The organism is Methylocystis rosea, assembly GCF_003855495.1.
GTDB classification, from domain to species: domain Bacteria; phylum Pseudomonadota; class Alphaproteobacteria; order Rhizobiales; family Beijerinckiaceae; genus Methylocystis; species Methylocystis rosea_A.
In genome coordinates this window covers 1,807,594-1,863,256 of record NZ_CP034086.1, presented here as the reverse complement: position 1 = coordinate 1,863,256, position 55,663 = coordinate 1,807,594, and the positions used below count along the sequence as shown (strand labels likewise).

At 63.5% G+C, this 55,663-nt stretch carries 54 protein-coding genes and 1 tRNA gene (2 of these 55 running past the window's edge); 32 read left to right on the top strand and 23 right to left on the bottom strand.

Annotated features, from left to right (window positions below; genetic code table 11):
* Positions 1 to 1,355, bottom strand: the 5' portion of a protein-coding gene (locus EHO51_RS09095; protein ID WP_124738617.1) for an ABC-F family ATP-binding cassette domain-containing protein. It extends 268 nt beyond the left edge of the window; the window shows 1,355 of its 1,623 coding nt (coding positions 1-1,355); it begins with the start codon at positions 1,353 to 1,355; the stop codon falls past the left edge of the window.
* Positions 1,356 to 1,530: 175 nt separating this feature from the next.
* Complete coding sequence (locus EHO51_RS09090; RefSeq protein WP_124738616.1) at positions 1,531 to 2,244, bottom strand: MgtC/SapB family protein; 714 nt, start codon at positions 2,242 to 2,244, stop codon at positions 1,531 to 1,533.
* A gap of 284 nt (positions 2,245 to 2,528) precedes the next feature.
* Here EHO51_RS09090 and EHO51_RS09085 point away from each other — a divergent pair, with 284 nt between their 5' ends.
* Complete coding sequence (locus EHO51_RS09085; RefSeq protein ID WP_124738615.1) at positions 2,529 to 3,878, top strand: DEAD/DEAH box helicase; 1,350 nt, start codon at positions 2,529 to 2,531, stop codon at positions 3,876 to 3,878.
* Between the two features lie 36 nt (positions 3,879 to 3,914).
* Positions 3,915 to 5,381 (top strand): glycerol-3-phosphate dehydrogenase, encoded by a 1,467-nt coding sequence (locus EHO51_RS09080; RefSeq protein WP_124738614.1) that lies wholly within the window; start codon positions 3,915 to 3,917, stop codon positions 5,379 to 5,381.
* 142 nt (positions 5,382 to 5,523) lie between these two features.
* Here the strand turns inward: EHO51_RS09080 and EHO51_RS09075 are convergent, their stop codons facing one another.
* Complete coding sequence (locus tag EHO51_RS09075) at positions 5,524 to 7,263, bottom strand: acyl-CoA dehydrogenase (RefSeq protein ID WP_124738613.1); 1,740 nt, start codon at positions 7,261 to 7,263, stop codon at positions 5,524 to 5,526.
* Positions 7,264 to 7,334: 71 nt separating this feature from the next.
* Between EHO51_RS09075 and EHO51_RS09070 the strand changes: the two genes are divergently transcribed.
* The 5 genes from EHO51_RS09070 to EHO51_RS09050 all read left to right on the top strand — a co-directional run bounded on the left by EHO51_RS09070 (position 7,335) and on the right by EHO51_RS09050 (position 10,754).
* Positions 7,335 to 7,946, top strand: coding sequence for a hypothetical protein (locus EHO51_RS09070; RefSeq protein ID WP_124738612.1), 612 nt, complete (start codon positions 7,335 to 7,337; stop codon positions 7,944 to 7,946).
* 38 nt (positions 7,947 to 7,984) lie between these two features.
* Positions 7,985 to 8,209 (top strand): FmdB family zinc ribbon protein, encoded by a 225-nt coding sequence (locus EHO51_RS09065; RefSeq protein WP_164479372.1) that lies wholly within the window; start codon positions 7,985 to 7,987, stop codon positions 8,207 to 8,209.
* Complete coding sequence (locus EHO51_RS09060; RefSeq protein WP_124738610.1) at positions 8,206 to 9,084, top strand: alpha/beta fold hydrolase; 879 nt, start codon at positions 8,206 to 8,208, stop codon at positions 9,082 to 9,084. Before EHO51_RS09065 ends, EHO51_RS09060 begins: the two co-directional genes overlap by 4 nt.
* Positions 9,085 to 9,264: 180 nt before the next feature.
* Positions 9,265 to 9,792, top strand: coding sequence for a translation initiation factor IF-3 (gene infC, locus EHO51_RS09055; RefSeq protein WP_018408763.1), 528 nt, complete (start codon positions 9,265 to 9,267; stop codon positions 9,790 to 9,792).
* A 56-nt stretch (positions 9,793 to 9,848) separates the two neighbouring features.
* Positions 9,849 to 10,754 carry a hypothetical protein gene (locus EHO51_RS09050; RefSeq protein WP_124738609.1) on the top strand — a complete coding sequence of 302 codons (906 nt, stop codon included), beginning with the start codon at positions 9,849 to 9,851 and terminating at the stop codon, positions 10,752 to 10,754.
* Positions 10,755 to 10,787: 33 nt separating this feature from the next.
* Here EHO51_RS09050 and EHO51_RS09045 read toward each other — a convergent pair whose 3' ends face one another.
* The 8 genes from EHO51_RS09045 to EHO51_RS09010 form a co-directional block, all read right to left on the bottom strand.
* Positions 10,788 to 11,618 carry an ABC transporter permease gene (locus EHO51_RS09045; protein WP_124738608.1) on the bottom strand — a complete coding sequence of 277 codons (831 nt, stop codon included), beginning with the start codon at positions 11,616 to 11,618 and terminating at the stop codon, positions 10,788 to 10,790.
* Positions 11,615 to 12,361, bottom strand: coding sequence for an ATP-binding cassette domain-containing protein (locus EHO51_RS09040; protein ID WP_124738607.1), 747 nt, complete (start codon positions 12,359 to 12,361; stop codon positions 11,615 to 11,617). Before EHO51_RS09040 ends, EHO51_RS09045 begins: the two co-directional genes overlap by 4 nt.
* A 145-nt stretch (positions 12,362 to 12,506) precedes the next feature.
* Positions 12,507 to 13,460: a YVTN family beta-propeller repeat protein gene (locus EHO51_RS09035; protein ID WP_124738606.1), complete on the bottom strand. Its 954-nt coding sequence runs from the start codon at positions 13,458 to 13,460 to the stop codon at positions 12,507 to 12,509.
* Positions 13,461 to 13,591: 131 nt separating this feature from the next.
* Positions 13,592 to 14,770 (bottom strand): ABC transporter substrate-binding protein, encoded by a 1,179-nt coding sequence (locus EHO51_RS09030; protein WP_124738605.1) that lies wholly within the window; start codon positions 14,768 to 14,770, stop codon positions 13,592 to 13,594.
* A gap of 65 nt (positions 14,771 to 14,835) precedes the next feature.
* Entirely contained in the window at positions 14,836 to 15,237 is a 402-nt protein-coding gene (locus EHO51_RS09025; protein ID WP_124738604.1) for an EF-hand domain-containing protein, read from the bottom strand.
* Between the two features lie 91 nt (positions 15,238 to 15,328).
* Complete coding sequence (locus EHO51_RS09020; protein WP_124738603.1) at positions 15,329 to 17,728, bottom strand: TonB-dependent receptor; 2,400 nt, start codon at positions 17,726 to 17,728, stop codon at positions 15,329 to 15,331.
* A 320-nt stretch (positions 17,729 to 18,048) separates the two neighbouring features.
* Positions 18,049 to 18,777 (bottom strand): DUF1614 domain-containing protein, encoded by a 729-nt coding sequence (locus EHO51_RS09015; protein ID WP_124738602.1) that lies wholly within the window; start codon positions 18,775 to 18,777, stop codon positions 18,049 to 18,051.
* A 132-nt stretch (positions 18,778 to 18,909) separates the two neighbouring features.
* Positions 18,910 to 20,250: an ATP-binding protein gene (locus EHO51_RS09010; RefSeq protein ID WP_124738601.1), complete on the bottom strand. Its 1,341-nt coding sequence runs from the start codon at positions 20,248 to 20,250 to the stop codon at positions 18,910 to 18,912.
* Positions 20,251 to 20,357: 107 nt separating this feature from the next.
* Between EHO51_RS09010 and EHO51_RS09005 the strand changes: the two genes are divergently transcribed.
* Positions 20,358 to 20,978, top strand: coding sequence for a response regulator (locus EHO51_RS09005; protein WP_124738600.1), 621 nt, complete (start codon positions 20,358 to 20,360; stop codon positions 20,976 to 20,978).
* A 194-nt stretch (positions 20,979 to 21,172) separates the two neighbouring features.
* On the opposite strand, the gene EHO51_RS09000 is transcribed toward EHO51_RS09005, so the two are convergent.
* Positions 21,173 to 22,234, bottom strand: a complete 1,062-nt coding sequence (locus tag EHO51_RS09000) for a cytochrome-c peroxidase (RefSeq protein WP_124738599.1) — start codon at positions 22,232 to 22,234, stop codon at positions 21,173 to 21,175.
* Between the two features lie 134 nt (positions 22,235 to 22,368).
* Positions 22,369 to 22,446 (bottom strand): pyrroloquinoline quinone precursor peptide PqqA, encoded by a 78-nt coding sequence (gene pqqA / locus EHO51_RS21385; RefSeq protein WP_083481414.1) that lies wholly within the window; start codon positions 22,444 to 22,446, stop codon positions 22,369 to 22,371.
* Positions 22,447 to 22,794: 348 nt separating this feature from the next.
* Here pqqA and EHO51_RS08990 point away from each other — a divergent pair, with 348 nt between their 5' ends.
* From EHO51_RS08990 to EHO51_RS08960, 7 genes are all read left to right on the top strand, one after another.
* Positions 22,795 to 23,895 (top strand): formylmethanofuran dehydrogenase, encoded by a 1,101-nt coding sequence (locus tag EHO51_RS08990; protein WP_124738598.1) that lies wholly within the window; start codon positions 22,795 to 22,797, stop codon positions 23,893 to 23,895.
* A complete protein-coding gene (locus EHO51_RS08985; protein WP_124738597.1) occupies positions 23,886 to 25,523 on the top strand; it encodes a formylmethanofuran dehydrogenase subunit A in 1,638 nt (545 codons plus the stop codon). Before EHO51_RS08990 ends, EHO51_RS08985 begins: the two co-directional genes overlap by 10 nt.
* A complete protein-coding gene (gene fhcD, locus EHO51_RS08980) occupies positions 25,511 to 26,419 on the top strand; it encodes a formylmethanofuran--tetrahydromethanopterin N-formyltransferase (RefSeq protein WP_124738596.1) in 909 nt (302 codons plus the stop codon). The genes EHO51_RS08985 and fhcD overlap by 13 nt, the downstream gene beginning before the upstream one ends.
* Positions 26,416 to 27,225 (top strand): formylmethanofuran dehydrogenase subunit C, encoded by an 810-nt coding sequence (locus EHO51_RS08975; RefSeq protein WP_124738595.1) that lies wholly within the window; start codon positions 26,416 to 26,418, stop codon positions 27,223 to 27,225. Before fhcD ends, EHO51_RS08975 begins: the two co-directional genes overlap by 4 nt.
* Before the next feature lie 62 nt (positions 27,226 to 27,287).
* Entirely contained in the window at positions 27,288 to 27,503 is a 216-nt protein-coding gene (locus tag EHO51_RS08970; protein WP_018408745.1) for a hypothetical protein, read from the top strand.
* Positions 27,504 to 27,537: 34 nt separating this feature from the next.
* Positions 27,538 to 30,606 (top strand): bifunctional proline dehydrogenase/L-glutamate gamma-semialdehyde dehydrogenase PutA, encoded by a 3,069-nt coding sequence (putA, locus tag EHO51_RS08965; protein ID WP_124738594.1) that lies wholly within the window; start codon positions 27,538 to 27,540, stop codon positions 30,604 to 30,606.
* 142 nt (positions 30,607 to 30,748) lie between these two features.
* On the top strand, positions 30,749 to 31,252 hold the full coding sequence (locus EHO51_RS08960; RefSeq protein ID WP_124738593.1) for an Hsp20/alpha crystallin family protein: 504 nt from the start codon (positions 30,749 to 30,751) through the stop codon (positions 31,250 to 31,252).
* 33 nt (positions 31,253 to 31,285) lie between these two features.
* Here EHO51_RS08960 and EHO51_RS08955 read toward each other — a convergent pair whose 3' ends face one another.
* Positions 31,286 to 32,563 (bottom strand): FAD-dependent monooxygenase, encoded by a 1,278-nt coding sequence (locus tag EHO51_RS08955; protein WP_124738592.1) that lies wholly within the window; start codon positions 32,561 to 32,563, stop codon positions 31,286 to 31,288.
* A 131-nt stretch (positions 32,564 to 32,694) separates the two neighbouring features.
* Between EHO51_RS08955 and EHO51_RS08950 the strand changes: the two genes are divergently transcribed.
* From EHO51_RS08950 to rlmH, 4 genes are all read left to right on the top strand, one after another.
* Positions 32,695 to 33,408, top strand: coding sequence for a CDP-alcohol phosphatidyltransferase family protein (locus EHO51_RS08950; protein WP_124738591.1), 714 nt, complete (start codon positions 32,695 to 32,697; stop codon positions 33,406 to 33,408).
* Positions 33,401 to 34,372 (top strand): quinone oxidoreductase family protein, encoded by a 972-nt coding sequence (locus EHO51_RS08945; RefSeq protein ID WP_124740096.1) that lies wholly within the window; start codon positions 33,401 to 33,403, stop codon positions 34,370 to 34,372. Before EHO51_RS08950 ends, EHO51_RS08945 begins: the two co-directional genes overlap by 8 nt.
* A gap of 434 nt (positions 34,373 to 34,806) precedes the next feature.
* Positions 34,807 to 35,235 carry a ribosome silencing factor gene (gene rsfS / locus EHO51_RS08940; RefSeq protein ID WP_029651793.1) on the top strand — a complete coding sequence of 143 codons (429 nt, stop codon included), beginning with the start codon at positions 34,807 to 34,809 and terminating at the stop codon, positions 35,233 to 35,235.
* A 63-nt stretch (positions 35,236 to 35,298) separates the two neighbouring features.
* Positions 35,299 to 35,778, top strand: coding sequence for a 23S rRNA (pseudouridine(1915)-N(3))-methyltransferase RlmH (gene rlmH / locus EHO51_RS08935; protein WP_124738590.1), 480 nt, complete (start codon positions 35,299 to 35,301; stop codon positions 35,776 to 35,778).
* Positions 35,779 to 36,243: 465 nt separating this feature from the next.
* Here the strand turns inward: rlmH and EHO51_RS08925 are convergent, their stop codons facing one another.
* Together EHO51_RS08925 and EHO51_RS08920 are read right to left on the bottom strand one after the other, a co-directional pair.
* Positions 36,244 to 36,567 (bottom strand): hypothetical protein, encoded by a 324-nt coding sequence (locus EHO51_RS08925; protein WP_124738588.1) that lies wholly within the window; start codon positions 36,565 to 36,567, stop codon positions 36,244 to 36,246.
* A gap of 230 nt (positions 36,568 to 36,797) precedes the next feature.
* Positions 36,798 to 37,271 (bottom strand): DUF2892 domain-containing protein, encoded by a 474-nt coding sequence (locus tag EHO51_RS08920; protein ID WP_124738587.1) that lies wholly within the window; start codon positions 37,269 to 37,271, stop codon positions 36,798 to 36,800.
* Positions 37,272 to 37,438: 167 nt separating this feature from the next.
* Here EHO51_RS08920 and EHO51_RS08915 point away from each other — a divergent pair, with 167 nt between their 5' ends.
* The 6 genes from EHO51_RS08915 to EHO51_RS08890 all read left to right on the top strand — a co-directional run bounded on the left by EHO51_RS08915 (position 37,439) and on the right by EHO51_RS08890 (position 43,281).
* Positions 37,439 to 38,731, top strand: a complete 1,293-nt coding sequence (locus EHO51_RS08915; RefSeq protein ID WP_124738586.1) for an adenylosuccinate synthase — start codon at positions 37,439 to 37,441, stop codon at positions 38,729 to 38,731.
* A 282-nt stretch (positions 38,732 to 39,013) separates the two neighbouring features.
* On the top strand, positions 39,014 to 39,502 hold the full coding sequence (locus EHO51_RS08910) for a DUF2948 family protein (RefSeq protein WP_124738585.1): 489 nt from the start codon (positions 39,014 to 39,016) through the stop codon (positions 39,500 to 39,502).
* Positions 39,503 to 39,530: 28 nt separating this feature from the next.
* Positions 39,531 to 40,832, top strand: a complete 1,302-nt coding sequence (gene hisD / locus EHO51_RS08905; protein WP_124738584.1) for a histidinol dehydrogenase — start codon at positions 39,531 to 39,533, stop codon at positions 40,830 to 40,832.
* A 2-nt stretch (positions 40,833 to 40,834) separates the two neighbouring features.
* Positions 40,835 to 41,314, top strand: a complete 480-nt coding sequence (locus tag EHO51_RS08900; RefSeq protein WP_018408731.1) for a UPF0262 family protein — start codon at positions 40,835 to 40,837, stop codon at positions 41,312 to 41,314.
* Between the two features lie 83 nt (positions 41,315 to 41,397).
* Positions 41,398 to 42,825, top strand: coding sequence for a hypothetical protein (locus EHO51_RS08895; protein ID WP_124738583.1), 1,428 nt, complete (start codon positions 41,398 to 41,400; stop codon positions 42,823 to 42,825).
* A 72-nt stretch (positions 42,826 to 42,897) separates the two neighbouring features.
* Entirely contained in the window at positions 42,898 to 43,281 is a 384-nt protein-coding gene (locus EHO51_RS08890) for a low molecular weight phosphatase family protein (RefSeq protein WP_432431927.1), read from the top strand.
* A 103-nt stretch (positions 43,282 to 43,384) separates the two neighbouring features.
* On the opposite strand, the gene EHO51_RS08885 is transcribed toward EHO51_RS08890, so the two are convergent.
* Positions 43,385 to 44,560 (bottom strand): amidase, encoded by a 1,176-nt coding sequence (locus EHO51_RS08885; protein ID WP_124738582.1) that lies wholly within the window; start codon positions 44,558 to 44,560, stop codon positions 43,385 to 43,387.
* 125 nt (positions 44,561 to 44,685) lie between these two features.
* Here EHO51_RS08885 and EHO51_RS20515 point away from each other — a divergent pair, with 125 nt between their 5' ends.
* Positions 44,686 to 44,844, top strand: a complete 159-nt coding sequence (locus EHO51_RS20515; RefSeq protein ID WP_164479371.1) for a hypothetical protein — start codon at positions 44,686 to 44,688, stop codon at positions 44,842 to 44,844.
* A 32-nt stretch (positions 44,845 to 44,876) separates the two neighbouring features.
* Here EHO51_RS20515 and EHO51_RS08880 read toward each other — a convergent pair whose 3' ends face one another.
* Positions 44,877 to 45,347, bottom strand: coding sequence for a DUF2269 family protein (locus EHO51_RS08880; protein ID WP_124738581.1), 471 nt, complete (start codon positions 45,345 to 45,347; stop codon positions 44,877 to 44,879).
* A complete protein-coding gene (locus EHO51_RS08875) occupies positions 45,344 to 46,639 on the bottom strand; it encodes an SDR family oxidoreductase (protein WP_124738580.1) in 1,296 nt (431 codons plus the stop codon). Before EHO51_RS08875 ends, EHO51_RS08880 begins: the two co-directional genes overlap by 4 nt.
* A 769-nt stretch (positions 46,640 to 47,408) precedes the next feature.
* On the opposite strand from EHO51_RS08875, the gene EHO51_RS08870 reads away from it, so the two are divergent.
* Positions 47,409 to 49,847, top strand: a complete 2,439-nt coding sequence (locus tag EHO51_RS08870) for a TonB-dependent receptor domain-containing protein (protein ID WP_245434859.1) — start codon at positions 47,409 to 47,411, stop codon at positions 49,845 to 49,847.
* Between the two features lie 12 nt (positions 49,848 to 49,859).
* Here EHO51_RS08870 and EHO51_RS08865 read toward each other — a convergent pair.
* Both EHO51_RS08865 and EHO51_RS08860 read right to left on the bottom strand, forming a co-directional pair.
* Positions 49,860 to 49,937: transfer RNA gene (locus EHO51_RS08865), tRNA-Pro, on the bottom strand.
* A 49-nt stretch (positions 49,938 to 49,986) separates the two neighbouring features.
* Positions 49,987 to 50,580, bottom strand: coding sequence for a MerR family transcriptional regulator (locus EHO51_RS08860; RefSeq protein WP_245434856.1), 594 nt, complete (start codon positions 50,578 to 50,580; stop codon positions 49,987 to 49,989).
* Positions 50,581 to 50,738: 158 nt separating this feature from the next.
* Here EHO51_RS08860 and EHO51_RS08855 point away from each other — a divergent pair, with 158 nt between their 5' ends.
* Genes EHO51_RS08855 through EHO51_RS08840 form a run of 4 tightly spaced genes read left to right on the top strand, consistent with a single transcriptional unit; the run spans position 50,739 to position 54,177 of the window.
* Positions 50,739 to 51,851 (top strand): COX15/CtaA family protein, encoded by a 1,113-nt coding sequence (locus tag EHO51_RS08855; RefSeq protein ID WP_124738579.1) that lies wholly within the window; start codon positions 50,739 to 50,741, stop codon positions 51,849 to 51,851.
* Positions 51,852 to 51,861: 10 nt separating this feature from the next.
* Entirely contained in the window at positions 51,862 to 52,785 is a 924-nt protein-coding gene (locus tag EHO51_RS08850) for a TIGR04222 domain-containing membrane protein (protein ID WP_124738578.1), read from the top strand.
* Positions 52,766 to 53,608 carry a DUF692 domain-containing protein gene (locus EHO51_RS08845; protein WP_124738577.1) on the top strand — a complete coding sequence of 281 codons (843 nt, stop codon included), beginning with the start codon at positions 52,766 to 52,768 and terminating at the stop codon, positions 53,606 to 53,608. The genes EHO51_RS08850 and EHO51_RS08845 overlap by 20 nt, the downstream gene beginning before the upstream one ends.
* Positions 53,599 to 54,177, top strand: coding sequence for a hypothetical protein (locus EHO51_RS08840; protein ID WP_124738576.1), 579 nt, complete (start codon positions 53,599 to 53,601; stop codon positions 54,175 to 54,177). Before EHO51_RS08845 ends, EHO51_RS08840 begins: the two co-directional genes overlap by 10 nt.
* Here the strand turns inward: EHO51_RS08840 and EHO51_RS08835 are convergent.
* A complete protein-coding gene (locus tag EHO51_RS08835) occupies positions 54,174 to 54,578 on the bottom strand; it encodes a flagellar export protein FliJ (RefSeq protein WP_018408714.1) in 405 nt (134 codons plus the stop codon). The two genes, EHO51_RS08840 and EHO51_RS08835, sit on opposite strands and share 4 nt — an antisense overlap.
* Positions 54,579 to 54,753: 175 nt before the next feature.
* Between EHO51_RS08835 and EHO51_RS08830 the strand changes: the two genes are divergently transcribed.
* Positions 54,754 to 55,227 (top strand): cupin domain-containing protein, encoded by a 474-nt coding sequence (locus EHO51_RS08830; RefSeq protein ID WP_124738575.1) that lies wholly within the window; start codon positions 54,754 to 54,756, stop codon positions 55,225 to 55,227.
* A 1-nt stretch (position 55,228) separates the two neighbouring features.
* On the opposite strand, the gene pqqE is transcribed toward EHO51_RS08830, so the two are convergent.
* Positions 55,229 to 55,663, bottom strand: partial view of a pyrroloquinoline quinone biosynthesis protein PqqE gene (gene pqqE, locus EHO51_RS08825; protein ID WP_124738574.1) — the 3' end only. The gene runs 1,038 nt beyond the window's last position; 435 of the gene's 1,473 nt are visible here — the last part of the coding sequence; its start codon lies beyond the right edge, outside the window; the stop codon is at positions 55,229 to 55,231.

The following is a 55,663-nucleotide window of genomic DNA, read 5'->3' as shown; positions in this document are numbered from 1 at the left end:
ACGAGTCGCGCTTTTTCGCCGCCTGACAACACCCGGCATTTCTTCTCAACATCGTCGCCGGAGAAGCCGAAGCAGCCCGCCAACGTGCGCAGCGCGCCCTGTCCTGCCTGAGGGAACGAGTCCTCCAGCGACTGGAACACGGTGCGCTCGCCGTCCAGTAACTCCATCGCGTGTTGCGCGAAGTAGCCCATTTTGACGCTGCCGCCCTGCGCGACGGCGCCGTCGTCCGGCAGCGAGGAGCCCGCCACCAATTTTAACAGCGTGGACTTGCCGGCGCCGTTGACGCCCATGACGCACCACCGCTCATTGCGGCGCACTTGAAAATTCAGTCCCTCGTAGATTCTCCTGGCGCCGTAGCTCTTGTGCACGTTCTTCAGGGTGATCACGTCGTCGCCGGAGCGCGGCGCTGGCGGGAATTCGAACAAAACCGTCTGGCGGCGCTTGGGCGGCTCCACCCTGTCGATTTTCTCGAGCTTCTTCACGCGGCTCTGCACTTGCGCGGCGTGCGATGCGCGCGCCTTGAACCGCTCGATGAACTTGATTTCCTTGGCGAGCATCGCCTGCTGACGCTCAAATTGCGCCTGCGCCTGCTTCTCGTTCTGCGCGCGTTGTTGCTCGTAGAACACGTAATTGCCCGAATAGGTCGTCAACGCGCCGCCGTCGATTTCCACCACCTTGGTGACGATGCGGTTCATGAACTCGCGGTCGTGCGAGGTCATCAGCAGCACGCCGTCATAGGCTTTGAGGAATTCCTCCAGCCAGATCAGGCTTTCCAAATCCAGATGGTTGCTCGGCTCATCGAGAAGCATGGCGTCGGGGCGCATGATGAGGATGCGGGCGAGCGCCACGCGCATTTTCCAGCCGCCCGACAGGGCGCCGACATCGGCGTCCATCATCTCCTGAGTGAAGCTCAGGCCCGCCAGGATTTCGCGCGCGCGGCCTTCCAGGGCGTAGCCGTCCAATTCCTCGAAGCGCCCCTGCACCTCGCCGTAACGCTCGATGATTTCTTCCATGTCGTCCGCCCGGTCAGGATCGACCATGGCGTCCTCCAGCTGCTTCAGCTCGGAAGCCACCGCGCTGACCGGACCCGCGCCGTCCATCACTTCAGACACGGCGCTGCGGCCAGACATCTCGCCGACGTCCTGATTGAAGTAGCCGATGGTCACGCCCCGATCGACGGCCACCTGACCCTCGTCGGGATGCTCCTGTCCCGCAATCATCCGGAAAAGCGTCGTCTTGCCGGCCCCATTGGGACCGACGAGGCCGACCCTCTCGCCCTTGAGGAGCGTCGCGGAGGCCTCGATGAAAAGGATCTGATGACCGTTCTGTTTGCTGATGTTTTCGAGACGAATCATGTGTGCAGGGGGCCCGGGAAGGAAAGTTTGGGTAGCCATTAGGCCATGCGGCGCGCCAGCGGAAGAGCATTCCGAACCGCAAACAGCGTTGCCTAAGCCTCGACGGGAAACGTCCGCTCTGGGTCAAGATCTTCGCCAGGGGGCGATGACGGCGCTGCTTGCTCGCGGCGCGGTTTCAGTCGCTTGTACGGGAGGACCAGGTTGCGTGCGAGACGCCGTCGAGGGCGGCGAGCGCCTCGACCACGGCGTCAAGCTGTCCGCCCGTCGCGCTGGACGTCGCGAGGGTCGCGACGATCTCGACGTCGTCTTCGCGTTCGTTCTCAGCAATGTCCTGGATCGGATAAGAGGCGGCTTCGAGCCGCTCGATCAAAGTGTCCCGAATGGCGTCGCGTCGGGCGCCGCTCGCGGTGACGCGGACGTCATAGATCGCTTCCGTCGCGGTTTCGTCGATGGGCGAACGTTCGATCAGACGCACGAGCGGTCGAAGGAGCGTGTTGCCAGCGAGCACGAAACCCGCGAGCAATAAGGCTTCCGCCGGACGATCGGCGCCGGCGAAGCCGCCGGTCACCGCCGAGCACCAAACGGTCGCCGCCGTGCTCAGTCCGCGGATATTCATGCCTTCCTTGATGATCACGCCAGCGCCGAGAAAGCCGACGCCCGACGCCACATAGGCCAGCACCTGAGTCGCGCCCTGATTGCCCATGAGCCGCATGCCGAGATCGACGAAAGCGGACGCGCCGAGCGCGACGAGAGCGTTAATGCGCAACCCGGCGGTGCGCTGCCGATACTGGCGCTCCGCGCCGATCGCGGTCCCGAGAGCGAACGCCACGAGCAGCGACACAAACGTATTGAGAATTTCCACGCTGTCGAAATTTGCAATGGCGTTCATGGGCTAGATCCACCAGCGTTCCGCTGCTCGGCTTATAGAAGGCGGGACGAAGCTTGTCGCGGCCGACGCCGCGGTCTTGCGGAAGTTGACCCTGAGGCGTCGCTCCTGTATGAAGACTGCGCTGCGCCGCAGCATGAGGCGCTCCAGCCGCGTAGGTTGACGTTTTCGTCGACGAGCTGTCGAGCGCCCCCTTTTCCCACGCCGAGGCCCGTTACGCGGGGCCGACTCTTTTTTGGTCCTGAGCTGGCGCTCTCCTCGCCGGTCCTCGTGGCTCGAATCGACAAATGAAAGCAACAACTGAAGTGATGACATTCTCCGATCTCGGCTTGAACGAGATCCTGCTCCGCGCGCTTGAGCGCGAAGGCTACACCACGCCCACCCCGGTCCAGTCGCAGGCTATTCCTGCGCTTCTGCAAGGTCGCGACCTTCTCGGCGTGGCCCAGACCGGCACCGGCAAGACGGCGGCTTTCGCTCTGCCGATTCTGCACCGTCTGCTGGCCGACAAGCGCCGCCCGGCGCCCAACACGGCGCGCGCGCTGATTCTCGCGCCGACACGCGAACTCGCGGCGCAGATCGCCGACAGTTTCCGTTCTTATGGCCATTTCTTTCGGCCAAGCGTCGGCGTCATCGTCGGCGGCGTGTCGCATCGTCCGCAAAATGAAATGCTGGCGCGCGGCCTCGACGTTCTGGTGGCGACGCCTGGGCGTCTGCTCGACCATCTCGGCAGCGGCCGTTTGAAGCTCGGGACGACCGAAGTGCTCGTTCTCGACGAAGCCGACCATATGCTCGATCTCGGATTCATCGTTCCGATCCGCCAGATCGTCGCGAAATTGCCGAAGCAACGCCAGACGCTGCTGTTCTCGGCGACAATGCCGCGGGAGATCTCCGCGCTCGCGGACGACATGCTGCGCGATCCGACGAAAGTTTCGGTGACGCCGGCGGCGACCACCGCCGAGCGTGTCGCGCAACATGTCTATCTGGTCTCGGGCGGCGCGAAGCGCGACCTGCTCGTCGAGCTGTTGAACGACCGCGAGATTTCGCGCGCGATCGTGTTTACGCGCACCAAGCGCGGCGCCGATCGCGTCGCGCAGCATCTGGAGAGCGCCGGCGTCGGCGCCGACGCGATCCACGGCAACAAGAGCCAGAGCCAGCGGCTGCGCGCTCTTGACGGTTTCCGCAAGGGCCGCACGCGGGTGCTTGTCGCGACCGACATCGCCGCGCGCGGCATCGACGTCGACGGCGTGACGCATGTCGTCAATTTCGAATTGCCGGAAGTCGCGGAAGCCTATGTGCATCGCATCGGCCGCACCGCGCGAGCGGGCGCGACCGGCCAGGCGATTTCGCTCTGCGACAATGGCGAGCGGCCGCTGCTGCGCGCGATCGAAAAGCTGACGCGTCAGACGCTTGAATTCACTGACCGGCGCGCCGAAGGCGCCCGCCAGGATGACGGCGACACCGCGCGCCCGGCGTCCAAGAGGCCGAATTCGCCGGCGGCGCATCGAAACGGCGCGCAGCATCCGCGTCGCGAGGGACAGCGTCCTGCGGCAAAGCGACCGGGCGCCTCTTTCAATGGTCAAAAGCGCCCCGCAAATGGCGGCGCGCGTCATAAGCAAGCGAGCCGTCCGCAGGTTTAACGCTATAGTCATGGCCGTTCCGAATTGAGGACGGCCATGATCTACGATCTTCTCATTGTCGGCGGCGGCATTAACGGCTGCGCCATCGCCCGCGACGCCGCCGGCCGCGGCCTCGCCGTCAGGCTCGTCGAGCAGGGCGATCTCGCGCAAGGCACCTCGTCCGCCTCGACGAAGCTCATCCATGGCGGTCTGCGCTATCTCGAGCTCTACGAATTTCGCCTGGTGCATGAAGCGCTCGCCGAACGCGAACTGCTGCTCGCCGCCGCGCCGCACATCATCTGGCCGTTAAAATTCGTTCTGCCCTATGAAAAAGGGCTGCGGCCCGTCTGGCTGCTGCGTCTCGGACTTTTCATTTACGACCACCTTGCGCGCCGCAAACAGCTCGAAGCCTCGCATATGGTGACGCTTTCGCAGGATGCGCTCGGCGCGCCGCTACGCGACGCTTACCGCGTCGGCTTCACTTACGCCGATTGCTGGGTGGATGATTCGCGCCTCGTCGTGTTGAACGCGCGCGACGCGGCGGAACGCGGCGCGACGATCAGCGTTGGCGCAAGGCTCGTTCACGCAGAACGGCGCAGCGACGGCTGGCGCGCAACGCTCGCGGACGGCGAGACGATTCAAACGCGCACGCTGGTCAACGCCGCCGGCCCCTGGGTGTCGCAGGTGATCGAAGACGCGCTGCGCATCCCTTCGCGCAAACATGTGCGGCTCGTGAAGGGCTCGCATCTCGTTCTGAGAAAGTTCTTCGAAGGCGCGCAGGCCTATATTCTGCAGAACCCCGACGGGCGCATCGTCTTTGCGATCCCCTATGAGCGCGAGTTCACGCTCGTCGGCACCACGGACGTCTCTTATGACGGTCCGCCCGGCGCCGTGGCGATCAGCGACGCGGAGACAGACTATCTCCTCAATTCGCTCAATCATTTCTTGCGCGTTCCAGCGACCCGCGACGACATTGTGTCCAGCTACGCCGGGCTTCGGCCGCTTTACGACGACGGGGCGCTGAAAGCTTCGGTCGTGACGCGCGACTATGCTTTCGATCTCGACGCGTCCGAAGATGCGGCGCCGTCGCTGTCGATCTTTGGCGGCAAGATCACCACCGCGCGCCGGCTTGCCGAACATGCGCTGAGTGAACTCTCGCGCTTTCTTCCCGCGCATGGCGACGCCTGGACGGCCGACGCGATCTTTCCCGGCGGCGACATGCCGGAGGGCTTCGACAGCTTTCTTGCCGATCTCAAACGCGACAAGCCCTTTTTAGGAGATGCGTTGGCGCTGCGCCTTGCGCGCGCCTATGGAACGCGAGTCTTCGAGATATTGAAGGATGCCCGGGAGTTGAGCGATCTTGGCCGTGATTTCGGCTGCGGCCTCACCGAGGCGGAGATCGCCTATCTGCGCGAGAAGGAATGGGCGCGCACGGCTGACGACATTCTCTGGCGCCGCTCCAAGCTCGGCCTCCATATGAGCGCCGCGCAGCAGCGGGCGCTGCGGGAATTCATCGGCGCCTGACAATTCCCACGTCATGGCCGCGCTTGTCGCGGCCATCCACGCGTCGCCGTCACGGTCCTGTGACGATCGCTCCGCGATGTCCTGGCGTGGATGGCCGGCACAAGGCCGGCCATGACGTCGTTGGACTGCCTTCCGGATTCCCTCACTCCCCAAGCGCCGCATGCGACTCGTTCACCGATGCGCCGCCGTCGATCACGGTCTTCGCCAATCCCGGCGCGGCGACCGCGACGTTTTCGGCGAAGAAGCGGGCGAGCGCGGCGTAGCGCGCCGCATTCGGATCGGCTTCGCGCTTCGCGCGCGTCGCCCCCTTCACGAGCAGCGTCGCGCCGCGGGCCAGCGCGAAGAGGCGCAGATAGGGCGTGGCGCCGGCAAGCGCGCCGGCGAGTTCGGCTTTCGTCAAAAACGCGCTCGCCTCCGCCAGCGCCTCGACGCTCTTGCGCAGCGCCTCGCGCGCGACATCGGCTTCGCCGGCGATGGCGCGCATGTCGTCGATCTCGCGCGCGAGCGCCACGCCGTCGCCGCCGCGGATCTTGCGCGTGACGAGATCAATCGCCTGAATGCCGTTCGTGCCTTCGTAGATGGCGCAGATGCGCGCGTCGCGCATCAGCTGCGCGACGCCGGTCTCCTCGATATAGCCCATGCCGCCGAAGACCTGCACCGCGAGCGACGTCGTCTCATTGGCGATATCGGTCGAAAACGCCTTGGCGACGGGCGTCAGGAGAGAGGCGCGTTCATGCGCCGCCGATGCGCGTGCGGGATCGCTTTCACGATGCGCGCGATCAATCGCGGCGGCCGTCTCGTAGCAGATCGCCCGAGCCGCCGCCGTTGAACTCGCCATGGTCAGCAGCATGCGCGCGACGTCCGGATGCTCGATGATCGCGCTGGTCTCCTTGGCGCCGGGCGTGCGCCCCTGCTTGCGCTCGCGCGCGTATCCGAGCGCCATTTGCGTCGCGCGTTCGGCGAGCGCCACGCCTTGCAGCCCGACGGAGAGGCGGGCGTTGTTCATCATGGTGAACATGCAGGCGAGGCCCTTGTTCTCCTCGCCAAGGAGATAGGCGACGGCGCCGTCTTCATCGCCATAGATCATCGTGCAGGTCGGCGAGCCATGGATTCCGAGCTTGTGTTCGATGCCGGCGCACCGCACATCGTTGCGCCGCGTGAAGCTGCCCGTCTCGTCGGGCAGGAATTTCGGCGCCAGGAACAGCGAAATGCCGCGCGTGCCGGCGGGAGCGTCGGGAAGGCGCGCCAGGACGAGATGCACGATATTGGGCGCAAGATCATGCTCGCCATAGGTGATGAAGATCTTCTGGCCGAAGAGACGATAGGAGCCGTCGGGCGCGCGTTCAGCGCGGGTGCGCATCAATCCGAGATCTGAGCCGGCGCCGGGCTCCGTCAGATTCATCGTCGCGGTCCATTCGCCGCTGACGATTCTGCGCAGATAGGTCTCCTTCAGCGCGTCGCTCGCATGCGCCTCCATCGCCTCGGTCGCGCCATGCCCGAGCAGCGGGCAGACGGCGAAAGCCATGTTGGCGGCGTTCCAGATCTCCGTGCAGCCAGCGTTGAGCAGGGCAGGGAGATCCAGCCCGCCATAGTTCTCGCCGGCCGCGATGGCGTTCCAGCCGCCATCCCTCCATTGCGCATAGGCTTCACGCCAGCCGGGAGGCGTCGTGACGGCGCCATTGGCGTATGTCGCGCCCACGCGATCGCCGATCTGATCGAGCGGCAGCAGAACCTGTTCGGCGAATTTGGCCGCCTCGGCCAGCGTCTGTTCGGCGACGCCGTCGGCGAGGTCGCGGTAGACGCCGTCGGCCTCGATGGCGCCTTCGCCGGCCGCGAGGCGAAGCGCGAAAACAATGTCGTCGAGCGGCGCGCGGTAGGTCATCCGATATTCTCCAATCCGAATCGTTGCACGGAATCTAGCGCGCCAGTGCGAACGCGCGGGCCATCTCCTCCATGTGCGTCAAAACGCATATTTCGCCTCATGGGTCCGGCATTCACAGAAGTATGGGGAAGAAATGGAGCTTCAATTACGAGGAGCGGGCGGCGGCGGCGCGCGCGGCGCATCAGGAAATCGGCCGCACTTTCGCGCGACTCGAGAATCGCAATGACGAGAACGATCCTGCGACCATCGCCTGGAAGGCGGCGATCGCCCGCTTTCGTGACGCACTGCGCCTCGCCTATCCGGGTGATTTCGGAGAGGATCTCGAACGACTGAAAGCAGGCGACGCGCGTGGGCTCGAGGGCGTGATTCGCTTTCTTGAAGCCGATCCGATGTTTTTTGGCTCCGGCTACGCCAAGGCCGATCTCATTCGTTTCATCAACCGCATGGCGCTGACCGAGCATCAGGCGAAGCGCCTGCGCGCGGTTGCTCTCGCGATCGTCGAGCGGCGCGCGTCGCAGGAATTTCGGCGCTATTGCCGACTGGCCGCAAAGGTCAACCACCCGGGCTTGCGAGAGGAGCTGCGGAGTCGAGCGGCGCACGGCGATCCCGCCGTTGCGCGGCGGGCGCGCTGGATGCTCGCCTATGTCGAATCGCCGCCTTGCGCGAGGCGCGCCGGCCGGTAAAATCGGCGGATCATCAATTCGGCGGATCCGAGGGACAAATGCCGCTTTTCGCCTATCGCTGCAGTGACTGCGCGCATCAGTTCGAGACTCTGTCGCGTTTCGATGAGATTCCCGAATGCCCCGCGTGCGGCGGCGCCCATGTTGAGCGCCAGTTGTCGCTCATCGCGCGACCCGCCGCTGGCGGCGAGCCTGCGGAGAGCTGCGCCGCGATGGCGGGCGGCGCGCCCTGTCCAAGTTGCCCCGCGTTGGCGGGACAGGTGTGACGTCCGCGGCGGCGACTCTGCTCGGGGCGCGTCGCCTGGTCGTTCCAGCCAACGGAATTGAGTTCGAGGTTTTCGAGGCCGGCGCGGGCGATCGGCTCGCGCTGCTCCTGCACGGCTTTCCCCAGCACGCCGTCATGTGGCGTCATCTCATCGGACCGCTCGCGGCCGCCGGATATCGCGTTTGGGCGGTCAATCAGCGCGGCTATGGCGCGACAACGCGCCCCGTGGAGAAAGACGCCTATTCCCTAGAGGCGCTCACAGCCGACGTCGCCGGATTGATCGACGCCGCCAATCCCGCCTCGGTCTCGCTTGTCGGCCATGACTGGGGCGGTTTCGTCGCCTGGGTCGTCGCCATTCGCAAGCTGCGGCCGATCGACGCTCTCGTCGTTCTGAACATTCCGCATCCCCTGTGCTTCCGGCGCGCGCTCGAACAGGAATGGAGACAGAAGCTGAAGTCCGCCTATGCGGCCTTCTTCCAGCTGCCCTGGCTGCCTGAACGACTGATGTCCGCGCGGCGCGGCGCCGGCGCCGCGTGGCTGATGCAACGGGCCGCAGGCCGGGACGGCGTCTTTTCAAAAGAGGCGATGGACATCTACCGCGCCAATGTCGCGGCGCCGGGCGCCGCCAGCGCCATGCTCAATTGGTATCGCGCCGCCGGACGTGACATTCTGGCGGCGGAAGACCTCGATGAACCGATAGATGCGCCGACGCTTGTGGTCTGGGGGATGCAGGATGTGGCGCTTGGCGAGTCCTGTCTTGACGGCACGGAATGCTATGTTCGCGATCTCCGGATCGAACGGCTGCCAGGCGTGTCGCATTGGACGCCCGAAGACGCGCCGGAAAAAGTTAACGAGCTGATTTTGGACTTTGTTTAAAATATTCGACCTTCCTGTCGCAAAAAGCAGCGTGCCGGGGCCAGTAACGGTTGACTTGGCGCGCTGGCGTGGGAATCTGTTCAATGGTCCCGGACCCCTGCGTCCGGCGGTCGCTTTTTGCGTCTTTGGCTCAGCGGCCGGCTTTTGACCAAGAGAAGGAGATGATCCATTCGCCGTCCAATGAAGAGCATCGCAGCCCCCCAGAAGGAAGGGCCGCGCATCAATCGGGAAATTCGCGCGCGAGAAGTGCAGCTAATCGATTCCGAGGGGAAAAATCACGGCGTCATCCAATTGCCGGACGCGCTGGGCATCGCCGAAGCGGCGGGACTCGATCTCGTCGAGATCGCGCCCAATTCCACGCCCCCCGTCTGCAAAATTCTTGATTACGGGCGTTTTCGCTTCGCCGAGCAAAAGAAGGCCGCCGAGGCCCGCAAAAAGCAGAAAGTCGTCGAGGTTAAGGAAATAAAGCTTCGGCCCGGCATCGACGACCATGATTACGGCGTGAAAATGAAAGCCGTGCGCCGCTTCTTCGAAGAAGGCGACAAGGTCAAGGTCACCCTTCGCTTTCGCGGCCGCGAAATCGCGCATCAGGACATTGGCTATCGGCTTTTGTCGCGCGTGAAGGCTGAGACCGCCACGCTGGCCAAGGTCGAACTCGAACCGTCCATGGAAGGACGGCAGATGGTGATGGTGCTGGCGCCTCGATAGCGCGCGTCTCGCCGCAAGGGCAGGGCCGGGCTGCGGCCCGAGGGGTGGCGATCGCTATGTTTGAATCTTGGTTTCGCACTCTGACCGCGCGTCACGCTTGCGTTCTCGGCGTGGCGGCGCTGATCGCTGCGGCCGTCCCGACGGCCAGAGCGCAGCTTGTGCTCCCGGGGGCGGTCGCGCCGACTCCCGAAGGGACGGTCGCCAGTCCCACAAAGAAAAGAAGCGTCGGCGGCGAGATGGGAGCGGCCGCAGGGCCGGCCATCATGCCCAAGGCGCCCGCCGAAGACGCGATCGTCGGAAAAATCATCAAACGCGACGGCGAGGGCAGCGCCATAGAATTCTCCCGCGCCGGAGCAGACCTGCAGGTCGCCAAGCTGACGCTCGTCGGGGATGATTTGCGGCGCTCCGGCGAAGCCTGCCGAGTCGAAGTGGCCGGAACGCCGTTGAAGCTCACGGCCCGCCAGAGCGAGACCGGATTGCGGCGCTATCAGATCGCATTTCCAGCCTGCGCCTTCACATTCGACGTTCTCGACGGCGCGATTCTCGTCACCAACGAGGGCAAGGCCTGTGAACTGAAGGACGCGGGTTGCCGCGCCGATCCCGAGGGTCTCTGGGGAATGAGCGCGGATGAAATCGACCCCAAGAAGGGCGAAGAGATGCTCGGCGCCCGCGCGCGCGTCGAGAAGACGTTACGAAGCACGTTCCGCGCGCTTTACGATCAGTACAAGAAGGAAAAAGCCATCCGCAACTTCATTGTGAAGGAGCAGGCGGGCTTCTCCTCCTGGCGCGAGGAAGTGTGCCGGTCCTATGCGCGCGAGCCGGATTTCGGCTATTGCGCCTTGAGACTGACGGAAGCCCGCGCCATCGCGCTTGGCGCGCAGCTCGCCACTGGCGTCAAACTGCCGCCTGGGGTGGTCGAAGAGGCCGCGGCGGAGAACACGAAGAAGGACGAGAAGAAATAGTCGCGGCGCCGACGCGCCAGACTAAATCATCGTTCAACCGCCCCTGCGCATCAACATGCCGCGTCCTGGATCATAAGCGAGTATGGCCGCCACCAGGAACGCGCTCGTGTAGGCGAAGACAATCGCGAGCGACGTCCACTCGACTTTCTCATAAAAGGCGAAGCGGATCAGTTCGACCGCATGCGTGAACGGATTAACCTCGCACACGTAATAGAGCCAGGGGCTCGACTCCTTCACGCGCCACAGCGGGTAGAGCGCGGAGGACGCGAAGAACATCGGAAAGATCACGAAATTCATCACGCCGGCGAAGTTTTCGAGCTGTTTGATCAGCGATGACAGCAGCATGCCGAGCGCGCCGAGCATCAGGCCGCTGAGCGCGAGCGCCGGCAGCAGGGTGAGATAGCCCCATTTCGTCGGCGGCTCGATTTCCCAGAAATAGGCGATCACCAGGAAAGCGTAGACCTGCAGTATCGAGACGGCGACGCCGGCCAGAAGTTTGGAGCCGAGCAGAAACCAGCGCGGAAAGGGTGAGACGAGCAGCGTGCGCATGCTGCCCATTTCGCGGTCGTAGACCATCGAGAGCGAAGACTGCATGCCGTTGAAGAGCTGGATCATCGCCATCAGGCCGGGCGCGATATAGACCTCGTAGAGAACGTAAGTTTCGTAAGGCGGGATGATCGAAACGCCGAGCACCTGCCGGAAGCCCGCCGCGAAAATAAAGAGCCAGACGAGCGGGCGCACCAGCGCCGAGACGAAGCGTTCGCGCTGATGCAGAAAGCGCAGGCCCTCGCGCCAGACGACTCCCGAGAGACAGATGAGATATTGGCGAAGGGTGAAGCCTCTTGGCGTAGCAATTTCGCTCATGCCGAAAGCTTCTCCTGGCCGATCCCGGCGATGCGCGCGAAAGCGTCGCCGATATTTGCCGCGCCTTGCGCCGCGACGATCTCGGCGGCGCGTCCCGTCGCCAGAACCTTACCATGATGCAGAATGATCACCTGATCATCGTCGGCGATCTCGTCGACGAGATGCGTGGTCCACAAAACGCCGAGATGTTGATCGCGCACCAGACCGCGGACAAGCGCGAGGAGATCGGCGCGGGCTTTGATGTCGAGCCCGACTGTCGGCTCATCGAGAAGCAGCAGCCGCGGATCATGCAGCAGCGCGCGCGCAATTTCGACGCGGCGCATCTGTCCCCCAGACAGGGAGCGGGCCTTGTCCTTGGCGCGGTCCGCAAGGCCCGCGCGCGATAGCGCCGCCTGTCCAAGGCGGCGCGCGTCGATCGGGCCGATGCCGTGCAGGGCTGCGTGATAGAGGAGATTTTGCATCACGCTGAGTTCGAGATCGAGCGTGCGCGCCTGAAAGACGACGCCAAGCTGGCGCAGCGCTGCGCCGGGCTCGCGCATGACATTGTGGCCAAATATCTCGATCTCGCCGTGGCGCGCGGCATAGAGCCGCGTGATCAGCGAGAACAGCGTGCTCTTGCCCGCGCCGTTCAATCCAAGCAGCACCGTGAAGCTGCCGGCCGGCACGGAAAAGCTGACGTCGTCGAGCGCCTTGCGCGCCCCATAGGCGTGGCTGACGTTTCTGATTGCGAGCGCGGGGGTCATTGCGGCGCTCCGACAGGATTGTCATTCCCGGCATTCGCGAAGCGAATGACCGGGAATCCAGAGCCGCGGCCAACAGCGCCGATCGCGGCTCTGGATTCCCGATCGCGCTCCGCGCGTCGGGAATGACAGGCGCGAAGGTTTACACTCATTGCGGCGCCACGACGACGCCCCAAGGGAAAGCGCCGACCGGGATCGATTTCACCACTTTGAGCGATGCGACGTCGATCACCGAGACGTCGTTTGAGACGCCATTGGCGGTGAGCAGATATTTTTCGTCCGGCGTGAAAGCGAGGTGCCAGACGCGCTGACCGACGAGCAGATATTTTTCGACTTTTTTTGTCTCGGCGTCGATCACCGCAATGCGATTGGCCGGCCCCAGCGCGACGAAGGCGCGTTTTCCGTCGCGCGTGAACGAAATGCCGATCGGCTGTATCGCTTCTTTCGACATCGCCGGAATGTCGAAGCTTATCTTCTGCTTCAACTCGCGTTTCGCGGGGTCGATGATCGCGACCGTCCCGCCGACTTCCGAGGATACCCAAAGCTCCGACCCGTCCTTCTTGAACTCCGCAAATCTCGGCCGCGCATCGACCAGAATATTCGCGACGATCTGCTTCGACTGCGTGTCGATCAGATGCGCCATATTGGTCGTTTCCGATGTGTTGACGAGCAGCTTGCCGTCGGGACTGATCGCCATGCCCTCGGGTTCGACGCCCACGGGAATGTCGCCGATCATCTCTTTCTTCTTCACGTCGATCAGCGTGACGAGATTGTCGTTTTCATTCGAGACATAAATCACGTCGCCATCAGGACTGAGCGCCAGGAGCTCGGGATCCGGGCCCGAGGGCAGCTTTCCGGTGACCTTGAGCGTCTTCGTGTCGAGCACTTGAATGGCGTCGTCGTCGCCGGCGCAGATATAGAGTTCGGAGCCGTCCTTGTTGAGCGCAATGCCGCGCGGGCGTCGGCCGACCTTCACGGTCGCTGTCGCTTCCAGCTTCTCCGTATCGAGGACGGTGATGGAATTGCCCTTCTCGTTGCTGACGTACGCCTTATAGGCGTGGGCGGGCGCGATCAAAGTTGCGAGCAGCGCCGCGACCCACAACCCCCTCCCTGTCCCTCCCCCGCTTCGCGGGAGAGGGGACGCTAACGATCGGCGTTTCGCGAAAAGGAGCGAGAGGCCGAATCTGCTCCCTCTCCCGCGGCAGCGGGGGAGGGGTGGGGAGGGGGCGTTCTTCACTGCAATTTGCATTTCGACTCCGGCTGATCGGCTCCAAGCGTGTCGAGTTCGCTCGTTTGATGGAGAAAGCCTTCCTGCGGCGAAACCGAGACGATCATCCGTCCGTCGGAAAGCAGTATCGGCTGGCGCAATTGCTGGTTCCAGGGCCGCAACGTAAGCCGCACGCCTTTGAATGCGGCGATGGAGAAGTCGTTGCCGAGCAGGTAGAGGCGGAGCTTCTCGGGGTCGTTCGACCCGGTGCGCGTTGCGGCTTCGCCAATCATCCGCATGGCGAGCCACGCCGCATTGTCTCGCACATTCATCAGGCGCCTGAACGTCTGGGTGAAACGGTTCTGCAGCTGAAGCGCGCCCCATTGCTCATGGGAGGCGTTCCAGCTTGTTGGCATAAGTCCGCCTGACCCTGCCACAGGACGCGGGTCCCAGGTGCGGTAGGGAAGATAGCCCCCGAAGACCTCGGTCTCGTCCGCGGCGACCAGCACGTCATAGGCTGGCGCGTTCTGCGTCAGGACAGGAATTTGCCGCTGGGTCTGCACCGAACCGGAGTCGCTGCGGCGTCCGCCGCCGGTGTCTTCATAGACGCGTTCCTCGACGATCTTTGCGCCGAATTTCTTGGCGCTGTTGCGGAAGGCTTGCGCCAAAAGTTCGTCTTCGGGATGCGAGCCCTTGATGAGGAGCCAGCGGCGCCATTGCTTCCAGATGAGATATTGCGCGAGGCCATCAGCGAGCATCGAACGCGTCGGCGCGACATGGATGACATTGGCGCGGCAGTCATTTTCGCGAAGCCTGTCATCCGTCGCGGAGACATTAAAAAGCAGGGCGCCTTTCGGCTTCGCGCGCTCGGAAGCGGCAAGCAGACGATCGGGCGAAAGATCGGCGATGATGAACAGGGCGCCCTTGTCCAGAAGCGCGTCGAGGGCCGCCATGACGTCCTCGCCGTCCTCGAGCCTGGCGTCGATCGCCTCGAACGTCTGGTTGGTGAATTTGCCTGTGGTGTTGTTGTCGGCTGCGCCCATCAGCGCCCCGGCGAGCGTATCGTCGGCGGCCGGAATATCGAGAATAGAGAGGGTTTCTCGGGCGTGCGTTTCGCGTAGGACGCCGACTTTGACGTTGACCGTTTCAGCCGCGACCGGCGCGGCGAAAAGCACGAAACAGACGGCGACGACCAAGCTTTTCATATTGCCTAGATGGCCGCTTTGGCGCGCAGGATCAAGTTCTTCAGAGCCCGCGCGCCTTCCTGGATTCACCGTGTCACGCGCAGCAGCGCCTTACCCTTCTTGGATGCGAGCTCCTTGGCGTCGAGCGTGCCGTCATTGTCGGGATCCGCATCCTTGAACATGACGGAGACCATCGTCAGAAATTCGTCCTTTGAAAGCGTGCCGTCATTGTCCGGATCGGCTGTTTTAAAGTCCTTCTTCGAGACGCGGCCTTTCATCTCTTTGAGGTCGACCGTTCCGTCAGCGTCCTTCTCGAGACTCGCAAAGAGATCAGTCGCAGACTTGTTGATTTCCTTGAGATCGACAGTTCCATCATCGTCGGTGTCGAGCGCGGCGACGGGGCCGGCCGCCTTGGCGAGCGCGGACGTCGCCGGCAACGCCGTGACGCCAGCAAGCGCGAGCGCGCCGAATAGCAATGCTTTCTTCATGTGCGACTCCTTTGAGTAAGGCCATCGCACCCAATATAGCGCGGGCGCCGCCGAGCCGGCTAGCGGCCCGCGACATTCCTGCGCTCTGGCGTCAGTAGGTGATCTTCACGCCCCCATAGACGCCCAGCGGCGGGCCGATCGAGACCATGCGCGGATTGTTGAAGGCGAGAAAGGAGATGTCATTCGTGTCGAAAAACGTGCCGAAGCTGCGCGCTCGGGTGTTGGTGACATTTTCGAGCAGGCCGTAGACCTGGATGTTCGGGCCAAGCTGATACGACGTGCGAAAATTGAGAATGCCGTACGACGGCAACCTTCCGGCGAGGTTGATTTCGTCGCCGCGAATATACGGACCGGACGAATATTGGAAGTCGGCGCCGACTTTCCACAGCGGGGTCACGGCGAAATCAATCCCGGCCTTGAAGCGGTGACGCGGCACTGAGGTCAGATTTGCGCCAGGCGTCACCAGGATGGAGCCGCCGGTCCCAAAAGTCCCGGTCAGCGGATTATCGGGCGCGCCGAGCACGATCGTCGAGCGGAATGTCGCGTCCGTGTGCGTGTAGTTCAAAAAGGCGTTCACCCGTTCGGTCGTGTAGCGGAAGGACGATTCGATCCCCTGGCGTAGAGTCGTGCCAGCGTTGGTGAAATAGCCGCGGCCGTTGATCGCGCTCGGCACGCTCAGAATGTCATTGAAACTATAGGTGCGGAAGACGCCAAGGCTCCAGTTGAGATTGCCGGGCAGCGCATCGGCATAGGCGGGCAGGATCGTCGGAACGGCAATATCCCCCCGAAATCCGGCTTCGATCGTTTGCGCCTCCACCTGCTTCAGCGGCGGATCGGCGACGAGGAAGTTGTCGATAAGACAGGGCCGGTTGGGATCGGCGCAGCCGAGTTCGAGCGGCGTTGGCGCGCGGTTCGCCTCGGAGTAGCTGGCGTAGGCGGAGACGTTCGGCAGTATTTTGTAGGTCAGGCCCGCGACTGGATTGATGCGGGTGAAGACGCCATTGCCGTTCAGCGTCGTTCCTCTCATGTCGTAGAGCGCGATGTTGGCGCGGTTGAAACGGGCGCCCGCTGTGACCTTTAGATCGTCGGTCAAATCCAGCGAATCGAGCGCATAGACGCCGAGATAATCGTTCGCCGCACGCACAGAGACGCTGGAGATGCCGGTCGCCTGCTCTTCGACAATGTAGCCGAAACCCCCGACGACGAGATTGGGCTGAATGATGCCCAGTTCCTCATTGGCGGAGAAGGCGGTCCAGCCATGATCGTAGCTGACGCCAAAGGTGATCTTGTTGTGGAAGCCGAAATAGAGATCCTCGTTCGTGACCTGCACCGTGCCGCCGACGGTGCGCGACCGCGTCCAGGTTCTATCGATCGCCCCCAGAGCGACCTGCCCGTTGAAGAAATTGGGGATGTTTGTGTCGCCGGCGTCGCTCTCGCACAGCGACTCGTCGACTTCGCATTCGAATTCCGTCGTATTGCCGTCGACCCTCGCTTGATCGAAGGCGCGGTAATGCATGTCGCCGAAGAGCTTCCAGGTCGGCGTCGCCTGAAACACGCCATTGATGTCGAACATCGAGAGCGTGTTCTTGATCGTCTGCGGCGTTGTGAAGACCGCGCTTTCGTCGAGATTGGTGAGATCGACCGGCGCCGGACCTGAAACGCCGAACTTATTATTGGCGAGCGTCACATTGGCGTGGATCTCGCCGCTCTCGCCGCGGTAGCCGACATCGCCATAGAAGCGCTTGATGTGCGCGCCGGAAAACTGGCGGTAGCCGTCGTCGCCAAGCGCCTCCATCGCCATGTAGGTGGCGAACGGCCCAGAGATGAGGCCGTGCTGCATCGATGCTTGGCGGCGGCCGCGGCTGCCGAAGCGCCCGTCGAGCTCGAACCCCTGCCACGTGAAGCCGTTTTTCATGTCGAGCGTAACGGCGCCGCCGATGGCGTTGAGGCCGAACAGCGGGTTGCCGGTCACGAGCGTGAAGCGATCAATCGCCACGCTCGGGATCATGTCCCAATAGACGTTGTCGCCCCAGGCTTCGTTGATGCGAATGCCGTTCTGATAAACGGCGAGGCCTTGTGGCGTTCCGGCGATGGGCGAGGCGACGAAGCCGCGGAAATCGATTTCCGGCAGGAACGGTCCGCCTGCCACGTCATTGACGGTGACTCCGGGCGCCTGACGAACAAGGTTCTCCGGGAGATTGAACGCGCGCGTGTTCTGCAGCTCATTGCCGGTGATCGTATAGGTCGCCGCTGGAACAGCGTAACGCACGATGGGAGACGCCGGCAGAGCAGGCGTCGCAGGCGCTGACGTCACCGACGCACGACCTGCCGGCGCGCGCTGGGTCGAGGGCGTCGTCTGCACAGGCGGCCGCGCGGTCGAACGCAGAGGCGCGCCTCCTACCTCGATCGTCGGCAATGCCTGCTGCGCGCGGGCTGTTGTGGCGAGAGAAGCGCAAAGAGCGATGAGCGAGACCTGCTTGACGTAGCGCATTGAGAGCCCTGGAACATTCAATCCTGTTGAACGACTTATAGCTATGAGGCTCGCGGCCGGTAGTGGCGCAAGGCGACAAACCGGCAATATTTCCCGTCTGTTGCGCGACGGCTACACTTCTGAAAAATAACGGAAATCTGCGGATACATTCCCGTATGTTTCGGGAAGATATCCCGACCGCGCGACGAGCGCGAATGGCCGCGCGCGCCAGCGTCAACAGCCGAATACCGGTGGGATAATGTGTTTGTCCGGCGCAAAATCGCCGTCGAGCGCGTCGAACACGCTGGCTCGCAGGCTGGCATCGGCTCGCGCAGATCAGATTATGTCGTCGCCGAAACGCCAGTGGCTTTCCGCCGCAAGGGCAGGCTCGCGATCAGAACGGCAAGAATTCCCGTGACGAAAATGCCGTCGAATGTTCCGGCGCCGCCAAACGAAACGATCGGCGTCCCGATGCCCTCTATCTTATCAAGATTGAGCAAGTCGGCGCCGATGAGCGTGCCGAGACTGCCGCTGACATAGGCGACCGGCGCGGCGAAATCGCGCGACAGCAAAATCGCGAGAGCCGCCGACACCAGCGGCGGCGCCAGGATCGGCACGCTAATGCCGGCGCCGGGCACAATCCGCGCAAAGTAATGGACGACCACAGCGACGATCGCCGTCGCAAGCGCCGCCACGATCCAGATGCGATTACGGGCGAGCAAATAGATCGAAAGCAACAGTGGAATAACGGCGCCGCCGACATTGACGGCCAATATCATTCCCGGCCAGTTGACGACCTCTGGGACGACATAGCGCCCGCCAAAATCGTCGACCATTTCTTGAGGAACGACGCGTTCCTGGGTGAAATGCGCAACCGGAATGTTCACATAGCTTCCCAGAAGCGACGCGAGCAAGAGGAGCGTCGCATATTTCGAACTCAGGCCGATGCGGCCGAAAGCATAGCGAAGCACGCCAAACTGGATCAGCAGGAACAGCGCGATGAGCGCGCCCGTGAAGACCGCGTAGAGGATGGGCGGCAGCGGGAGATAGTCAACATGTTGTGAGTACACGCGCGACCCCATGGATGCGGTGCGTTGACCGTCAAGGCGCATATAGGGGCGACGCGACGCTGGTCGAGTTGAGCGCACATAGGCGAACATTGGCGAGCTCAAGCGAGACGTTGCGCGCCCCTTGGCTTGACCTCATAGCGGGTCGTGCTGCGCCGTTCCGCCCTCGCGCATCGGCAGCGACGCGGTCAGCCGCGCGCCGCCCATTGCGTCGTTCGCAAGCGTGAGCGCGCCGCCGAGCGCGCCGACTCGTTCGCTCATGCCGCGCAAACCGAGACCGCTCGAGGACGCGGAACGCGTCGTTTGGAGGCCGGCCCCATTGTCCCGCACGACAATATGCAATGCGCCCGTCGACCGCATGACGGCAACCTCGACCCGATTGGCGCCCGAATGCTTTAACGCATTGGCGAGCGCTTCCTGCACGATGCGATAGGCGGTGAGCGCGGTCGCTTCTTCGATGTCCCCGGAGGCGCCGTCGAGCGAAAGTGCGATGGCGACCTTCGGATTGGCGTCGCGCCAGCCTTGCGCCAGCGCCTCTAACGCGTCGGCAAGTCCCATCTCCTCGAGGGCGGCGGGACGCAGCCGTCCCAGAATGCGTCTGTTGACCTGTTGCAGAGCGGCGATCTGTGCGTCGATGCGGGCGCAATCTTCTGCGAGTCGGATCGGGTCTGCGCCCGGCGCGGTCGCCCGGCGCGCCAATGCGCCAACGCCGGCGCGCACAGTGAAAAGAAAAGGGCCGATCTCGTCATGCAGGTCGCGGGCGATGTCTTTGCGCTCTTCGTCCTGCACATGGATCATGCGCCGCACGAGCCTGCGATTTTCGTCGTCGAGCCGTTGCAGCGTCGCCGCCAACGCGTTGATCCGTTCGGCGATGATGACGAACTCCGGAGAACCATCGGCGGGAACGCGCATCGAATGTTCGCCGCGCTCGAGACGCTGCAGGCCCTCCGCGAGCGTGGCGACCGGACGCAGCGTTCGCGACACGGCGAGTGAAACGAGCGCGAAGGCGGCGACGGCGATTCCCGCGCCGCCGATCGCGAGCCAAACGATCTCCTGCCAAATTTCGGCGATCTCATCCGCGGGATTGGAAGCGATCATGATCGCGGCCCCCCGGCCGGTTTCGATTCGGGTCACAGCGGCGTTCGGCAGCACGAGCCGGGTGAACCACTGCGGCGCGCGGTCGACGTCCTCCCGCGCGTGCGTCTCCTCTCCGGCGAGCGTGACGCGAACATGGCGCAGCCGCCGCGCGTCGGCGAGAAGTCGCCCGATCTCCGCCTCCGGGTCTGGCGCCGCGTCAAGTCGCGTTAGCGTCGCTTCTACGAGTTCGCGCGCAAGGCGCGTCGCGCCGTCGGCTTCGGCGCGAACGCGCGCGCCCGCATGCAATACGAGCAGGCCGACGCCGAGCGCCAGTCCCAGCGCGAGCACGACGCCGAGCAGCAGCGACAGGCGAAGGCGCAGGGAGAGCCTTCGAAGCATGGGCCAATTCTCTAGAGAAGCGTGCGACTTTACGATAGGCCCCAATGCCTGCAATGTTTTGCCGCCTGCCGTTGGCAGGCCCGGGATACTTGGAGCCATGACCGATTATGCGCGTTCTTATCGTCGACGACCATCCGATCATCGTTTCCGGCTGCGCAGCGATGCTCGCCGGTGAGGGCGACATCGACGTCGTCGACGCGCGAGACGCGGAGACGGGTCTTAGCGTTTTCGTGGCGCAAAAGCCCGACGTGACAGTCGTCGACATCGGCCTGCCGGGGGTTTCGGGATTTGAGTTGACGCGGCGGATTCTCGAGACTGATCCACATGCCCGCATCGTCGTCTTCAGCATGAACGACGACCCGATTTTTGCCGCGCGCGCGATTCAGATGGGCGCAAAGGGCTATGTGACGAAGAACGACGATCCCTATCTCTTGCTCACAGCCGTGCGCGAGGTAGCTTCCGGCGGCGTTTTTCTGATGCCTAAAATCGCCAATCAGCTCGCCTTCGAAAAGAGCGGCGCGGCGGCCAGTCCGCTCTCCGCGTTGACCGCGCGTGAATTGGAGATTTTGCGAATGCTCGGGCGCGGGCTCGGGATGGCCGAGATCGCCGATGCGACTCAAGTCTCCTACAAGACGATCGCCAACAGCTGCTCGATCATGAAACGAAAGCTTGGCGCCCGCACGCCGATGGAGCTGATGCGCATCGCGCTCGAACACAAGTTGACGTAAGACGCGCATTCACCCTCCCCTTGAGGGGGAGGGTCGGCGCGAAGCGCGGGGTGGGGTGGCGCAGGGCCGCAAGTCCTCGCAGTTGAGTTCGGGAGGCGAGACGCATTCTTTCTCAAATGGTTTTTGCGTCGTCACCCCACCCCGCATTGCTTTGCAATGCGACCCTCCCCCTCAAGGGGAGGGTGCGTCCACGCCTAATTTCCTTGCGCGTCCGGATAGAGTTCCGGCGCAGTATAACTCGCCGGAACCGGTCCGGTCAGCGCGCCGAGAAAGGCGACAATGTCGGCCGCATCCTTCTCCGACAGATCCTGCCCGAGCTGCGTCTTGCCCATGATTTTCACGGCTTTGGTCAGGTCGGCGACGGACCCGTCGTGGAAATAGGGCGCCGTCTGCGTGACGTTGCGCAGACTCGCGACCTTGAAGACATAGAGGTCCGCATCATTTTTGGTGACGTCGGCGCGACCCTTGTCGGGCGTCGTGACTCCGGTTTCTTTCCAGTAGTCGCTCACAACGCCAAATTTTTGGAAGGAGTTGCCGCCGACGCCCGCGCCATTGTGGCAAGAGGCGCAGCCAAGATCGATGAATTTGCGCAGCCCCGCCGCCTCTTGCTTCGTCAGCGCCGAAGCGTCGCCCATGAGGAAGGCGTCGAACTTCGAGGGCGTCAGCAGCGTGCGCTCGAAGGCGCCGACCGCGACGCCCCAATTCTTCGAATTGATCGGGTCCTTGTCGCCGGGAAACGCTTTGGCGAAGGCGCCGGCATAGGCGGGAATCGCCTTGAGCTTGCTCATCGCCGTCGCTTGATCGGGATTGCCGAAGCTCGCAGGGCCGAGCAGCGATTTCTCCGCCTGGTCTTCGAGCGACTCGCGATCGCCGCGCCAATGCTGTTTGAAATTCAGCGCGGCGTTGAAGATCGACGGCGCGTTGCGCGGATTTTCCTTGCCGAACACGCCGATCGCCTTCGGCAGCCCGTCGCTCGCCTGCTTCTCCGGCAAATGGCAATGCGCGCAACTGACGTTGCCGTCCATCGACACGCGGCTTTCGAAAAACAATCGGCGACCAAGCTCGATTCGCGCCGCCGTCACCGAATCATTGCCAGGGGAGGGAACGACGATCGGCTGGAAATTTTGTTTCGCGTCCTCGAGAAGCGTCTTCGCGTTCGGAGGTTCCGCCTGGGCGATCGCAGCGATGAAGAGGGGAGCAACGAGAGCGATGAGGAAAGAAGGCGCGCGCAAGTCGACGCTCCTGTTCGTGGCCATTAGCCTCGCCGACTCTGGCCAAAATGATTCGAGCCGGCGAAACGAAAAGCGCTACCGCTTTGCGCAGCGCTCTTCTTGCCGGCTCGATTTTTGGAATTCGTTGGCGGCTTCGGCACAGCGAAAGCCGCGCCGAATTAGATCTCGGCGGACTCGTAGCTGGTGATTTCCATGCCGACGCAGACTTCGACAATCACGGGAGTCGTCCAGGCCATTTTTTCCTCCGTATTAGGACTCTCTACGGCTCTGCCTGCTTATGTGGCGTGTCACGCCCGCAGGTTTAAGCTCGGCGCAGCATTTAACATGATCGCCGCTGCTTCGCAAATGGGATGCGGCGCACAATATCGGCCGCTGGCGACGACAGCCGAACGCTTCTGTGGGGCCTCTAATGCAAATGACGCAGCCGAACGTCTCGACAGTCGCCGTGACGGCTGATAGGCATAAGCAAAACGCGGGAGGAGCCGCCCGGCTCGGCGAGTAGGCGCTAAAAAACAAATGGATAGCGCTCACTTCGCCGTTAAGCTTTCAAGCTTGGCCAGGGCAGGTCGCAAATCGGGGTAGGAATGGAGACAGCAACGCTCGACGGCAAGGCGATTGCGCTTGGCGACGCCTATCGACATGCCGGCAAAATTCTCAAGGAAGCGGCCTTTCCGCTCATCGCCGGCCTTGGCGCCGACGTCGCCGGCGCGCGCGCCGCGATCCTCTTAGCCGAGCAGCTGAAGGGCGCCTTCGACCATCTCGCGTCGCGCGAAACGCTTGCCGATATCGACGTCAAGCGTTCCTTCGGCATGTTCACGACGACGGCGAACGAGGCGCGCCTTCGCGGCGACTGCGTCGTGCTGATCGGCCCGGGACTGACTCAAGCCTGGCCTGGCATGCTGGAGCGCCTTGCGCTTGCCGAGCCGCCACGCCGCGGAGCGCAAGCGCAGCAGCCGCGCAAGGTGATCTGGGTCGGGCCGGACGGCGACGAAGCGAAGGCTGTCCCAGGCGCAAAGGTCATTCCGGCCTCTGTGCAGGAACTTTCCGGCGTGCTGGCGGCGTGGCGCGCCCGCTTCGGCGGACGGCCGGTGGCGCTGGACGCCGAAAAAATCACTCTTATTGACGCTCTCGTGGAGACGCTGCGAAACGCGCGCTTTGGCGTCTTCGTCTGGTCGGCGTCGACGCTCGATCCGCTGGCGATCGAAATGCTGCAGGCTTTGGTGATCGAGCTTAACGCCACGACCCGATTCACGGGCGTTCATATCGGCGGCCGCAGCGGCGCTTCGGGCGTGACCCAGACGGCGGGCTGGATGACGGGCTTTCCGCCGCGCACGGGTTTTGGCCGTGGTTATCCGGAGCACGACCCGTGGCGTTTCGAGTCCTCGCGGCTCGTCGACAGCGGCGAGGCGGATGCGGCGCTGTGGATTTCCGCCTTCGACGGCGAAAAGCCTGCTTGGTCCCGCGCCGACATCCCGCTCATCACGCTCGCGCCGGCGCAGGCGGCGCCGTCTCGCGGGCTGTTCATTAAAGTCGGTCAGCCCGGCGTCACGCATGACGCGGTGCTGATGGGTCAGGAAACCGGCGGCATGACGCTGCGCAGGGCAAGCGCGCCGACGGACGCGCCGAGCGTGGCGCAGGCGATCGGCGCCATTATGGCGGAAGTTTCGGAGGGCGCATGGCGCTGACAGTTTTGCGCGGCGGCCATATCGTCGATCCGGCGACCGGCCAGGACGCGATCGGCGACGTGTGGTTCGAGGACGGCCGCATCGTCGAGCGGCCCGACGGGCGCAGCGCCGACAAGGAGATCGACGTCTCCGGCCATATCGTCATGGCCGGCGCAATCGACATCCATTCGCACATCGCCGGCGGCAATGTGAACACGGCGCGACTGCTGCTGCCGGAGCTGCATCGCGCGATTCGCGCGCGGCTCGCCGACACGCCGCTGTCGACGGCCAAATGGTCGAGCTACGAGACCGGCCGTCTCTACGCCCAGATGGGCTTCACCACTGTCGTCGAGCCGGCGATGGCGCCGCATCACGCGCTGCAGACCCATCTCGAATTCAACGACGTGCCGATCATCGACAAGGGCGCACTCACCGTGCTCGGCAATGACGACTTTCTGCTCGGCATGTTGCGCGACGGTGAGAAGGACGGCGCGATCAACGATTATGTCGCGCAGACCGTCGAAAACACCCGTTCGCTCGGCTTAAAGTGCATCAATCCGGGCGGGGTCGAAGCCTTCAAGGAGAACATGCGCGCCTTCGGGCTCGACGATGTCGTGCCCTTTTACGGGCTGACGTCGCGCCAGATCTTCCAGTCGCTGCAGAAGTCGACTCAGGCGCTGGGCATCGCCCATCCGCTGCATCTGCACATGAACAATCTCGGCCTTGCCGGCAACATCGACACGGCGCTCGCGACCATAGACGCCGCGCAGGGATTGCCGCTTCATCTCGCGCATGTGCAATTCTACGCCTATGGCAAGGAGGGCAAGAACGGCTTCTCGTCAGCCGGCGCGCTCTTCGCCGAGAAGATCAACGCGAATCCGAATGTCAGCGTCGACGTCGGCCAGGTGATGTTCTCGGACACGGTGACGATTTCGTCCGACGTTCTGAAACAGTTCAACAGCCTGCCGGGCGCGATCCCGAAGAAGGGCGCGATCTTCGACGGCGACGCCAATGGCGGCGGCATCGTTCCCTACGTCTACAAGATCTCGAATTATTATAACGCCATCCAATGGGCGGCGGGTCTGGAGCTCTTCCTGCTCATTGAAAATCCCGAGCAGGTGTTCTTCACCACCGACCATCCGAACGGCGGTCCGTTCACGACCTATCCGGAGCTCTTCGCGTTGCTGATGAGCGCCGATCTTCGCGCGCAGCATCTTGCGCGCCTTCCGGCCGAGGTGCTGGAGCACACGACGCTGCCGTCGATTTCGCGCGAATACACGCTTTACGAAATCGCGCAGATGAGCCGCTCCGGCGCCGCGAAGCTCTTTGGCTTTGTCGATCGCGGCCGGCTCAGTCCCGGCGCCATCGCCGACATCGCCGTTTACAAGCCCGGACGCGACGTCGCCGGCATGTTCCGACGCGCGGCGCTGGTCTTCAAGGATGGCGCTCTCGTCGTGCGCGACGGCCAAGTCTCGCATTACACGCGTGGCAAGACGTTGCATATTCGCCCGCGTTACGATCAGCAGATCACGAAGCGTCTCGATTCCTATTACGACGAGCTTTACGGCCTGCCGCGCAGCATTTTCGACGTGCCCGACGCGGCGCTGCCGCACAAGGACGCCTTTGCGGAGGTTCCATGCCGGATTTAATTCGCAACGGCGTGACGATAGACGACAATTTCGCCGAAGCCTTCCCCATGAGCGGGACGGGCATTCTGATCACTGCGCCGAACGCCAAATGGGCGCGGCAGGCGGCGTTGACGATGACAGGTTTTGCAACGTCGGTCATCGGCTGCGGCTGCGAGGCGGGAATCGATCGCGAAGTGCCGCCGGAGGAAACGCCGGACGGACGCCCGGGCGTGCGCGCGCTGCTCTTCGCCATGTCGTCGAAAGACGCGGAGAAGCAGCTCGTCAACCGACTCGGCCAATGCGTGCTGACCTGCCCGGGCTCCGCGGTCTATTCGACGGTCGCCGGCGAATTCGAGATCAAGGTCGGCGACGCGCTGCGCCAGTTCGGCGACAAGTGGCAGATGTCCAAGGTCGTCGACGACCGGCGCTACTGGCGCGTGCCCGTCATGGACGGAGAGTTTTTCTGCGAAGGCAAGGTCGGCCTGACCAAAAAATCCGTGGGCGGCGGCAATCTTTTGATCATGGGCGCGGACTGGGACAAGACCATGCGCGCCACCGAGGCCGCCGTCTCGGCGATCGACGGCGTCGCCGACGCCATTGCGCCGTTCCCCGGCGGCATCGTGCGCTCGGGCTCAAAGGTCGGTTCGAAATACAAGGGCATGAGCGCGTCGACCAATGACGCTTATTGCCCGACATTGCGCGGCGTCACCAAAAGCGAGCTCGACGCGGATATCGGCTGCGTGCTCGAAATCGTCATCGACGGCTTGACTGACAACGCCGTGCGCGAGGCGATGCGCGCGGGGCTTCACGCCATCATCGAGATGGGGCCGGAGCAAGGCGCCAAGCGCGTCGGCGCCGGCAATTACGGCGGCAAGCTCGGACCGTTTCACTATCACCTGAAGGAATTGCTGCCGTGAAGCCCTTTACCTTCACGCTTCGCCAGGAGCCGCCGCAGCGCGTCGATCTTTCGGCGCTGACGCCCGACCGCCTGGCGGGAAAATCCGTCGCGCAGATCGAAGCGATCGAGATCGGCGTGACGCGCATTTCGACGAAAGTCGGCGACCTCTTCAATGTTTCGGAAGGCGATCTGAAGACTGTTCGCTTCGAGGGCGGCTCAGCGCGCTTCGATCTTCTCGGCGCGAAGCTTCTGCCTGGCTTTGAGATTCATGTCGAAGGCGACGTCGGGGCGCAATGCGGCCGTTTGGCCAAGGGCGGCAAGATCACCGTCTCCGGAAACGCCGGCCCGCATGCCGCCTCGGGCAACCTCGGCGCCGAGGTGGAGATCAAAGGCGACGTCGGCGATTTCCTCGCCGGACCGCTCGCGGGCGAACTCGCCGGCATGGCTGGCGGGCGCGTCATCGTGCGCGGCAAGGCGGGCGAACGCGCCGGCGACCGGCTGCGTCGCGGCATTCTCGTCATCGAAGGCGACGCCGGCGAAGATCTCGGCGCACGCGTCATCGCCGGCACGATCCTGGTTTTGGGGGAGGCCAAGGGGCGCATCGGCTATCTCAACAAACGCGGCTCGATTGTGCTCGCCCGCGGCGGCTGCTTCGGTTCGACCTATGTCGACTGCGGCGCGCATGAGCTGACGTTCGCACGGCTTTTCGCACGTTCTCTGAGGAATCATAGCGCCCCGGCCGCCGATCTCCTGTCGCGCAAGCTGCGCCGCTATGGCGGCGACACGGCGGTCTATGGCAAGGGCGAGATATTGACCCCCGACTGACGGGCATTACCCTTGCTAGAAAGCGAAACGCCCTGGAGCGGGCGCTTAGCAAGGAGATTGCGATGAATTTCGTCGAACTCATCCTTACTGTCTGCACGCTGGCGCAGCCCGCCGCCTGCGACGAGCGCAAGCTCGTCTTCGAATCGACCACGGGCTCGACCAGCAATTGCATGATGCAGGCGATGCCATATATCGCTCAATGGTGCGGCGAACACCCGCAACTGACGGTTACCAAGTGGCGTTGCGCGCGGCCGGGAGCGGAAGGCGACAAGATCTGATCGAGCCCTGCGGGCGCGGTCGGTTCGATGGCGAATGAATCGAAAACACGATCGGCCGGCGCCCTTTGCGGCGCCATACGCGCCTCCCGACGAGAGCTTCGCTGAAGCCTTCCTCGGTTCGCGCCCTAATCCTGCGACTCAACGACTTGTTGAGGAAACCGCGCTGAAGCTCGTGCGCGGCATTCGCGCACAACGTGATCCGCTTGGCGGCGTCGAAGACTTTCTACACGAATTCTCCCTCTCCTCGCGGGAGGGGCTGGCGGTGATGGCGCTCGCCGAAGCGCTGCTGCGCGTGCCGGACGACGCCACGGCCGACCAACTCCTGATTGATAAGCTCGCCGAGGGCGATTTCTCCCATCACGAGACATCGAGCGACGCGCTGCTCATTCAGGCGTGCGCCTTCGCGCTGGGACTTTCGGCGCGCATCGTCGACGTCACGGAGCCGCGCGGGCTCGTTGCCGACCTCGCCCGGCGTCTCGGCCTGCCGGCGCTGCGCGCCGCCGCGCGTCAGGCGATGCGGCTGATGGGCGCTCATTTCGTCTTTGGCGAAACCATCGAAGCGGCGATCAGACGGGAGCAGGGACGGCGCGAGCGCTTCTCTTACGACATGCTTGGCGAAGGGGCGCGGACGGCGGAAGACGCCGAGCGCTATTTTGAGGCCTACGCCCACGCCATTCGCGCCATCGGCGACTCGGCCGGAAGCTCCGGCCTCCCTATGCGCCCCGGAATTTCGATCAAACTCTCGGCGCTGCATCCGCGCTATGAGGCGATTTCGCGCGAACGCGTCTTGCGGGAATTGCCGCCGCGGCTGCTCGCCTTGGCGCGCCTCGCCAAAGATCGCGATCTCGTTTTCACCATTGATGCGGAGGAGGCGGATCGACTCGAACTTTCGCTGGACGTGTTCGCACGCGTCGTCGAAGACCCTTCGCTTTCCGGCTGGGACGGATTCGGGCTCGCGGTGCAGGCCTATCTGAAGCGCGCGATGCCCGCGATCGACTATGTCGCCTCGCTCGCGGAAGCGAGCCATCGACGCTTCATGGTGCGTCTCGTCAAGGGCGCCTATTGGGACAGCGAGATCAAACGCGCCCAGGAGCGCGGTCTTTCCGATTATCCCGTGTTCACGCGCAAGGCGATGACCGATCTCAATTTTGACGCCTGCGCGGCGCGGCTTTTTGAACAACCGCGTCTCTTCCCGCAAATCGCCACGCATAACGCTCGGAGCGTCGCCGCCGTTCTGACAATGGCCGGCGCGCGGCGCGACTTCGAATTTCAGCGCCTGCACGGCATGGGCGAGTCGCTCTATGAGTCGCTGACGGAAATGAGCGACGCCGCGGTTCGAATTTATGCGCCGGTCGGTCCGCACCGCGATCTTCTCGCCTATCTCGTGCGGCGCTTGATCGAGAACGGCGCCAACTCCTCTTTCGTTGCGCGCGCCGCCGATCCCGAGACGCCGGAGAGCGCGCTCGTCGCGGACCCTTATGAAACGCTTGGCGCGCCAAATCGTGCGCGCCATCCGCGTCTTCCACTGCCGAGCGAGATTTACCTGCCGCAACGCGCCAATTCAAAAGGCGTGGAGTTTGGCGATCGGACCGCGCTTGCGGCGCTGATTGACGAGACGCGCGCGCCTTTTCCGCCGCCAGATGCACGACCGAGCGTCGAGACGCGAGCTGCCGCGCGCCCGGTCCTGTCGCCGATCGACGGCGCCGTCGTCGGTCATGTCGTCGAAGCGGATGAAGCTGTGGCGCATGCTGCGATTGCGACGGCGGCGCGCGCTTTCCCAGAGTGGTCCAGGACTCCATTCGAGGCGCGGGCGCGGATGATCGAACGCGCGGCCGATCTTATTGAGGCGCGGCGCGGGCCGTTGATCGCCTTGTTGCAGAGCGAGGGCGGCAAGACTCTCGACGATGCGCTCGCCGAGGTGCGCGAGGCGGCAGATCTTTGCCGATACTACGCCGGCCAGGCGCGAATTCTCTGCACCGACATGCCGCTGCCGGGCCCGACGGGCGAAGCCAATGTCCTGCGCCGGCATGGACGCGGCGTTTTTATTTGCATTTCGCCCTGGAATTTTCCGCTCGCGATTTTCATCGGTCAGGTCGCAGCGGCGCTGGCCGCGGGAAATTGCGTCGTCGCCAAGCCCGCGGAGCAGACGCCGCTCGTCGCCGCCATGGCGATCGAACTCCTGCGCGAATCCGGCGTTCCGAAGGACGCGCTGCAATTTACGCCAGGCGATGGCGCGATCGGCGCCGCGCTTATCGCCGATCCGCTGACCGCCGGCGTCGTTTTCACCGGCTCGGTCGAAGTTGCGCAGCGGATCAATCGCACGCTCGCCGAGCGAGATGGCGCGATTGCGCCGCTCATCGCTGAAACCGGCGGGATCAATGCGATGATTGTCGATTCCACGGCGTTGATCGAACAGGTCGTCGACGACGTCATGACGTCTGCGTTCCGATCGGCGGGCCAGCGGTGCTCAGCCTTGCGGCTCTTGTGCCTGCAAGAGGAGATCGCGCCCGACTGTCTTACGACGCTCATCGGCGCGGCGCGCGAGTTGCGGGTCGGCGATCCGCGCGAGATCGGCGCGCATGTCGGCCCGGCGATTGATGCGCAGGCGAAGGACAAACTCGACGCCTATCTTTCGAGTCAGCGCGCCGCGGGGCGAATTCTCTACGCTGGCGTTGCGCCATCGACAGGAACTTTCGTCGCGCCGCACATCGTCAGACTTGATCGCGTCGAGGACTTGCAGGAGGAAATCTTCGGACCCGTCCTGCATGTCGCGACCTGGCGTTCGGATCGCCTGCCGCAACTGCTCACGGACATCGAAGCCAGTGGATATGGTCTCACGCTCGGCATGCATACGCGCATCGAACAGCGCATTCGCGCGATGTCGCGCAAAGCGTCCGCCGGCAATATCTACGTCAATCGCAACATGATCGGCGCGGTCGTCGGCAGCCAGCCCTTCGGCGGGTTTGGCTTGAGCGGCACCGGCCCAAAGGCGGGCGGGCCGGATTATCTGCTGCGATTCCTTCATGAGACGACGCTGACGATCAACACCGCGTCCTCTGGGGGCGACGCAGGACTGTTGTCGCTCGGAGAATCCGACGAGTGATCGCGACAAATTGGCGCAAAATCGCTGCTTGAAGTCACACCTCTGACGCTCCACGTCCCTAACGTTTCCATGTCGATCGTCAGCGCCATCGTTGCTGAATTTTCGGTTGCTTGGCGATCGTCCGTTCATGAGGGAGATCAGCATGGCCGAACAAAGCAAGCTGCCGGCGTCGAGAGAGTCCGCGCAGGCATCCAGCGGATTCGATTGGCATCCGCTCGAATCCTTCCGGCGTCAATTCGATCGCCTGTTCGACGAATTTCCATCGCGCAGAAGCCTTGCCGATTTCCAGCCGTTCGACCGGCTCATGTCGGCGGCGGCGCCGCCCGTCGATTTTGTTGAAAAGGACGGCGGATATGAAATCACCGCGGAACTGCCCGGGCTCGACGAAAAGAACGTCGATGTGAAGCTTTCAAACGGCGTGTTGTCGATCTCTGGCGAGAAGAAAGAAGAAAAGGAAGAGAAGCGGGAAGGATACTACTGCTCGGAGCGACGTTACGGCTCTTTCCGCCGCGCCTTTCGGGTTCCTGAAGGCGTAGACTCCGACAAGATCACCGCCGATTTCGAAAAGGGCGTGCTGAAAATCAAGCTGCCGAAGACGGCTGAATCCAAGAAGGAAGAAAAGAAGATCGAGATCGCGGCGAAATAGCGCCGCGATCAGCGGCGCTCGACCGTCGCTGCTCTAAGATCGCCAGCCGGCGCGCCTCTGGGAAGCGCCGGCGATTTCGGGCTTGTGCGCCGGCCGTCGCATCAGCCGCGGCAGCACGAGATGCGGCAACACGCCCTCGCGAATGACCGCGCGCCGCAACGGCCCGAGCGCCGCCATGGCGATGAAGCTCGCGCCGCGCAGCAAATCCACCGGTAGATAGGGAATGATCAGCGATCGGTTGAGCAGGTCGACGCCATGCGTCCTGAAGCCGATGTCGGCGCGCCGGTGACGGTCGTAGCGGGCGAGCGCCCGCGACAATTCACGCGGATTCTTGAGATCGACGCTGGCGAGACAATCCTCGAGATCGGCGACGTCGCGCAGACTTAGGTTCAGTCCTTGCGCGCCGATCGGCGGAAAAATGTGACATGTCTCGCCAACGAGCGCGAGGCGGCCCGTGGCATGTTTCGACACCTGCATGCCGCCCATGCGGAACTGCCCGATGTCGCCTTCGATGCGCATCGCGCCGAGTTCCGACTTGGCGTAATCTTCAATTTCATATTCGAGCTCTTCGCGGGGCTTGGCGAGACGCCGCCGCGCGTCGGCGACGCTCATCAGCCAGACGAGGCTCGAACGATTCGGCGCGTCCTCTCGCGCGGGCAGCGGCACCAGCGTGAAGGGGCCCGAGCGCGTGTGATATTCCGTCGAGACATTTTCGTGCGGGAACTCGTGGCGCAGCATCATCGTGAGCGCGATCTGCGGATAGGTCCATTCCTTCACGTCGATGCCGGCGACCGTGCGGGCGCGGCTGTTGCGCCCATCCGCCGCAACGATGAAGTCCGCCTGGAGCCGCCGTCCGTCTGTGAGGACGGCGACGGCGCCGTCGCTGCTGAATTCGTAATCCGCGATATCGGCGTCGACGAACGCGATCTCAGGGCGGCCGCGACAAAGATCCAGCAAAATGGCGACGAGGTCATCGTTCGACACATTGACGCCGAGCGCTGGCAGACCGATCTCGCGCGCCCGCAGGCTGAGTTCCGGCACGGGCAGAAACTGATCGGTGTCGTCGATCATGTGGATCGCTTCGACGGCGCAGCCGCGCGCTCTGACGCGCTCTAACGCGCCGAGCGCATCGAGAAATCGGACGGACGATTCGAACAAAGCGACGGTGCGGCCCGGCAGCGGCGGCGGAATGCGCCCGGCGAGCGTCGTCCTGAATCCCCCGCGCGCGAAGGCCAGCGCCGCTGCAAGGCCGGTCGCCCCGGCGCCGGCGACGAGAATGTCCGATCTGGTGTTTTCCTGCGCCGCGTTCATCTCATTCGTCTCCTTTGCCTGTTATAGCGGGAGAGTCTTCGGAGCGCGAGCAGGACGGGCGAGCAGATGGCTTTGGCTCGGCGCGAGGGCGGTGGTAGGCTGACGTCCCGCTTCTCCAATCCTCCGCGCCCGTGACGTCTTCTCGCCTCATCGGCCTTTCCGTCCACCTGTTCACCGCGAGCGGCGCGGCGCTCGGCCTGATCGCGCTGTTCCTTGCGGCGGACGGCCGCTTTGCGGCGATGTTCGCCTGGCTTGGCGCGGCGCTCGTCGTCGACGCCGTCGACGGAACGCTGGCGCGGCATTTCAGAGTGACTGAAACGGCGCCCTTCATCGACGGCGTCGCGCTCGACCTCGTCGTCGACTTCCTCAACTACGTGGTCACGCCGCTTGTGGCGCTGTGGCGCTCCGGCCTCTTGGACCCGGCGCTCGTCGGGCCCGTTTGCGCCGCGGTCTGCGCCTGTTCGGCGCTCTATTTCGCGGATCGGCGAATGAAGACGGCGGACTACTGGTTTCGTGGATTTCCGTCGCTGTGGAACATCGTGGTCTTCTATCTTCTCGTGCTGCGGCCGCCGGCGGGCGCCAGCCTCGCGGTCGTTCTCGTGACGGCGGCTTTCATGTTCGTTCCGGTGGCCTTTGTGCATCCGCTGCGCGTTCAGCGGCTACGACTGGTAACGCTCGTCGTCACCGGCGTCTGGGGCGCGGCGGCGATCGCGGCGGTCGCACAGGATCTTGCGGCGGCCTCCGTCCTGGTAAAGGCGGCTCTGGTCGCGACGGGATGCTATTTTCTGGCTTTGCCGCTTTTTCGCGAGGGCGGCGCGATCGCGAAAGGGGAACATGATGGTTAAGGCGATTCGCGTGCATCAGCCCGGCGGGCCGGATGCGCTCGTCATGGAAGACGTTGATCTGCGGGCTCCGACCGCCGACGAAGTGCAAATCCGCCACGGCGCCATTGGAGTCAACTTCATAGACGTCTACCGCCGTACCGGCGCTTATCCGGCCGAATATCCGTTTGTCCCCGGACATGAAGGCGCCGGCGAGGTGATCGCCGTCGGCGAGAATGTGAAGGACTTTGAGGTCGGCGATCGCGTCGCCTATGTCGGCGCGCTCGGCGGCTATTCGGAGGCGCGCAACATCGCCGCCGACTCAGTGGTCCATCTGCCGCAATCCTTCAGCTTTGAGCAGGGCGCGGTGATGATGCTGAAAGGGCTGACTGCGCAATATCTGCTGCGCAGGACCTTCAAGGTGAAAAAGGGCCATCGCGTTCTTGTCCATGCCGGCGCGGGCGGCGTCGGGCAGCTCCTTTGTCAATGGGCGAATGCGCTTGGCGCGAAAGTCATTGCCACCGTCGGCTCTCCTGAAAAGGCGAAGATCGCGGAGGAAGCCGGCGCGCGACGCACGATTCTTTATCGCGAGGAGAATTTCGTCGAGCGCGTGCGCGACATCACCAAGGGCAAGCTGTGCGATGTCGTCTATGACGGCGTCGGGCGCGCGACATTCCCGGCTTCGCTCGATTGCCTGAAGCCATTCGGCATGTTCGTAAGTTTCGGCTCAGCCTCCGGTCCGATAGCGGCTTTCGACCTGGGCCTTCTGGCTTTGAAAGGATCGCTCTATGCGACTCGCCCCTCGCTTTTCACCCATATCGCGCGCCGGCGCGACTATGAGGAAATGATGGACGATCTCGTCCACGCGGCGAAGCGAGGCTTCGTGACGATCGCCGAGCCGGCGCGTTTTCCGCTCGCCGATGCGGCCAAGGTGCATGCCGCGCTCGAATCGCGCGCCACCAGCGGGTCGATGGTCCTAATTCCCTGATTTCGCCATAAAGGGACCGGCGAAAGCAGGGCTCAACCGGGGCTCCAGCGACAAACTTGACATGTGTTGCAATTTGAGCACTGGGCCGATTGATGCGCTTCGCAACGCTTTGTTAACTTGTCCGAATCGGGCGTCGCCCGCGCCCCTCTCGCAGCTCGTTCGAGCAGTTTTTCCCCGCTTTTTGTGCTGTCAGTTGGGCGAGGCGATAATTTCGTCCTACGCTTTTGGCGCAAATCGATTATGCTTTTCATGTTCCGGCTTTGAGGTTCCTCCCGCCTCTCGATTAGCCCGAACCGCCTTCCAAAGCCCGGCGCTTGAGCCGGGCTTTTTTCTTAGCCCCCCTCGGCAACCCCGCAGTTTCTATTGCAATTTTTCAGCAAGAGCCCCATCCTTGTGTGGCGGCGGGCTCTCTTCCGGGCTTTGGGCCGCGAAGCATGAGGGTTGCAACGCTGTCGACAGGTGTTCATCCGGGTGCGGCTCCTGGTCCGCTCCGACCGGAAATTGGCGCAAGCGCCCAATTAACCGGCTCAATCGTGCAAAAGGTTCTCGCCAGCCTGGACGAAACCAAGGCCGAGGACATCGTCTCCATCGATCTGCGTGGAAAGACGGCGCTCGCCGATGACATGATCATCGCGACGGGTCGTTCGACCGTGCATGTCGGCGCCATCGCCGACAGAGCGATCAAGGCCCTGAAGGCGGCGGGAGTCATTGCTCCGCGCGTCGAAGGCCTGTCCCAGTGCGACTGGGTGCTGATCGACGCCGGCGACGTCATCGTCCACATCTTCCGGCCCGAGGTGCGCCAGTTCTACAATCTTGAAAAGATGTGGGGCGGCGACCGACCGCTGGAGATTCGCCTGGTCTGACGGGAGCGGATGCAAGCGCGTGGCATCGCTTGTCCATCTCGCCTCCGTCTCGCCTGGCGTTGGATGAAACTGGGACTGATCTGCATCGGCCGCCTGAAGGCGGGTCCCGAGCGAGAGCTTTTCGCGCGCTATGCCGAGCGCATCAACGCCTTGCGGCGGCTGGGCCTCGAAGGTCTCGAACTCAAAGAGATCGATGAGAGCAAGGCCTCCTCCAGCGCGGAGCGGTCATCGCGCGAAGCGATGGAGCTGCTCGCGGCGTTGCCTGCCGAATCGCGGTTTGCGGCGTTTGACGAACGGGGCAGGGGGGAGACAAGCGTAGCCTTCGCGCAATTCATCGCCTCCGAACGCGACAGAGGCTGCAAGGCGCTGTGGTTTGCGATTGGCGGCGCAGAAGGCCTGGACGAGAGCGTGCGCGCGCGAGCGACGGCCGTCTTGTCCTTCGGCGCGATGACGCTGCCGCATCAGCTGGCGCGCATCCTCGCGGCGGAGCAGATTTACCGGGCGATGACGATCCTATCCGGCCATCCGTATCATCGGGGATGAGTTGGCCTCGAAGCGGCTAAGTTAGGGGTTCCTCCATAATTGGCAGTCCCGAAACGTCCCGTGCTTGTTGCGACAAGTCGTAGCTCACAGTGGTGATCTCCGGACACCGTCTGCAAGCTGCTTCGCCTTCCTGGAAATGCCAGCGGCACTCTTTTCGGATAGCGCATGGCGGCAGACTGTCGACTGCAGCAGGCAGCATTTTCACGACTCGCGTCGCCAACTGGCAATCTGCGCCGTCGAAGTGCGGACATTTATGCTCAGCGCAGGTCGCCGCGAGCCGAAATATTTCAGTCGGCTTTAACGGGGCGGACAGGGCAAGGACCTCGGGCGTCGCGGGAAGCCGCTCGTTCAGATATTGGACGACGGGACTCGGCCCGTCCTGCTGAACGACGCCCAAGACCATCGCTCGATCCATGCCGGGCTGCGCGCTCGGACAAAGTTTCGACATGGGCTTAAATCCACCTGTTACTTCTGTTCAAACTGAAGAATTTCAGGGGGAACGGGAATGCCGACAATGATGTGGCGACCAATGGAATAGACGGCGCCGCCCTGTTCGCCCGCGAATGCTCCCAGATGGCCTGCGATGTCGTTGGCAAGCGCCTGCGTCTCGCCAAGCGTCACTTGTGAAGCGATCGACTCTGGAACGGGTATGCCGCGAATTAAATAAGACACCGAAACGGCGTCAGGAACCTCCAATTTGAATTTTGGATGCTTCGCGCTTGCGGCCTTCACGGCGGCCTGAACGGATTCAGTGAACTTGCTTATGGAAATCGAAACGGGCTTTTTCATTCTGAAACCCCTGCTCATTGAAACTGATCGGGCAAATTCGACAAGGCAAAGAAGATCGCCCCTCGACAGCCAAGCTGCCAGCAATGCAATCTTCGCTGCCAAGCTAAACTGGCTACACGCTAAATTGAATGTACCTTTCGATACATGCGCGCGCTTTTTTCGCGCGTCGCTTTCCCTCCGCTGTTTCGTTCACGTCGAGATCGTGCAAACTCTTGTCGAGCCGCGCGCTTCTAATGCACGGTGCGCCCGTGCATCTCGCAGCCAAGCCCGGCTGCGCGCGCCGCCTCCTGCACCCTGTTGCCGGCCTTTTTCACCTTGTCGAAGTCGCCGCGCAGCGCCTTGAGCGCGTTGCGCTCCTGGCCGATCTCCTCTGCCGTTCGCAGGCCCAACCGACGCAGAAGGGGCAGTGGCGGGCACCAGCCCTGCAGCGCGTGCTGGAGCAGAAAGCCGCTGACGAGAACCGGCAGCGCCAGCCAGCGACGATCGGACGTCAGGCCGAGCGCAAGTCCAACGAGCGCCAAAGAGGAGGCGTTGGCTTCGAGCGCCCGCTCGATGTCCCACTCCCGATCAAGCTCCTCGAGACGTTCGTCGATCTTCTCCGGGTGTTTGGCGAAATAGGACAGCCGCGCCTGCGTTTCCTTGCGAATGGCGCGATTGACGTCTTCATCGGTGTTTTGTGCAACGCGAGCGACCGTGGTCGGCATCCATCTACCTCCCCTTATTTGTTTCCAACCGCAAAGGCCGCTCGAAGTTCCTGATTTTCGGACCGTCGGCGGCCTTTACGCTCTCGGCGGCATGCGCTAAACCCCTGCGGTAACGAGCCCCGGCGTTACGCGCGGGGCTTTTTCTATTTGGAGATCGAGATACGGCCATGGCGAATGTGGCGGTGGTCGGCGCCCAGTGGGGCGACGAGGGCAAGGGCAAAATCGTCGACTGGCTGTCGCTCGAGGCCGACGTCGTCGTACGCTTCCAGGGCGGCCATAACGCCGGGCACACGCTCGTCATCGACGGCGTGACCTATAAGCTCGCGTTGTTGCCCTCGGGCATCGTGCGGCCGGGAAAGCTTTCCGTCATCGGCAATGGCGTCGTCGTCGACCCGCATTTCCTCGTCGGCGAGATCGACCGGCTGCGGGAGCAGGGCGTCGCCATTTCGCCGATGAATCTCAAGATCGCCGAAAACGCGCCGCTGATCCTTTCGCTGCACCGAGAGCTTGACGCGCATCGCGAGGACGCGGGCGGCGGCGCCAAGATCGGCACCACCAAGCGCGGCATCGGACCCGCCTATGAGGACAAGGTCGGCCGCCGCTCGATTCGCCTCATGGATCTCGCCGAGCCGGATCTGCTCGACGACAAGATCGCGCGCGTGCTCGCGCATCACGATCCGCTGCGGCGCGGCCTTGGCCTGCCGCAGGTCGACCCCGCCGCGCTGCGCGAGGAGCTGCTGTCCGTCGCGCCGCGCATCCTGCCGTTTATGGACGCGGTGTGGGAGCTGCTCGAAGACAATCGCCGCGCCGGCAAGCGCATCCTCTTCGAGGGCGCGCAGGGCGTGCTGCTCGACGTCGACCACGGCACCTATCCCTATGTGACGTCGTCCAACACCGTCGCCGCTTCGGCGGCGAGCGGTTCGGGACTTGGGCCCGGCGCGATCGGCTATGTGCTCGGCATCGCCAAGGCCTATACGACGCGCGTCGGCGGCGGCCCGTTTCCGACCGAGCTTCATGACGAGATCGGCCAGTTGATCGGCGATCGCGGCCGCGAATTCGGCACCAACACCGGACGGCGGCGGCGCTGCGGCTGGTTCGACGCCGTGCTGACCCGCCAGGCGGTGAAGACGTCCGGCATCAACGGCGTCGCGCTGACGAAGCTCGATATTCTCGACGGTTTCGACGAAATTAAAATCTGCACGCATTACATGCTGGACGACAGGCGCATCGAACGCCTGCCGGCCTCGCAAGCGGCGCAGGCGCGCGTGCAGCCGGTCTATGAAAGCTTCCCCGGCTGGAAGGAATCAACGAGCGGCGCGCGTTCCTGGGCGCATCTGCCGGCGCAGGCGATCAAATATGTCCGCCGCGTCGAGGAGCTGATCGAGGCGCCGGTCGCTTTGCTCTCGACGAGCCCCGAACGCGACGACACGATTCTCGTGCATAATCCGTTTCAGGATTGAGCGCGGATTTACCTCCCCCTAGCGGGGAGGTCGATCGCCGAAGGCGATCGGGTGGGGGTGACCAAACCCCACCCGGCTCGCTTCGCTCGCCCCCGTAAAGGGGAGGGGTTACGCAGCGGAGAAGCGTCTCCCTCTTTTTCTCGCGCAGACAAGCCCGGCCATGATGGGTTAACGGGTGTGGAAAGCGTGGACCCGAGAAAATCTCATTAACTTGGCTTGGCGCCGCCCATAGGGTTGCGCCCCCCCGCGCCCTTCGCCATATCGGGCGAAGGAGGAGAGGATATGGAACCACCCAATCGGCCTTGTGAGTTCGCCTTGCGCTTGCACGCGCTCGACAGCGAAGATCTTTCGCTCCTCTCGGCGCATCTGCAGGACGCCCTGGTGCGTGTCGGCGACATCGCCTTTCTTGCCGACAAGCGCCGGTTCGCCCTGGTGGGGTCGCGGTTCGACTGGGCCGCTGAACTTGACGGGCGACTGGAGCGCTGCCGCTGCGGCCTGCATTTCGAAGGCGTGCAGCGCGTGCGCTGCCAGCGTATCTGCCGCGACCAGCCCGACGCGATCCTCGAACTTCTGGCGGTCACCTTCGAGCCCGACCCCGAACCGCCGTCGGGAGTCATCCGGCTGTTTTTCGCCGGGGGCGCGTCGATCGCGCTCGACGTCGAATGCGTCGAGGCGCAACTTTGCGACGTGGGACCGCGCTGGAAGGTCGCCGCCCGTCCGAGCCATGATTTCAGCGGCGAACTTGACGAGCACGCTCCCCGAGGGCCATGACAGCCGGACTTCCCGGCTGGAGAGGATCATGACCCTGCGTTTGGACGCTGCGGCGCCCGATTTCGAACAGCGTTTCGCCTCGCTGCTCGCTATGAAGCGTGAGTCGTCGCAGGACGTTGACGATACGGTCCGCGGCATCATTGAGGACGTCGTCGCGCGCGGAGACGCGGCGCTTGTCGACTATTCCAAGCGCTTCGACCGCATCGACCTTGAGGCGACCGGCATTGCCGTCTCCCGCGAGGAGGTCGCGGCGGCGGAGGCCAAATGCTCCGCCGAGCAGCTCGCCGCCCTCGATCTCGCGCTCGAGCGGATCACCAACTTCCACGAGCGGCAGAAGCCGCAGGATCTGCGCTTTCGGGACGCGGCCGGCGTTGAACTCGGCTGGCGCTGGACCCCGCTCGACTCGGTGGGCCTCTACGTGCCCGGCGGCACCGCCGCCTATCCGTCTTCCGTGCTGATGAATGTCGTGCCGGCGAAGGTCGCCGGCGTGAAACGCATCGTCATGGTGGTCCCGACGCCCGGCGGCCATGTGGAGCCGCTGGTGCTCGCCGCCGCCAAGCGTTCCGGCATTGACGAGATCTACCGCGTCGGCGGCGCGCAAGCCGTGGCGGCGCTGGCCTATGGCACGAAGACGATTGCGCCCGTCGTCAAGATCGTCGGGCCGGGCAACGCCTGGGTGGCGGCGGCGAAGCGCCGCGTCTTCGGCCAGGTTGGCATCGACATGATCGCCGGCCCTTCTGAAGTGCTGATCCTCGCCGACGCGACCGCAAATCCCGACTGGATCGCGGCGGACTTGCTTGCGCAGGCCGAGCATGACGAATCCGCGCAGTCGATCCTGATCACCGACGACGCCTCGCTGGCCGACGCGGTCGTCGCCGCCGTCGAACGGCATCTCTCGACGCTTTCGCGCAAGGAGATCGCCGGCGCCTCTTGGCGTGACTATGGCGCAACGATCATCGTGAAAACTCTCGCCGACGCACTTCCGCTCGCCGACCGCATCGCCGCCGAACATCTCGAGATCATCAGCGAAGACGCCGAAGACCTCGCCGCGCGCGTTTCCAACGCCGGCGCCATCTTCATCGGCGCCTATACGCCCGAAGCCGTCGGCGATTATGTCGGCGGCTCGAACCATGTGCTTCCGACGGCGCGTTCGGCGCGCTTTTCGTCGGGTCTGAGCGTGCTCGACTTCGTCAAGCGCACGTCGATCCTGAAATGCGATGCGGACTCGCTGCGCGCCATCGGCGCCGCCGCCGTCACGCTTGGCGAGGCCGAAGGCTTGCAGGCCCATGCGCGTTCGGTGTCGATCCGCCTCAATCAGCTCGAGGCGTGAGGGTGGAGTCAAACGAGTCGAAGCGGCTGATCTCCGTCACGCTCGACGAAAACTCGATCGGCCGCGGTTCGGCGGATCAGGAGCATGAGCGCGCCATCGCGATCTACGATCTCATCGAGGAAAACAGTTTCGCGCTGATTGGCCATCATGGAGGACCTTATGAGCTGCTGATCTCGCTCGTTGACGCCAAACTGGTTTTTAAGATTTGCGACGCGGAGGGCGTCTGTCTCGTCACGCATATTCTCTCGCTGACGCCTTTCAGGCGCATTCTCAAAGATTATTTCATGATCTGCGAAAGCTATTACGCGGCGATCCGCCATGCGACCCCGAGCAGGATCGAGGCGATCGACATGGGGCGTCGCGGCCTCCATAACGAAGGCGCGCAGCTTCTCCTCGAACGCTTGAAAGGCAAGATCGACACGGATCAGGATACGGCGCGCCGTATCTTCACGCTGATCACGGCGCTGCACTGGAAGGGCTGAGCGCCGCGCTCGGTCGCCAAGGATGAGAGCGCTGCGCGGCGCAGCGCTCGGCGCCGTCACATTGTCATCATGGAATCATCCGCATGGGCAAAGGTAATTCGGATCATTTCGCCGAGCTGCGGCTGTCGATGGAAGCGGAAGGCGGCGAACTGCTCCGCGCCTTCGTTCGCGAAGCGTCGCTGGTCGAAGGGGTTCCGCCGATGACCGCGAGCCTGATCGCCGCCGACGCTGCGCAAACATGGCAGATTCTCTGCGGATCGCGCACGAACGCCGAGCGCGCGGCGGTTCTTCTGTCCGCTTCCAAAGGCGAGGCGCGCGCACGGATTCTGCTCAACGGCCATTCCCGATTTTCCGCCGTTGTTGGTTCGCTCAGCGCGCAGGTGCGGCGAGATGCGGGATTATCCTACCGGGAACGCGGCGTCGACGGATGGGAGATCACGATCCATCGCGGTTTCGAACCCTCTCGCGAAGCGGCGGAACGTAACGAAGAGCCGATCGCCGAAGCCGCGGAGACCACCGAAACTGTGCGGATCGACGTGCCTCAGCAGAGCGACTCGGCGGCGATCGCGCGCTGCTTTCTGGCGGTCTATGGACACAATTACGTTCACCGAGAAGTCTTTTCCCCGCACCGCTATTGGCGGAAGGTCGAAAGCGGAGAGCTCATTCCGGTCGTGACCCGCGATGCGCGCGGCGAGGTCGTCGGCCATGTCGCGCTCGAGCGCGAGCCAGGCGCGGCGATCGCCGAACGCGGCGAAGCGGTCGTGCTTCCGTCCTACCGAGGACGTCATCTCCTGGAGCGCATGACCGAGCGGCTGACGGACGAAGCCACGAAACTCGGTCTCGTCGGAATCTACGCCGAGCCGGTTACGACTCATACATTTTCACAGCGCAACGACGAGCGGGCCGGCATGCCCACATGCGCGATTCTGCTCGGCGCGGCGTCCGAGTCGCTGCATTCCAAAGACTTGCCTGTGCCGACGGCCGGACAGCGCCAGAGTTTTCTGCTGACGTTCCGCTTCCTGGAAGCCGGGCGGGCATGCGAGATCGTCGCGCCTCCGGCGTATCGCGACGTCATGACGACGACATACGGCCGTCTCGGCGTCGGCGTTTCTCTATGCGAGAGCGGAACGCCAACAGAGACCCGGTCGATGACGAGCGTCATGGTCAACCCATGGGGCTATGGCAGGATTCGCTTCGAGATGATCGGATCGAACGCCAGCATCGAATTGAGCCAGGCGGTGAGCGACGTCAGCGGGCTCGGCGCGCGCGCCGTGCAGCTTTCCGCGCATGTCGACGACCCGGGCTTGCCGCTCCTGGTTGAGAGCGCGCGCCGCCAGGGATTTTTCTATTGCGGGCTGGCGCCGGCCTTCTCCGAAGGCCGAGATCTGCTGCTGATGCAGCATGTGAGCGAGCCGCTCGACATCAACGAACTGCAACTGTTCACGGACCAGACGAAGGAACTTGCGGCGTTCATCGAACGAGACCGTCAGTCAGCGCAAAGCCAGCGATGAGAATGCGTGAGCAACGTGGCGCGCCCCCAATCCATTCTTTTCGCCTGCACGCTGAACACTGTGCGATCGCCCATGGCGGAGGCGATCGCGCGGTATTATTTTGGCCGCGAAACCTATTTCGCTTCCGCTGGTCTGAAGCGCGGCGCCCCCGACCCCTTCGCCATCGCGGCGATGGACGAGATCGGCGTCGACATTTCAGCGCATAAGCCGCACACGTTCGAAGATCTCGAAGATTCCAATTTCGATCTGATCGTGACGCTGTCGCCCGAGGCGCATCACAAGGCGCTGGAGTTTACGCGCACGATGGCCGTCGACGTCGTCTACTGGCCGACGCCCGACGCGACCGCCGCGCAGGGCTCGCGCGAGGCCATTCTCGACTCCTATCGCGACGTGCGCGAGCGGCTGACAGGGCGTATCAAGGATCTGCTCGGACACGGGCCGCCGCTGAGCGGATGACGCGCGATCGCGAATCCAGAGCGACGCAGAGAGGATTTTGCTCTGGATTCCCGGTCAGGCCTTCGGCCCGCCGGGAATGACAACCGGTGCGTATAGAAAAAACTTAAAGAGACTGCTTCATCTGCGCGCAGAAGCGTTGCGCAAGGGCGATCAGCGCGTGGTCCGAACCGCGTCGGCCGATGAACGAGAGCGCAACGGGCGCATCGCTCGTCGGAAGGGGAGTGCTGATCTGCGGCAGGCCGAAGAAGCTCGCGATGAGAAACAGGCGCATCATCTGATAGCGCTTGGCGTCGAGCGTTTCCTCGCTTTCGGTGAGAAGCGGCGCGCGAAACGGCGCCGTCGGCGACACGAGGAAGCCTTGCGAACCGAGGAGCGCGTCGATTTTCTTGCGCGCCTCCTCGCGGAAACTTTCAGCGGCTTTCTTTTGGTCGGCCGTGACCTTCGCCGCATAGGCGAAACGCTGCTCGACGCCCTTGCCGAAAGTCGGGCTGTTCGCCGAAATCCACGCGCCATGCGAGGCCCAGGCCTCGAAGGCCTGCATGTTGCGGAAATGTCCGAGCGCCGTCTTGAAGAAGTCGTCGCCGAGCGTCGCTTCGCGCCAGGGGCCGGACGCCTTCAGAGCGTCGACGGGATCCGCCGCCGCCGAAGCGAAATCCATCCCGACTCCCGAGAAGGCGTCGCTGAGCAGCACGGCTTCTTTGAGTTCGGCGTTCGCCGCGTTAACCGGCAACAAAGCCTCGCCGACAGACGCCATGACGCCGATGTCGCGGGCGAACCAGCCGATGGCGTCGAAGGACGGCGCAAGCGGAATGATTCCATCCATCGCAACTGCGCCATGCGACGCGCGGAAGCCAAAAACCCCGCAAAAGGCCGCCGGCGCGCGGCAGGAGCCGGCGGTGTCGGTGCCGATGGCGAAATTGACGAGGCCGGCGGCGACCGCGACCGCCGAGCCTGAAGACGAGCCGCCGGGGTGGCGATTTTGCGCGGCCGGATTGATCGGCGTGCCGTAATGCGGATTGGCGCCGAGCAGGCTATAGGCCATCTCGTCCATGTGCGTCTTGCCGACGAGCCGTGCGCCCGCATCGAGCAATCGGGCGACGACAGGGGCGTCGCGCTCGGCGGGGGCGTGGGTCGCCGCCCATTTCGGATGGCCGTTGGCCGAGACGTTTCCCGCGACGTCGATGTTCTCCTTGACGACGAAGCTCGCGCCGGACAGGGGTCCCGGCGTTTCCGTGCTCCGGTTGAGAACGACGGACAGCGCGCCGAGATCGTCCTTCATCGCGGCATCCTTCCTTCCGGCGGGTCTATAGGCGGGCGCGGCGGGAATCCAAATAGCGCCTGATGGGCGCGACTATACTGAAGAATGTGGCGAGACAAAATGCAAACGCCGCAGGGAGACTGCTGTTGCGCCATTCGCAGGCTTACGCCAGATTGTCCGCTGCGGCGTGCGGCCATTGGAGACGCAACATGGATGAGTTCGGCGGGGGCTTTATACGCAACGTCATGATTGGCTTTGCGCTGGCTTTGGCCTTTTCCATCATCTACGTCTGGTACACGCGATAGGGGAGCCTCGCGCGTTTGGGGACGGTCGCGCGTCAGAATATCAGCGGCTTGGCGATCATCAGCCATATGATCGTCATAACGGCGCCGAACGCCGGAAAGCCGAAGGCGAACCACCACCAGAAAAATCGATGGTAGACCTGCGGTAGCGGCTGGTTCGCCGCTACCGCGGCTTGCGCAATATCGCGGATGCGCATCTGCATCCACACGACAGGCAACCAGAAGGCGCCGGTCAAAAGATACAGGGCGATTGAAAGCGCGATCCAGCCTTCGGTGAGCGAATAGCCGGCCAGCCAGGTGAGCGCGACGCCGGTGATGGGCTGAACCACCACGGCGGAGGTGGTAAAGACGAAGTCCGCGATCACAACGATGCGCGCCACCCCGGCGATGACTGGCGTGGAGCGGGAGAAATGCGCCATTAGCATGAAGAAGGCTATTCCGGCGCCCGTGCCAAGCAAAACTGCGGCGCCGATGATGTGAATGTATTTGAGGAGGAGATAAATCACCGGTCGTCGACAATCGCCAGAGAAACGACGTTGAGCACCATCACCGACCAGATCTTCAACATCGGCCCTAGCGGCTCCCTCCAGAGTCGCGGCACGAGGATGGTGCCGAGAATGAGGTAAACGAAGGATAGGATAAGCGCGGCGAGCAGCGCAACTTTCGATGTGCGGCGAAAGGCGATGGCGACGCCGATGATAAGATCGGATGTGGCGCCCGCGATCACGGCCAGCGGCACGATTGGGCCTGACAGTCCGCCCTCGTACAAAAGCCCGAGCCCAATGTCCCATCCCGGTCCGTAAGAGACCAGCGCGGTCGAAATCCAGAACAGCGCCGTTACGGCGAAAATGAGCGGCTTGAGCGCATAGATCCGCGCAAACCATTTTTCGCGCACGTCGGCGGGCTCGGCCATAAGCGCCGCTTCAAGCGACTGCGGTTTGATTCCCGTCATGTCTGTCCATGGCGTGGGATCGCCGATGGCTCCGCGGACCATTTCCTGTTTTGCGATGCTGCGGATCGGCGTGCGCCATCCCAGCCAGGCGAAGAAATCTCCGAGGCGATACATCCAGTCGATCAGCCGGTCGGGGACGTCGACGAGCAGGGCAGGGCGCGATCCGAGCCATTTGCGATAGATCGCGACGACCTCGTTGAAGGTCAGGCGCTGCGGTCCGACGATCTCCAGCTCCACACGCGCCGGCGCCGAGGGGGCGAGAAAGAAAAGCGCCGTCGCCACGACGTCGTCGAGCTGGACGATCTGCAGTTCCCCCGCGTCTCTGAAGCGGGGGAGGATTGGCAACGCCGCCAGTCCCCGAAACAGCGCGCTACCGCCGTAAGCGCGGCGCCCGAGGACGACGGAAGGCCGCAGAATGATCCAGTCGAGTCCCGTCGCCTTTAAGGCGGCGTCTCCCTCCGCCTTGCTCTTTGAGAATTCGCTGGGCGTCTGCCGGTCGACGCCGACGGCGGAGAAATGAATGACGCGCTTGACGCCAGCCTGTTCGCAGGCCGCAAACAAGGTTGCTGGGCCACGGCTATGCGCGGCCTCAGTGGAATCGGAGCCGCTTCCGCCAAGCACGCCCGCGCAATTGATGACGGCGTCGACGCCCTCGAGATGAGGCGTCCATTCTTGCGCGGAGTCGACGCTTCTCAGATCGATCGACACCCATTGCGCCTGAGGAAATTGCCGTCGGACATTTGCGCGTCCGCGCGACACGGCGATCACCGCATGGCCGGCTGAGAGAAGTTTTGCGAGAATGCTTGAGCCGATGAGGCCGGTCGCTCCAATCAGAAGAACTTTCATTGGCCCGCCTTGGATGGTCTATCCTAATGTTGCGTCGAAGACGAAACGGCCGTCACTGCGGCGCAAGCCATGGTCGAGTTTCATATAGGGCTGCTCCCGAACAAGGCGTCCGCGTAAAGTGCGCGGAGTTCAAGCCGCCGCTTAGACAGTCCGTGTTGGCGAAAGTAGCGCATAAGCCGACGCCGACCACGCCGGCCGCCTAGCGCACCATTTTATAGATGATGCCAAACAGGCTGGCGTTGACCGTCGCCAATAGGAACAGGATCAGTGCCGTCTCTGCGAGCCGAGGCATGACGCGCCTCACATATTCAGTTGCGGAACCGCACGCTACCTAGCGCGGCTGCGCGCAGCGACAATGCGCATCCAGACGATCTCGAGCAGGAATTTTGAACGCCGCGCCGTCCTGATGCGCGTGCTCGAGAGTGTGGCCAGCGTAGAGCTTGCGTCGTGGTATTGCTTCCACCGTCGCGGGGCTTGCGTCGAGCCGCGCCGCCGGGGCGCCCGCTTTCACAGAGATGACGTGAGTGAGCGGCGCATCTCGCCAAGGCGCACGTTCCCTTTTAAGACGAGCCGTGATGTTTCTGCATCACTGCCGAGAAAAAGATGCACGAGAGAATGCGCGCCATTTCATCGGCTTGCCGACATGCAGCTTAACGCGTACTCTCATGGACATTCCCCGCAGGGCGCTTTTATGCCGGGGATGGCGCATTCGCGCTCAACGCGGCATGACCCTTCGCAGTGATGACCCATGTTTGCTGCGGAGTCTGCAATGTCATTTCGTTCAGCCTTGGTCTGCTTTCTGACTGCAGTATTTGCGGCGCCGCCTTCGTTCACCGCACTGGCGCAAACCGCGCTTCCCACAATCCAAGTTGGCGTGCATCGGGCCGCCCCGGCGGCGCGTTCCCATGCGTCCGCGCCGGGACGACCCGTCCATGCGCCGCCGCAACCGCCGCGCGCTTCGCCGGTCGTCGCTGCGGTCAGTCGACCACCGGCGGCGCCTTCTGGGCCCCAGCCGCCGCCGATCACAGCCTCAAGCGAAAAGTTCTTCACCGGCAAGGAGGTCAACGCGCTACCCTTCGCGCGCCCCGGCGACGCGCTGGAGATCGTGCCCGGACTGGTCGTCACGCAGCACAGCGGCGAAGGCAAGGCGAACCAGTATTTTCTGCGCGGCTTCAATCTCGACCATGGCACCGATCTGGCGCTCTATCTCGACGGCATGCCGCTCAATATGCGCACCCATGGCCATGCCCAGGGCTACGCTGACAGCAATTTCCTGATCCCCGAACTCTTGTCTTACGTCCTCGCCCGCAAAGGTCCGTATGACGCTCAAGACGGCGACTTCTCGTCGGCCGGCTCGATTTACATGCAATACAAAGACGCGATCGACAGAGGCTTCTTTCAGGTCACTGGCGGCAGCTTCGGCTACGCCAGGGCTCTCGCCGTCGTCCCATACCGAGATTTCGCTGGCGGCTCCGCCTATGGCGCGGTCGAGGCGCAATATTACAACGGTCCCTGGGAGCGCGGCGACAATATGCGGCGCCTCAACAGCGTGTTGCGCTGGTCGCGCGGCACGCAGGAAGACGGCGCCTCCGTGACCTTCATGGGCTACGCCAACAAATGGTATGGAACGGACCAAATTCCGAGTCGCGCGGTCAGCGCCGGGTTGCTGTCGATATGGGGCACGATGGACCCGACCGCCGGCGGCGCGACCTCGCGCTTCTCGCTCTCCTCGCGCTGGAGTCAGATTGAGGGCGATCAGGCCACGCGCGTCGAAGCCTATGTCGTCCATTCGACCTTGGATCTCTACAGCACTTACACCTATTTCCTGGCGCATCAGAATTTGGGCGACCAGATCCGTCAGTTCGACGATCGCACGCTCGTCGGCGTCAACGCGCAGCATGCGATCAGATGGGCCGACGTGAATGGCGCGCCAGTCGAGACCCGCGTCGGCTTTCAAGGCCGCTACGACGACATTCGTCTGGGATTGCAGGAGAGCGTCCGTCGACAACTCTATGACACGCTCAGCAACAACGCCGTCGGCGAAGGCAGCATCGGCGTCTGGACGGATACGGCGGTGCGCTGGACGCCCTGGCTGAAGACCGTCACCGGGGCGCGGTTCGACTATTACAACGCGGCCGTAAGCTCACGCCAGACGCTGTTGGATGCGCCTAAACTCGTGACGAGCGCCGGTCTGCCGGCGTTCCTTCTCACCGGACCGTTCAATCAGGGCGTCAAGAACGCGGCGTTGTTCAGCCCGAAGCTCTCGATCATCGTCGGCCCCTTCTACAAGACGGAATTCTACGCCAATTACGGCGAAGGCTTCCACTCGACCGACGCAAGGGGCGCGGTGCTGCGAGTCTCCACAGCCGAACTTGCGGACAATGACGGCTTCGTTCAGGCGGCTTCAATTCCGCTGCTGGTGAAATCACGCGGCGCCGAGATCGGCGCCCGCACTAGATTCATTGAAGGGCTCGATTCCAGCATCAGCCTGTTCTGGCTCAATCTCGAATCGGAGAACCAGTTTGTCGGCGATAGCGGCACGACGATCTTCGGTCGCCCCAGTCGCAGATATGGCCTCGAATTCGCCAACAAATACGCCCCGAATTCCTGGATCAAATTTGACGGCGACGTGGCGCTTGTGCAGGCGCGCTACCGCGGCGTCGACGTTGCGCAGACCTTGGCGTGGCTCGACTTGATCACGCCTGAGGCAGCGCCCTATGGGACATTCCTCGGCAATGCGCCCGGCAACTATCTGTCGAACGCCATCGCGGTGACGGCGATGGGCGGATTGGAGCTCGGCGAGACGACCGGATGGTTCGGCGCGCTGAAGTATCGCTACTTCGGGGCCAGGGCGCTCACCGAGGACGGCTATTTCAATTCGCCAGCCACCGGCACGTTGAACGCACGACTGGGCTATCGATGGGCGGATGGCTGGCGATTGCAGATCGACGCCTTCAATGTTTTCAACTCGCGCTCCGACCAGATCACATTTGCATATGGCTCGCTCCTGCCGAGCGACCCTCTTTACGCGCAATGCGTCGCAGGCGTCGCTCCCGCCCAGGTTTGCGGCGTCGGCGTCATGGACCGCCATCTCAAGCCGCTCGAGCCCGCAGCTGTGCGCGTAACGCTGAACGGCCCGCTCAATTTCGACGGTTCTTTCGCCGGTCTGGCCGATCGCGCGGCGCTTTTCTCGCAGCTGCCGAACTGATCGCCGCCTGAATGGTCGGAGTGGCGGGATTCGAACCCACGACCCCTTGTCCCCCAGACAAGTGCGCTAACCGGGCTGCGCTACACTCCGACTGGCGCCGTTATAGTGAGGCGGCGCGGCGCTGGCAACGCCTGGGTCGCTATCGTCTGGTCAACTTGAGCAGGCGCTTGCATTCCTCGATCTCGGCCAGAACCTCGCGTAGGATTCTCGTTTGTGGCGCGGCAAGGGGGCGTGGTTCGCCGCGGGCCGAAGGCGGCGCCAGTGGCGCGTCAAGTTCGACGACGGGAGCCGCGTCCTGGGCTTCGATTCCCGCCAGATCGGGGTCGTGCGTGCGCAGAGCGGCGAGTTCGTCGGCCGAGAGGGCCGCTTCCGTCTCGTCTTCGTCTCGCGCTGACCCGATTCGTCCCTCGCTCACGCCCGGACGGGAAGGGGAGGGAGTCCCGGACGGATCCCCTTGGCGTCGCCCCGCGCCCGCCAGGACCGCCTCGACGCCAGCCTCCTTGAGGATGCGCTGCACGCCCCTGATCGTATAGCCTTCGTCGTAGAGCAGGCGGCGGATCGCGATCACGAGTTCAATGTCGCGCTCCCGGTAGAAGCGCCGCCCGCCTGCGCGCTTAAGAGGATTGATCTGCTTGAAACGGGTTTCCCAGAAGCGCAGCACATGCGCGGGAAGGTCGAGGCTCGCCGCGACCTCGCCGATCGTGCGCATCGCTTCATCGCTCTTGCCCGACACCTGATCCCTCGACTCAAGCCGCGCTATTCTAACACCCGCAGCGGCGCAGTTTTCAGCCAAATTGGCCCGACCTGCCGGAGACGGCCGCGGGGTGTGGACAAGCGAGGGCCGCATCCCTTAACTGGCCGCCGTCATCCGCCCCCCAACCTCGGCGTCTCATGGAAGATTGGCTGCATTTTCCCCAACCGGTTCCGGCGATCAGACACCATGCGACCGAGGCGAACGCCCGGGCGGTGCGCAACTGGCTGTGGCTCGTCGCGGGGCTGGTCTTTCTGATGGTCATCGTCGGCGGCGCGACCAGGTTGACCGAATCGGGCCTATCGATCGTGCAGTGGAAGCCCGTCACCGGCGTGCTGCCGCCGCTGTCCCAGCAGGAGTGGCAGGAGGCGTTCGAGGCATACAAGCAGATTCCGCAATATAGGGAACTGTTCCCGGACATGGATGTCGCCGGGTTTAAATACATCTACGCTTGGGAATGGGCGCATCGTCTTCTCGGACGGGTGATCGGCGTCGTTTTCGCCGTTCCGCTCATATGGTTTTGGGCGACCGGCCGCCTGCCGCGTTCGGCGAAGCCAAAGCTTGTCGGCATTCTCGCACTCGGGGCGCTCCAGGGCGGCGTGGGCTGGTGGATGGTCGCATCCGGCCTCGTCAATCGCATCGAGGTGGCGCAGGAGCGCCTTGCGATTCACTTGCTGCTCGCCGCGCTGATCTTCTCCGCCTGTTTATGGGTGGCTGGCGGCCTCGGGCCGCGCGCCGTCTCTCTCGTGCATGGGGGCGCGGGTCGGCTGAAGGCGGTCGCGCTGACGATCCTGGCTTTTGTGTTTCTGCAGATTTTCGTCGGCGGCCTTGTCGCTGGACTGCGGGCGGGACTCGTCAATAACACTTGGCCGTTGATGGATGGCGTCTTCGTTCCTCCGGCCGACGTTTTGTGGCGATTGGAGCCGGTCTGGACCAATCTCGTCGACAATCCGGTCACCGTCCAATTCTTCCACCGCATGATCGCCTATCTGATCTTCGCTCTGGCGCTCGGGCATCTTCTGGACGCGTGGATCAATGCCGAAGGACGCGCGCGCCGCGGCGCCGTGATCCTGTTCGGCCATGTGCTCATGCAGATCGCGCTTGGCGTTGCGACGTTGGTGCTCGTCGAGCCGCCCTTCGCCGGCGACCCGCATCTCGCGCTGGCGCTGGCGCATCAGGCGATCGGCATGGCGGTGTTGGGCGTCGCCACGCTGCAGGCGCGACGGCTTGTGCAAGACGTGATCACGAACTGAGGCGGTTGGCGTGCAGAATATTGCGATCCTTAATCTTCCCGGGCCAGAATTCCTCAACGTCTTCGGCCTCGTCGTTATCCTCGTGCTGGCGACCACCTACCTTTGCATTCGGCTCGCGGATCGTACCGATCGCCGCGCGCCGCCGCCCGTGCCGCAGAACCCCGACGCGATGGAGGTCGCCTTCCTGCAGGGCGGCGTCAATCAGGTCATCCGAACGCTGATCTATGATCTTGCGCAGCGCGGCTTCGTCGTCCTCGCCGCGGAGGATCACGTGATTCCTGCAGATGAGCAGCCGGAGCCGGGCGAACTCAACGCCATGGAGACGCGCCTGCTCGAAGCCGTGCAGGCGAAGCCGAAGGCGCATGCGCTGTTCGAAGATCGCGGCTTGCGGCGCTGGCTGCTGGAACAGCTTGCGCCGCTGCGCGCCAAGCTCGCCGCGGATGACCTGATCAAGCCCAAGTCCGTGAAGACCTGGCGCCGGCGCGCGCAGATCGGCGGAACGCTGATCATCGTCGGTCTGGCGCTTGCCAAGATCTATGTGGAATGGACAGCGGGCGCCGTGAATGTCGCCTATCTGGTCTTTCTCGCGGCTGCGTCGGTCGCGTCGCTTTTTGCGCTTGCCTATGTGCTGACCAGAACCCATGCGAGCCGTCGCGGCCACGCCTATCTTGACGCAATGCGGCTCGCCTATGGCGGTCGTCTGAAGGAGGCCGTCGGTCACATCGGATCGCCCGGACCCGAAGCGCGCGCGTTCCACGGCGCCGCGCTGTTTCTCATCGGCCTTTATGGATTCGCGCCGCTCAAGGGCACGACGGAGGCAATGTTCGCCGAAGCCTTCAGCCGCGGCTCGGGAAGCGATGGCGCCGATTGCGGAACAAGCTGCGGCGGCAGTTGCGGCGACGGCGGAGCGAGCGATGGCGGCGTCCGCGATTGACGCGCCGGCCCTCGGGTCCGGACTTGGCTATCGTCCGCAGTTTCGCGCCGATCTCTTCGCCCGGCGGGACGATGTCGATTTTATCGAAATCATCGCTGATCATTATCTCGACGCATCGAAAGAAAAGCTCGCTGAACTCGAGCTTTTAGGCGCGCATTTTCCGCTCGTCGCGCATGGTCTCGATCTCTCGATCGGAAGCGCGGACGGCGTCGACTCATGCTATCTCGATAAAGTCGCCGCGCTGATCGAACGCATCGATCCGCCCTGGTGGAGCGAACATCTTTGCTTCACGCGCGCGGGCGGAATCAGCATCGGCCATCTTGCGTCGCTGCCTTTTACGCAGGAAGCGATCGACGTCGTCGCGCGCAATGTCGAAGTTGTGCGCAGGCGCATCAAGACGCCGTTGATCTTGGAAAACATCACTTGCGTGGTGCGCATTCCAGGCGGCGAAATGGACGAGCCTGAATTTTTGTCGCGCACGCTCGACGCGACCGGATGCGGTTGGCTGTGCGACGTCGCCAACATGCATGTGAATGCAACGAATTTCGGCGTCGATCTCGAACGCGACTTCGAGCGCTGGCCATGGGACAGGCTCGTGCAGATCCACTACGCCGGCGGACGCCAGCACGACGGCCTGCTGATCGACAGCCATGACGCCGCGACGAGCGACGCCGTTTGGCGGCTCTATGATCGCGTCATCGCCCGCGCGCCGGTCAAGGCCGTCATCCTCGAGCGCGACGAAAGAATGCCGCCGTTCGGCGAACTCATCGATGAAGTGGCGCGTGCGCGACGGACGCTCGTGGAGAACGGGCGATGGCGTTAGCGCAGACGCAGGCGCTGCTCGCGCGCCTGTTCACTGACGATGATCTGCGGCGGGAATTCTTCGAAGCGCCGATCGCCGTGGCGACGCGTTTCGGCCTGAGCATGCATGACACGCAGCGCCTCGCCGCAATCGACAGTCGCGAAATCGAAGCCTTTGCACAGAGCCTGACGGGCAAACGCGCGCTTTATGCGCGCAGGGCGTTGCCGCTCACAGCGCGCGCGTTGGGCGATCGATTCGATGCGCTTTTCCGGCAGGCGATCGGCGGCGCTGCGCGAGAGGCGACAAATCGCTCGGACGCTGTGGCGCTGATTGCATTTCTCGATACGCGTGTCGCAAAGTGCGAATTGGGGCCGCGCTGGGTCGCCGACCTCGCGCGTTTCGAATTGGCCTTCATCGACGCCGGGCGTTCCGGCGGGACGCTTTTTTTCCGAGCGTTTGATTTCAATGTCGCATCGGTCGCCCGGGCTCTCGCCAGAGGCGAAGAGATCAGCGCCGTTCGCCGAAAAACGTTTGGCGTTTGGGCGCGCGCGCCTCGAGGCAGGCTGCGCTGGCGGCTATTTCAGCCTTAAACCCTGCGCAAAACTTCCGGCATTTCGGCGTGGCGCCGCTCGGCGACGACATCGACCATGCGCTCGGCGCCGCGATCCCGCGCTTCCTGGCTTTGCGCCTTGGCGAAGTCTTCGCTGGCTTCTTTGAACTGCGCTTCGGCTTCTTCGAGTTGGCCGCGCAGTTCCGCGATCGACGCAAGGATGTTGTCGCGTCGTGTGCGCGCCGCCCGCGCATAAGTCGGATAGGCGAAATGATTGGGATCGTCGATGTTGGCGCGCCGCTCTTCCTGACCGATTTCACGGTCGAGTTCATTGGCCATGCGCGTGAATTCACCGATCATTGCATTCAATTGGACGACGCGCCGGCGTTTTTCCTCGGCCTGGAACCGTTTGAGACGGACAAGCGTATCCCGCGACTTCATGCGACAAGCTCCATTACGCAACTTATGCGAAACAAATCCTTAACTCCGCGAGACAAGGCTCAATATGCCCTGTGGAAGTTGCTCGTTTGTTACCGAAATCGAATTTTTGAATTCTTCGTCCCTGTGTGTCTTCGGCGCACTATCTCAAGCAAGGGGCGCTTTGGAGGCCAAAGCTATGCGAAATCTTGCTGCAATTCTTGCGGGCGCGGCCATCAGCCTCGCAGCTCCCATCGCCGCGATGGCGGAAGCTCCAGGCTCCGTCTTTTCGCAAGAAAAACTCGAATGGAAGGCGGGTCCGGCAGAACTGCCGAGGGGCGCGGAAGTCGCGATGTTGTTCGGCGATCCGACGCAGGGCGGACCTTACATACTGAGAATGCGCGCGCCCAAAGGATATAAGATTGGCGCGCATAAGCACAGCGGGATGGAAACGATGACGGTGTTGTCGGGGGCCGTCCGTTACGGTCAGGGAGCCAAGGTCGATCCAAACGCCGAGAAGACGCTTGCCGCCGGCGGTTTTGCGGCGACGCCCGCGGAAGCGGGCCACTGGGTCAATTTCGAAGACGACACGGTGATACAAGTGACTGGCGTCGGCCCGTGGAACATCACCTATCTTGACCCGCGCGACGATCCTCGCGCGGCTCAGCGGTAGGTCACGCCGGCTCTTTGGCGCGCGCCGTTGACGCCGCGGCGCCGCCATAGCGGCGGTAGATAAAGTCCGGCGCCGTGATGTGCGATTCAACTTCCGCGTAAGCGGCGAAGCGCGCATGATCCGGCGAGAGGTGGCAGGCGGGGTCTGTCGCCGCGGCGTCGCCGGCTATCGCGAACGCCTGACAGCGGCAACCGCCGAAATCGATTTCGCGGCGCTCGCAAGAACGGCAGGGCTCCTTCATCCAATCCGTGCCGCGGAAGGCGTTGAAGGCTGCGCCGTTCCGCCAGATGTCGGCGAGCGGTCTCTCGCGCACATTGTCGAAGCTCAGTCCCGGCAAGGTCTGCGCGGCGTGGCAGGGCAGAGCCTTGCCGGACGGCGTCACCGCCATGATCGAACGCCCCCAGCCGCCGGTGCAGGCCTTCGGCCGCGTCGCGTA

Excerpts from the sequence above, each read along its gene's own strand:
- EHO51_RS09090 (WP_124738616.1), bottom strand. The coding sequence starts at position 2,244 with ATGAACGCCATTGCAAATTTCGACAGCGTGGAAATTCTCAATACGTTT.
- EHO51_RS09085 (WP_124738615.1), top strand. The coding sequence starts at position 2,529 with ATGAAAGCAACAACTGAAGTGATGACATTCTCCGATCTCGGCTTGAAC.
- EHO51_RS09080 (WP_124738614.1), top strand. The coding sequence starts at position 3,915 with ATGATCTACGATCTTCTCATTGTCGGCGGCGGCATTAACGGCTGCGCC.
- EHO51_RS09075 (WP_124738613.1), bottom strand. The coding sequence starts at position 7,263 with ATGACCTACCGCGCGCCGCTCGACGACATTGTTTTCGCGCTTCGCCTC.
- EHO51_RS09070 (WP_124738612.1), top strand. The coding sequence starts at position 7,335 with ATGTGCGTCAAAACGCATATTTCGCCTCATGGGTCCGGCATTCACAGA.
- EHO51_RS09065 (WP_164479372.1), top strand. The coding sequence starts at position 7,985 with ATGCCGCTTTTCGCCTATCGCTGCAGTGACTGCGCGCATCAGTTCGAG.
- infC (WP_018408763.1), top strand. The coding sequence starts at position 9,265 with ATGAAGAGCATCGCAGCCCCCCAGAAGGAAGGGCCGCGCATCAATCGG.
- EHO51_RS09050 (WP_124738609.1), top strand. The coding sequence starts at position 9,849 with ATGTTTGAATCTTGGTTTCGCACTCTGACCGCGCGTCACGCTTGCGTT.
- EHO51_RS09045 (WP_124738608.1), bottom strand. The coding sequence starts at position 11,618 with ATGAGCGAAATTGCTACGCCAAGAGGCTTCACCCTTCGCCAATATCTC.
- EHO51_RS09040 (WP_124738607.1), bottom strand. The coding sequence starts at position 12,361 with ATGACCCCCGCGCTCGCAATCAGAAACGTCAGCCACGCCTATGGGGCG.
- EHO51_RS09030 (WP_124738605.1), bottom strand. The coding sequence starts at position 14,770 with ATGAAAAGCTTGGTCGTCGCCGTCTGTTTCGTGCTTTTCGCCGCGCCG.
- EHO51_RS09025 (WP_124738604.1), bottom strand. The coding sequence starts at position 15,237 with ATGAAGAAAGCATTGCTATTCGGCGCGCTCGCGCTTGCTGGCGTCACG.
- EHO51_RS09020 (WP_124738603.1), bottom strand. The coding sequence starts at position 17,728 with ATGCGCTACGTCAAGCAGGTCTCGCTCATCGCTCTTTGCGCTTCTCTC.
- EHO51_RS09010 (WP_124738601.1), bottom strand. The coding sequence starts at position 20,250 with ATGCTTCGAAGGCTCTCCCTGCGCCTTCGCCTGTCGCTGCTGCTCGGC.
- EHO51_RS09005 (WP_124738600.1), top strand. The coding sequence starts at position 20,358 with ATGCGCGTTCTTATCGTCGACGACCATCCGATCATCGTTTCCGGCTGC.
- EHO51_RS09000 (WP_124738599.1), bottom strand. The coding sequence starts at position 22,234 with ATGGCCACGAACAGGAGCGTCGACTTGCGCGCGCCTTCTTTCCTCATC.
- pqqA (WP_083481414.1), bottom strand. The coding sequence starts at position 22,446 with ATGGCCTGGACGACTCCCGTGATTGTCGAAGTCTGCGTCGGCATGGAA.
- EHO51_RS08990 (WP_124738598.1), top strand. The coding sequence starts at position 22,795 with ATGGAGACAGCAACGCTCGACGGCAAGGCGATTGCGCTTGGCGACGCC.
- EHO51_RS08985 (WP_124738597.1), top strand. The coding sequence starts at position 23,886 with ATGGCGCTGACAGTTTTGCGCGGCGGCCATATCGTCGATCCGGCGACC.
- fhcD (WP_124738596.1), top strand. The coding sequence starts at position 25,511 with ATGCCGGATTTAATTCGCAACGGCGTGACGATAGACGACAATTTCGCC.
- EHO51_RS08970 (WP_018408745.1), top strand. The coding sequence starts at position 27,288 with ATGAATTTCGTCGAACTCATCCTTACTGTCTGCACGCTGGCGCAGCCC.
- putA (WP_124738594.1), top strand. The coding sequence starts at position 27,538 with ATGAATCGAAAACACGATCGGCCGGCGCCCTTTGCGGCGCCATACGCG.
- EHO51_RS08960 (WP_124738593.1), top strand. The coding sequence starts at position 30,749 with ATGGCCGAACAAAGCAAGCTGCCGGCGTCGAGAGAGTCCGCGCAGGCA.
- EHO51_RS08955 (WP_124738592.1), bottom strand. The coding sequence starts at position 32,563 with ATGAACGCGGCGCAGGAAAACACCAGATCGGACATTCTCGTCGCCGGC.
- EHO51_RS08945 (WP_124740096.1), top strand. The coding sequence starts at position 33,401 with ATGGTTAAGGCGATTCGCGTGCATCAGCCCGGCGGGCCGGATGCGCTC.
- rsfS (WP_029651793.1), top strand. The coding sequence starts at position 34,807 with ATGAGGGTTGCAACGCTGTCGACAGGTGTTCATCCGGGTGCGGCTCCT.
- rlmH (WP_124738590.1), top strand. The coding sequence starts at position 35,299 with ATGAAACTGGGACTGATCTGCATCGGCCGCCTGAAGGCGGGTCCCGAG.
- EHO51_RS08925 (WP_124738588.1), bottom strand. The coding sequence starts at position 36,567 with ATGAAAAAGCCCGTTTCGATTTCCATAAGCAAGTTCACTGAATCCGTT.
- EHO51_RS08920 (WP_124738587.1), bottom strand. The coding sequence starts at position 37,271 with ATGCCGACCACGGTCGCTCGCGTTGCACAAAACACCGATGAAGACGTC.
- EHO51_RS08915 (WP_124738586.1), top strand. The coding sequence starts at position 37,439 with ATGGCGAATGTGGCGGTGGTCGGCGCCCAGTGGGGCGACGAGGGCAAG.
- EHO51_RS08910 (WP_124738585.1), top strand. The coding sequence starts at position 39,014 with ATGGAACCACCCAATCGGCCTTGTGAGTTCGCCTTGCGCTTGCACGCG.
- hisD (WP_124738584.1), top strand. The coding sequence starts at position 39,531 with ATGACCCTGCGTTTGGACGCTGCGGCGCCCGATTTCGAACAGCGTTTC.
- EHO51_RS08895 (WP_124738583.1), top strand. The coding sequence starts at position 41,398 with ATGGGCAAAGGTAATTCGGATCATTTCGCCGAGCTGCGGCTGTCGATG.
- EHO51_RS08890 (WP_432431927.1), top strand. The coding sequence starts at position 42,898 with ATGGCGGAGGCGATCGCGCGGTATTATTTTGGCCGCGAAACCTATTTC.
- EHO51_RS08885 (WP_124738582.1), bottom strand. The coding sequence starts at position 44,560 with ATGAAGGACGATCTCGGCGCGCTGTCCGTCGTTCTCAACCGGAGCACG.
- EHO51_RS08875 (WP_124738580.1), bottom strand. The coding sequence starts at position 46,639 with ATGAAAGTTCTTCTGATTGGAGCGACCGGCCTCATCGGCTCAAGCATT.
- EHO51_RS08870 (WP_245434859.1), top strand. The coding sequence starts at position 47,409 with ATGTCATTTCGTTCAGCCTTGGTCTGCTTTCTGACTGCAGTATTTGCG.
- EHO51_RS08855 (WP_124738579.1), top strand. The coding sequence starts at position 50,739 with ATGGAAGATTGGCTGCATTTTCCCCAACCGGTTCCGGCGATCAGACAC.
- EHO51_RS08845 (WP_124738577.1), top strand. The coding sequence starts at position 52,766 with ATGGCGGCGTCCGCGATTGACGCGCCGGCCCTCGGGTCCGGACTTGGC.
- EHO51_RS08840 (WP_124738576.1), top strand. The coding sequence starts at position 53,599 with ATGGCGTTAGCGCAGACGCAGGCGCTGCTCGCGCGCCTGTTCACTGAC.
- EHO51_RS08835 (WP_018408714.1), bottom strand. The coding sequence starts at position 54,578 with ATGAAGTCGCGGGATACGCTTGTCCGTCTCAAACGGTTCCAGGCCGAG.
- EHO51_RS08830 (WP_124738575.1), top strand. The coding sequence starts at position 54,754 with ATGCGAAATCTTGCTGCAATTCTTGCGGGCGCGGCCATCAGCCTCGCA.